At 43.4% G+C, this 57,671-nt stretch carries 48 protein-coding genes and 1 pseudogene; 27 read left to right on the top strand and 22 right to left on the bottom strand.

Annotated features, from left to right (window positions below; genetic code table 11):
• The first annotated feature begins 69 nt into the window (after positions 1-69).
• Positions 70-1,857, top strand: coding sequence for a MutS-related protein (locus AC5RDS_RS16760; RefSeq protein WP_022161037.1), 1,788 nt, complete (start codon positions 70-72; stop codon positions 1,855-1,857).
• Positions 1,858-1,904: 47 nt separating this feature from the next.
• Here AC5RDS_RS16760 and AC5RDS_RS16755 read toward each other — a convergent pair whose 3' ends face one another.
• A complete protein-coding gene (locus tag AC5RDS_RS16755) occupies positions 1,905-2,486 on the bottom strand; it encodes an anthranilate synthase component II (protein ID WP_041557156.1) in 582 nt (193 codons plus the stop codon).
• A gap of 86 nt (positions 2,487-2,572) precedes the next feature.
• Between AC5RDS_RS16755 and AC5RDS_RS16750 the strand changes: the two genes are divergently transcribed.
• The 3 genes from AC5RDS_RS16750 to AC5RDS_RS16740 all read left to right on the top strand — a co-directional run bounded on the left by AC5RDS_RS16750 (position 2,573) and on the right by AC5RDS_RS16740 (position 5,166).
• Positions 2,573-3,544: an aminodeoxychorismate synthase component I gene (locus tag AC5RDS_RS16750; protein WP_013610909.1), complete on the top strand. Its 972-nt coding sequence runs from the start codon at positions 2,573-2,575 to the stop codon at positions 3,542-3,544.
• A gap of 10 nt (positions 3,545-3,554) precedes the next feature.
• Positions 3,555-4,154, top strand: coding sequence for an aminotransferase class IV (locus AC5RDS_RS16745; RefSeq protein WP_013610908.1), 600 nt, complete (start codon positions 3,555-3,557; stop codon positions 4,152-4,154).
• Positions 4,155-4,497: 343 nt separating this feature from the next.
• Positions 4,498-5,166, top strand: coding sequence for a TapB family protein (locus AC5RDS_RS16740; protein WP_013610907.1), 669 nt, complete (start codon positions 4,498-4,500; stop codon positions 5,164-5,166).
• Between the two features lie 3 nt (positions 5,167-5,169).
• Here the strand turns inward: AC5RDS_RS16740 and AC5RDS_RS16735 are convergent, their stop codons facing one another.
• Complete coding sequence (locus tag AC5RDS_RS16735; protein ID WP_013610906.1) at positions 5,170-6,267, bottom strand: DUF3810 domain-containing protein; 1,098 nt, start codon at positions 6,265-6,267, stop codon at positions 5,170-5,172.
• A gap of 332 nt (positions 6,268-6,599) precedes the next feature.
• Between AC5RDS_RS16735 and AC5RDS_RS16730 the strand changes: the two genes are divergently transcribed.
• Positions 6,600-8,666, top strand: coding sequence for a cation:proton antiporter (locus tag AC5RDS_RS16730; protein ID WP_013610905.1), 2,067 nt, complete (start codon positions 6,600-6,602; stop codon positions 8,664-8,666).
• Between the two features lie 24 nt (positions 8,667-8,690).
• Here the strand turns inward: AC5RDS_RS16730 and AC5RDS_RS16725 are convergent, their stop codons facing one another.
• From AC5RDS_RS16725 to AC5RDS_RS16705, 5 genes are all read right to left on the bottom strand, one after another.
• Positions 8,691-8,876 (bottom strand): MutS-related protein, encoded by a 186-nt coding sequence (locus AC5RDS_RS16725; protein ID WP_041556322.1) that lies wholly within the window; start codon positions 8,874-8,876, stop codon positions 8,691-8,693.
• 112 nt (positions 8,877-8,988) lie between these two features.
• Positions 8,989-11,022: a M13 family metallopeptidase gene (locus tag AC5RDS_RS16720; protein WP_217774041.1), complete on the bottom strand. Its 2,034-nt coding sequence runs from the start codon at positions 11,020-11,022 to the stop codon at positions 8,989-8,991.
• 232 nt (positions 11,023-11,254) lie between these two features.
• Positions 11,255-12,139, bottom strand: coding sequence for a carbohydrate kinase family protein (locus AC5RDS_RS16715; RefSeq protein ID WP_087394768.1), 885 nt, complete (start codon positions 12,137-12,139; stop codon positions 11,255-11,257).
• 9 nt (positions 12,140-12,148) lie between these two features.
• A complete protein-coding gene (locus tag AC5RDS_RS16710; protein WP_013610902.1) occupies positions 12,149-13,303 on the bottom strand; it encodes a dicarboxylate/amino acid:cation symporter in 1,155 nt (384 codons plus the stop codon).
• A 139-nt stretch (positions 13,304-13,442) separates the two neighbouring features.
• Positions 13,443-13,598, bottom strand: coding sequence for a hypothetical protein (locus tag AC5RDS_RS16705; RefSeq protein ID WP_022161042.1), 156 nt, complete (start codon positions 13,596-13,598; stop codon positions 13,443-13,445).
• Between the two features lie 261 nt (positions 13,599-13,859).
• Between AC5RDS_RS16705 and AC5RDS_RS16700 the strand changes: the two genes are divergently transcribed.
• On the top strand, positions 13,860-14,153 hold the full coding sequence (locus AC5RDS_RS16700) for a Dabb family protein (protein ID WP_013610900.1): 294 nt from the start codon (positions 13,860-13,862) through the stop codon (positions 14,151-14,153).
• A 64-nt stretch (positions 14,154-14,217) separates the two neighbouring features.
• Entirely contained in the window at positions 14,218-14,898 is a 681-nt protein-coding gene (locus tag AC5RDS_RS16695; protein ID WP_022161043.1) for a queuosine precursor transporter, read from the top strand.
• A 17-nt stretch (positions 14,899-14,915) separates the two neighbouring features.
• Here AC5RDS_RS16695 and AC5RDS_RS16690 read toward each other — a convergent pair whose 3' ends face one another.
• Both AC5RDS_RS16690 and AC5RDS_RS16685 read right to left on the bottom strand, forming a co-directional pair.
• Positions 14,916-16,070, bottom strand: coding sequence for a M20 metallopeptidase family protein (locus tag AC5RDS_RS16690; protein ID WP_022161044.1), 1,155 nt, complete (start codon positions 16,068-16,070; stop codon positions 14,916-14,918).
• A gap of 99 nt (positions 16,071-16,169) precedes the next feature.
• On the bottom strand, positions 16,170-17,165 hold the full coding sequence (locus AC5RDS_RS16685) for a 2-hydroxyacid dehydrogenase (RefSeq protein WP_013610897.1): 996 nt from the start codon (positions 17,163-17,165) through the stop codon (positions 16,170-16,172).
• Positions 17,166-17,481: 316 nt separating this feature from the next.
• On the opposite strand from AC5RDS_RS16685, the gene AC5RDS_RS16680 reads away from it, so the two are divergent.
• Genes AC5RDS_RS16680 through lpxA form a run of 4 tightly spaced genes read left to right on the top strand, consistent with a single transcriptional unit; the run spans position 17,482 to position 24,058 of the window.
• Entirely contained in the window at positions 17,482-18,660 is a 1,179-nt protein-coding gene (locus AC5RDS_RS16680; RefSeq protein WP_013610895.1) for an efflux RND transporter periplasmic adaptor subunit, read from the top strand.
• A gap of 21 nt (positions 18,661-18,681) precedes the next feature.
• Positions 18,682-21,855 (top strand): efflux RND transporter permease subunit, encoded by a 3,174-nt coding sequence (locus tag AC5RDS_RS16675; protein ID WP_013610894.1) that lies wholly within the window; start codon positions 18,682-18,684, stop codon positions 21,853-21,855.
• Positions 21,856-21,863: 8 nt separating this feature from the next.
• Entirely contained in the window at positions 21,864-23,252 is a 1,389-nt protein-coding gene (locus AC5RDS_RS16670) for an efflux transporter outer membrane subunit (protein WP_013610893.1), read from the top strand.
• A 26-nt stretch (positions 23,253-23,278) separates the two neighbouring features.
• The gene (gene lpxA / locus AC5RDS_RS16665; protein WP_013610892.1) at positions 23,279-24,058 is read left to right on the top strand and encodes an acyl-ACP--UDP-N-acetylglucosamine O-acyltransferase; all 780 of its coding nucleotides are present in this window, start codon (positions 23,279-23,281) and stop codon (positions 24,056-24,058) included.
• A 442-nt stretch (positions 24,059-24,500) separates the two neighbouring features.
• Here the strand turns inward: lpxA and purL are convergent, their stop codons facing one another.
• Entirely contained in the window at positions 24,501-28,202 is a 3,702-nt protein-coding gene (gene purL, locus AC5RDS_RS16660) for a phosphoribosylformylglycinamidine synthase (RefSeq protein ID WP_118113162.1), read from the bottom strand.
• Between the two features lie 212 nt (positions 28,203-28,414).
• On the opposite strand from purL, the gene cysQ reads away from it, so the two are divergent.
• From cysQ to AC5RDS_RS16635, 5 genes are all read left to right on the top strand, one after another.
• Positions 28,415-29,215 (top strand): 3'(2'),5'-bisphosphate nucleotidase CysQ, encoded by an 801-nt coding sequence (gene cysQ, locus AC5RDS_RS16655; protein ID WP_175315431.1) that lies wholly within the window; start codon positions 28,415-28,417, stop codon positions 29,213-29,215.
• 57 nt (positions 29,216-29,272) lie between these two features.
• Entirely contained in the window at positions 29,273-29,881 is a 609-nt protein-coding gene (gene cysC / locus AC5RDS_RS16650; protein ID WP_046406003.1) for an adenylyl-sulfate kinase, read from the top strand.
• Between the two features lie 103 nt (positions 29,882-29,984).
• Entirely contained in the window at positions 29,985-30,893 is a 909-nt protein-coding gene (gene cysD, locus AC5RDS_RS16645; protein WP_013610888.1) for a sulfate adenylyltransferase subunit CysD, read from the top strand.
• Between the two features lie 11 nt (positions 30,894-30,904).
• Positions 30,905-32,344: a sulfate adenylyltransferase subunit CysN gene (gene cysN, locus AC5RDS_RS16640; protein WP_437440049.1), complete on the top strand. Its 1,440-nt coding sequence runs from the start codon at positions 30,905-30,907 to the stop codon at positions 32,342-32,344.
• A gap of 43 nt (positions 32,345-32,387) precedes the next feature.
• Positions 32,388-33,497: a cholesterol-responsive sulfotransferase gene (locus AC5RDS_RS16635; protein WP_046406010.1), complete on the top strand. Its 1,110-nt coding sequence runs from the start codon at positions 32,388-32,390 to the stop codon at positions 33,495-33,497.
• Positions 33,498-33,546: 49 nt separating this feature from the next.
• Here the strand turns inward: AC5RDS_RS16635 and AC5RDS_RS16630 are convergent, their stop codons facing one another.
• The 4 genes from AC5RDS_RS16630 to AC5RDS_RS16615 form a co-directional block, all read right to left on the bottom strand.
• Entirely contained in the window at positions 33,547-34,152 is a 606-nt protein-coding gene (locus AC5RDS_RS16630; RefSeq protein WP_013610885.1) for an outer membrane beta-barrel protein, read from the bottom strand.
• Between the two features lie 8 nt (positions 34,153-34,160).
• Complete coding sequence (locus tag AC5RDS_RS16625; protein ID WP_118103718.1) at positions 34,161-34,826, bottom strand: DUF4136 domain-containing protein; 666 nt, start codon at positions 34,824-34,826, stop codon at positions 34,161-34,163.
• 116 nt (positions 34,827-34,942) lie between these two features.
• Positions 34,943-35,347: a PaaI family thioesterase gene (locus AC5RDS_RS16620; protein WP_175315430.1), complete on the bottom strand. Its 405-nt coding sequence runs from the start codon at positions 35,345-35,347 to the stop codon at positions 34,943-34,945.
• A 21-nt stretch (positions 35,348-35,368) separates the two neighbouring features.
• Entirely contained in the window at positions 35,369-35,686 is a 318-nt protein-coding gene (locus tag AC5RDS_RS16615) for a DUF4491 family protein (protein WP_041557153.1), read from the bottom strand.
• Between the two features lie 282 nt (positions 35,687-35,968).
• Here AC5RDS_RS16615 and bcp point away from each other — a divergent pair, with 282 nt between their 5' ends.
• The 6 genes from bcp (at position 35,969) to AC5RDS_RS16585 (ending at position 42,760) form a co-directional block, all read left to right on the top strand.
• The gene (gene bcp / locus AC5RDS_RS16610) at positions 35,969-36,424 is read left to right on the top strand and encodes a thioredoxin-dependent thiol peroxidase (RefSeq protein ID WP_013610881.1); all 456 of its coding nucleotides are present in this window, start codon (positions 35,969-35,971) and stop codon (positions 36,422-36,424) included.
• 73 nt (positions 36,425-36,497) lie between these two features.
• Positions 36,498-37,550, top strand: coding sequence for a recombinase RecA (gene recA, locus AC5RDS_RS16605; RefSeq protein WP_013610880.1), 1,053 nt, complete (start codon positions 36,498-36,500; stop codon positions 37,548-37,550).
• Positions 37,551-37,722: 172 nt separating this feature from the next.
• Complete coding sequence (dpp5, locus tag AC5RDS_RS16600; protein ID WP_087383538.1) at positions 37,723-39,795, top strand: dipeptidyl-peptidase Dpp5; 2,073 nt, start codon at positions 37,723-37,725, stop codon at positions 39,793-39,795.
• 74 nt (positions 39,796-39,869) lie between these two features.
• Complete coding sequence (locus AC5RDS_RS16595) at positions 39,870-40,121, top strand: hypothetical protein (protein ID WP_175315429.1); 252 nt, start codon at positions 39,870-39,872, stop codon at positions 40,119-40,121.
• A 13-nt stretch (positions 40,122-40,134) separates the two neighbouring features.
• On the top strand, positions 40,135-41,769 hold the full coding sequence (locus AC5RDS_RS16590) for a dipeptidyl-peptidase 3 family protein (RefSeq protein ID WP_118404347.1): 1,635 nt from the start codon (positions 40,135-40,137) through the stop codon (positions 41,767-41,769).
• 340 nt (positions 41,770-42,109) lie between these two features.
• A complete protein-coding gene (locus AC5RDS_RS16585) occupies positions 42,110-42,760 on the top strand; it encodes a tetratricopeptide repeat protein (RefSeq protein ID WP_013610876.1) in 651 nt (216 codons plus the stop codon).
• Positions 42,761-42,854: 94 nt separating this feature from the next.
• Here AC5RDS_RS16585 and AC5RDS_RS16580 read toward each other — a convergent pair whose 3' ends face one another.
• Both AC5RDS_RS16580 and AC5RDS_RS16575 read right to left on the bottom strand, forming a co-directional pair.
• Positions 42,855-43,616 (bottom strand): GIN domain-containing protein, encoded by a 762-nt coding sequence (locus tag AC5RDS_RS16580; protein WP_118103724.1) that lies wholly within the window; start codon positions 43,614-43,616, stop codon positions 42,855-42,857.
• Positions 43,617-43,728: 112 nt separating this feature from the next.
• The gene (locus tag AC5RDS_RS16575) at positions 43,729-46,002 is read right to left on the bottom strand and encodes an ABC transporter permease (protein WP_175315428.1); all 2,274 of its coding nucleotides are present in this window, start codon (positions 46,000-46,002) and stop codon (positions 43,729-43,731) included.
• A gap of 307 nt (positions 46,003-46,309) precedes the next feature.
• Here AC5RDS_RS16575 and AC5RDS_RS16570 point away from each other — a divergent pair, with 307 nt between their 5' ends.
• Both AC5RDS_RS16570 and AC5RDS_RS16565 read left to right on the top strand, forming a co-directional pair.
• On the top strand, positions 46,310-46,993 hold the full coding sequence (locus tag AC5RDS_RS16570; protein WP_013610873.1) for an ABC transporter ATP-binding protein: 684 nt from the start codon (positions 46,310-46,312) through the stop codon (positions 46,991-46,993).
• 128 nt (positions 46,994-47,121) lie between these two features.
• Positions 47,122-47,511: pseudogene (locus tag AC5RDS_RS16565) on the top strand (response regulator); the annotation flags it as partial.
• On the opposite strand, the gene AC5RDS_RS16560 reads toward AC5RDS_RS16565, so the two are convergent.
• The 4 genes from AC5RDS_RS16560 to AC5RDS_RS16545 all read right to left on the bottom strand — a co-directional run bounded on the left by AC5RDS_RS16560 (position 47,511) and on the right by AC5RDS_RS16545 (position 52,541).
• Positions 47,511-47,876 carry an ABC transporter permease gene (locus AC5RDS_RS16560; RefSeq protein WP_147379239.1) on the bottom strand — a complete coding sequence of 122 codons (366 nt, stop codon included), beginning with the start codon at positions 47,874-47,876 and terminating at the stop codon, positions 47,511-47,513. The pseudogene AC5RDS_RS16565 and the gene AC5RDS_RS16560 sit on opposite strands and share 1 nt — an antisense overlap.
• 150 nt (positions 47,877-48,026) lie before the next feature.
• On the bottom strand, positions 48,027-49,025 hold the full coding sequence (locus AC5RDS_RS16555; RefSeq protein WP_013610870.1) for an alpha/beta hydrolase: 999 nt from the start codon (positions 49,023-49,025) through the stop codon (positions 48,027-48,029).
• Between the two features lie 8 nt (positions 49,026-49,033).
• Positions 49,034-50,269 carry a competence/damage-inducible protein A gene (locus AC5RDS_RS16550; RefSeq protein WP_013610869.1) on the bottom strand — a complete coding sequence of 412 codons (1,236 nt, stop codon included), beginning with the start codon at positions 50,267-50,269 and terminating at the stop codon, positions 49,034-49,036.
• Between the two features lie 334 nt (positions 50,270-50,603).
• A complete protein-coding gene (locus AC5RDS_RS16545; protein ID WP_195328734.1) occupies positions 50,604-52,541 on the bottom strand; it encodes a sialate O-acetylesterase in 1,938 nt (645 codons plus the stop codon).
• A gap of 316 nt (positions 52,542-52,857) precedes the next feature.
• Between AC5RDS_RS16545 and AC5RDS_RS16540 the strand changes: the two genes are divergently transcribed.
• A complete protein-coding gene (locus AC5RDS_RS16540) occupies positions 52,858-53,754 on the top strand; it encodes an Rpn family recombination-promoting nuclease/putative transposase (protein ID WP_013610866.1) in 897 nt (298 codons plus the stop codon).
• A gap of 28 nt (positions 53,755-53,782) precedes the next feature.
• Here the strand turns inward: AC5RDS_RS16540 and AC5RDS_RS16535 are convergent, their stop codons facing one another.
• Positions 53,783-54,832 carry a sensor histidine kinase gene (locus AC5RDS_RS16535; RefSeq protein ID WP_148233350.1) on the bottom strand — a complete coding sequence of 350 codons (1,050 nt, stop codon included), beginning with the start codon at positions 54,830-54,832 and terminating at the stop codon, positions 53,783-53,785.
• 382 nt (positions 54,833-55,214) lie between these two features.
• Here AC5RDS_RS16535 and AC5RDS_RS16530 point away from each other — a divergent pair, with 382 nt between their 5' ends.
• Positions 55,215-55,457, top strand: a complete 243-nt coding sequence (locus AC5RDS_RS16530) for an NVEALA domain-containing protein (protein ID WP_041556311.1) — start codon at positions 55,215-55,217, stop codon at positions 55,455-55,457.
• A 23-nt stretch (positions 55,458-55,480) separates the two neighbouring features.
• Positions 55,481-56,551, top strand: a complete 1,071-nt coding sequence (locus AC5RDS_RS16525) for a BF3164 family lipoprotein (protein ID WP_013610863.1) — start codon at positions 55,481-55,483, stop codon at positions 56,549-56,551.
• A 138-nt stretch (positions 56,552-56,689) separates the two neighbouring features.
• On the opposite strand, the gene AC5RDS_RS16520 is transcribed toward AC5RDS_RS16525, so the two are convergent.
• Positions 56,690-57,547 (bottom strand): ATP-binding protein, encoded by an 858-nt coding sequence (locus AC5RDS_RS16520; protein ID WP_215658262.1) that lies wholly within the window; start codon positions 57,545-57,547, stop codon positions 56,690-56,692.
• Between the last annotated feature and the right edge of the window lie 124 nt (positions 57,548-57,671).

Genomic DNA, 57,671 nt, shown 5'->3' with positions numbered 1-57,671 from the left:
GCAAAAGTATAAATTTCTGACTATTTTTCCATTTATCCTTTTATTTTTGTACAATCAAAATTTCCGAAAATGAAACCCGATGAATATTACCAGAAACAGATAGACCACTATACCGCCCGTTTAAAGCAAATAAAAAAACGGCGCAATCTGATTACATTGGCCAAATTGCTCACTTTCGGCTATATGATCTTTTTGATCTACCTCCTGATCAACCATAGTACTCAACCTCTCTTACTTTTGGGTATAGGAGCTATTCTCGTATTCATTTTTTTGACTCTATGGGATTCCCAAATCATCTACCGGCAACATCTCATCGAAGAACTACTTCGTATAAACACGTTGGAATCGGATTATTTAGCCGGTAATTTCTCTGCTCTTGACCAAGGCGAAAGGTTCAACGATCCTGCCCACCCTTATGCCCATGACCTGGACCTATTCGGGGAAGATTCCCTCTTCCAGCATTTAAACCGGACAGTGACTTTTTCCGGCACCCAAAAGTTGGTATCCTGGTTATTATCTCTCAGCAAAGACCCGGAAGTCATTCATTCCCGTCAGCAAGCGGCAGAAGAATTATGCGCCGAACCGGAATGGTGTCAACACTTTCGTGCTGCCGGAGCACTCCATCCGACCCAAGCCCTCGATGCGGTCATTTTAAAATCAGGACCGACCGAATCCCCATTCTTTTCAAAACATAGCACAGTCCGTCTGATTTTATGGATAGCCAACACGATTGTAATCGTTTCGTGGGCGGTAACGAGCTTTACCCCCCTGCCTTTTTCCATTTCCCTTGTGCTATCCCTATTACAACTTTCGGCATTGGCCTTATATATCAAAAAAATCAATGCCTATCATCAACGGCTCAACCTGTTTCTGAAAACCATCAGCAATTATCTTCCTTTAGTCCGGTTAATCCACGATCAATCTTTCCGTTCCCCTTATCTTCAGAAAATAAGACACAGCTTGTTTACCCCGGAGAGTAATTCCCTGCAAGCTTTGACTCAACTTCACCGGATACAGAACAGTCTCGACCAACGGGGTAACATTGTCATCGCTTTCATTTTAAACGGACTATACCTCAAAGATTTCCATACCCTGCTCCGTCTGGATCACTGGAGAAAGAAATATGGACCTGACATCGAAACCTGGACAGACGTCCTTAGTGAAGCCGATGCCTTGATCAGCATGGCCAATTATCGTTTCAACCATCCTGCTTATTGCCTCCCGGTCATCTGTCAGGATCGATTATTAGACACCGAAGAAATAGGACATCCTTTACTAAAAAGCGAACGAAACGTCACCAATGATTTCAGTATCCGCTCCTTACACCAAATCGCCATTGTCACCGGAGCCAATATGGCCGGTAAAAGTACCTTTTTGCGTACGATCGGGGTAAATCTGATTTTAGCTCAATCCGGGAATGTCGTTTGCAGCCGCTATTTTGCTTTTCAGCCCATGACGCTTTTCACCAGTATGCGGACTACCGATAGTCTGTCTAAAGACACTTCCTACTTCCACGCAGAGCTTCTCCGGCTTCAACAACTAGTTAACATCGCACAGCAGGAAGACAAAGTATTCATCATTTTGGACGAAATGCTGAAAGGAACAAATTCGGTGGATAAATTAAACGGTTCATTGGCTTTCTTAAAAAGGATACTCTCTTACCCTATCTCCGGCCTCGTTGCAACCCACGATTTGGCTTTAGGAGAACTGGCTGACGATTTCCCGGAACATTTTTTCAATGTCTGCTTCGAGATTGTCCATTCCGGTAGTCAAATTACGTACGATTACAAACTTCATCCCGGTATCAGTAGTAATATGAACGCCAGTATCCTTTTAAAACAAATGGGCTTGATATAATTATCCCCTTATCAGGTAAAGTAAACAGCAGCTTCTGCAGGAAACCTTTACCGGACCATTTTCAACCAATTCCTGATTATTCCAGACCCACAATCCGAGATGTAAGACTCCGGATGAAACTGGATACCATGGATAGGTAATTCAGTATGATAAAAAGACATGATATGACCTTGTTCATCTATTGAGCTGGTAATCAATTCTCCGGGCATTGTTTCGGGATCGATCACCCAGGAATGATAGCGGCCCACTTGAATCGGATCGGCCAAATCTTCGAACAGGGGATCGTGTTCATCTACCTTCTTCAAAACACTGCGATGTCCATGCAAAGGGCGAGATAAATTATATAACGAAGCTCCGAATGTCTCTGCAATCGCCTGATGTCCCAAACAAATGCCCAATATCGGATGAGTATACTTACAGAATTCGATCAGTTTTAACAGTTCCCCGGCTTCGGCCGGAATACCCGGTCCTGGCGACAAAAGAATCCCTCCATAATCCCCTAAGCCAGAAAAATCGATCTTATCATTACGGACTATATCATAACCAACAGGAACAACAGCTTCCCGAAGCAACTGAATCACATTGTATACAAACGAATCGTAATTATCGATAACGAGCACTTTTTTCATGAATACAAAAATAACAAATAAAATAGATTTATTTCGCAACATGCTGCAATCCGAATTATCTTTGCCACGGATTTTATAACACAAAGATGAAAGCAGAAATTGTACGGGAAGAGATGAACCGTTGTGGTAGAGCCGGCATTCCTTTCCTATTTGGAGTAGATTTCGAGGGTATCCATGGATTTTTCGTCGAAAAGCCCTTAAGTGATCCATCCGTTTATTTTACGATCGGAACCATCGGTCATTATAAAACGCCCCTTTCCCCTATTCCGGAACCTCGTATAAAAATTCTTCACAGTAGCTTTGAAACATACCAGGAAAAATTCAGGATCGTACATCAAGGCCTGTCACGCGGGGATAGTTTTTTGCTCAACCTGACCGAAAGAACCCCCATCGAAACCAATCTCACTTTAGAACAAATCTTTTATCACAGTCAGGCCCGCTATAAACTTTTACTTCCTGACCGATTGGTTTGCTTTTCTCCCGAAAGCTTCGTCCGGATCGAAAATAATGAGATCCTATCTTACCCGATGAAGGGAACCATCGATGCCACTTTACCCGACGCAGAAAACCGCTTGCTTCAAAATCATAAAGAAACATGCGAACATTATACGATCGTCGATCTCATCCGGAACGATCTGAATATTGTAGCCACTCGTGTACAAGTGAAACGCTTTCGTTACGTAGAAAAGATTCACACTTCCCAGGGTGAGATATTACAAACCAGCTCGGAAATCAGCGGGCAATTACCCGACGGATGGCAAAACGAATTGGGAACACTTTTATTCAAGCTATTACCCGCCGGTTCTATTTCGGGTGCCCCTAAAGCAGCAACCCAAAAGCTGATCCGTCAAGCCGAAGGATTGCCCAGGGGATATTATTCAGGAGTATTCGGTTATTTCGACGGCCAAACGCTCGATAGTGCCGTACTGATCCGATTTATAGAGAAAGTAGATAACCGGTATTACTTCCGCAGTGGCGGTGGTATTACGGTCAATAGTCAGGCAAAAGAAGAATATCAGGAAATACTCGAAAAAATTTACTTACCCATCCAGAAATAGAAATAAAATAATGATAAAAAACGCCTTTATAGAAAGTCTGAAAATTGTCGACGGCCGTTTCATACATCCCGAACTTCACTGGCAACGTATAACCGACACCCAGCGGGTACATTTCGGGAACAGTACCTTCCTTCCTTTATCCTCCGAATCAATACCGCCAGACAAGCGTCTCGGTACCCTAAAATGCCGCATCATTTACGATCAGGAAATCAGAAAAATCGATTTCGAAACCTACTCTCCCCGCCGGGTTCATACTTTAAAACTTGTCGACGGCAGCGGCATCGATTATACTTTTAAATATGCAGATCGGGATAAACTGATCCAATTGCAGCAATCTAAAGGAACATGCGACGAAATCCTGATTTATCAAAACGGTAGGATCACCGATACCAGTTACAGTAATGTCGTTTTTTACGATGGAAACCAATACATTACCCCTTCTACTTATTTACTCAATGGCACGAAACGTCGTTATCTTCTCGAAAGAGGCATCATAAAAGAACAGGATATCGGCCTCGGAGACCTCCCCCGATTCCGGTATCTCTTTCTGATCAATGCAATGCTGGATTTGGAAGACAACATTCAAGTGAAAATCCGGGATATTTCATAAAGTTATTTATATACATATTTACACTAAATGCAGAATTAGTAACGAACTAAACCTACCACTTTTACCGTCGATAATTTTCACTCCTGCCGGTAAAGTCACCCCTCCCACCTACCTGATGAATACGAATCAAGACGATTCCCGATGGATAACTAACAGAAAAGGACGAGCTGCGATCGGAATTTCACCTCAAAGAAAGGGACGTTTTAATTGGATAAAAAAATATCTCTTTAGCTGGACAAAGATAATTATTTTTCTTTTTTTAAAACAATTATTTTCAATCTATTACGTATACATCAATCAAAATCTATCAAAACTTATTGTATTCCAATTAAAACGTCCGTTTATGAAAGATCAAATGTTCTTTATCTTTACGATTTTATATCTCACATGTTCTGCCTGGATCACCGACCATAAAGCTCCTTTCTGTTCCGTCGACAAAGGAACACAACTTCTTTACCAAATCGACAGTGAACAGGCAGAGAGGTACTATTTCCAACAGACGACAGAAAAGATCGAAAACACTGATTCGCTGTCAGTCATTCACTATACAGGAACCCTTTGGGATAAAAAACGAACTGTGGTCATTCCCTCTTTTTCATTTACCACTTCCTGTGTACAAAAGCATGTGAATACTTATCTGCCCAATTTTATTCACATCCGGAAAAACGAGACCTGCCAATTCACCGGCCCGGGCTTCTTACTTCCCGGTTCACTCTCTGTCGGACAACACCTCGAAGACGGATATATGACCATCCAACAAAGCAGTCTGCAAACCCGAATAAGTCAAAAGAACCGGGTTGTAACGGCTCAAACCCGTATAAAAGTACCAGCAGGAGATTTTATTTGTTATAAAATCGAATCTAACCTACAGACCACTTGTTTAGGTATAACGACACGTTATAAAATTTCTACCTGGTATGCCCAAGGAATAGGCATCATCAAATCTGAAATTTATCGGGAAAACAAAAAGTTAATCGGCAGGCAACTTTTGCTGTCCATAAAAAATAAATAACTATTACAAAACGATTCGATCTTCTTGCAAGGACATCAGTAATCCGATTACCTCAGAATAATTTTTAGTACCGCTACTCACCTGATTCCCTTTCAGGTAAGCATTGTACACTTGATGTTGTATTTGTCCCATACCGGGATTATATTTTTCACGCCAATATAATAGATGGCTATTATACAATTCTACTATTTCAGGTCGGATCCGTTTTACAATTTCCTGGTACTGCTCTTCTGTAAGTAATCTCCGGGCATTGTTTACCACATAGCCCAGCATAGAGAAATAACCGCTGAAACGAATAGCAGGTTCCTGAGCAGCAGAAGTAACCAGATAGGCGTATAAATTGGCTTCGGCTTCACTGGCGATCCCGAGACGATGAGCCAACTCATGAGCATAAGTAAAAGGATACTCGACACTCAATAACTCCTGATTCAAATTGAATTCAGTAAAGAAAGGCCCCATATATCCTGTCACAGCCACCCGGGACATCAACCGACTCCACAACATCGGCTTTACCCGTAAAAATTTTCCAGGTTCAACTAAACCGAAACGGGAAGCCATCTTTCCATATCCTTCCTGTATAACTCCGGCAACAGGAATTTTACTCATCGGGCCGGCCGTCGTATATCGCTCCAAATACCAGCCCGAAAGCGTATCTCCTGCCTTACTGTAACTCTCGTTCAGTTTGCCGACATATCCCGTTAGAAAATCCTGAAATTTTTCTGCCGAAAATGCTGCTTTAGCTATACCGGTACGCTCGTAAAAAGGGAAACGGAAATAATTCAATCCCCAGGCAAAATAAAACCAAATATATACCCACATCAGGACACGTATGATCGTCCCGACTGTTTTTTTCGCCCCTTTTCTTTTCCGCCAGGCATAAAAAGGATAAATCAAAATCCACAGACAAGTACCGACGATAAAACAATCGCCCACAGAAAAAGGAAATAAAGAAGAAAAAGCAGAGAGCAAAGTCGAAATAAAGGGATAAAACAGGCAGGCATACGCCTCGGCCCAAGACGGTATCATGCGGAATATACCGATCATTGCTATCAGAAACAGAGGGATACCCCAGCTAAATCCATATTTTTTCTTCATTTTCATAGCTACTTGAATTCAAGACAAAGATCTTTATATTTTTTCTTAAAAACTCATAAATCATTGTATTTTTGTTTTTTATAAAAAACAGGAAAGATTACAAAAGTTTTATTAGTTAATTTCAGGTATCGTAGTCTTGTAACTAAACACCGACCGACCATTTTAGTGCGCGTCTCAGTAATTATCAGGCGAATAGAAAAAATAGCCTACTTCCCTAAATTATTTCAGAAAATTAAAATAAATCATTTCTATTTTAAAGTAAGCATTTTCATATATTTGTTACAACAGAAAAGTTTCGAACAGAAATAGATATTAATTATTATAAAACGCACATAGAGATGTTGTTACCTTTTGTTATCTCCCACGAACTACCCCTGACTGATCCGGTATTGAAATTTTTATTGATACTGGTAATTATTTTATCAGCCCCTTTGCTCCTCAACAAACTGAAAATTCCTCATTTATTGGGATTGATTATAGCGGGTGCGATTATCGGGCCTAACGGCCTTAACCTGGTTCTTCGGGATAGTAGTATTATTCTATCGGGTACAGCAGGTTTGTTGTACATCATATTTTTGGCCGGCCTGGAAATCGACATGGGGGATTTTAAGAAAAATAGTGGCCGGAGTTTCGTTTTCGGTATGTATACGTTCTTGATTCCGATGGCTTTGGGAATCGTTGCCGGCCTTTACGTACTTCATTTTTCTATGGAAACCTCCATCCTATTGGCCAGTATGTTCGCTTCACATACTTTAATCGCCTACCCGATTATCAGTAAATTAGGAATCACGAAAGATAAATCGGTTACGATAACCGTCGGAGGCACTATGATTACCGATATGCTGGCATTACTTGTTTTAACAGTAATCGTAGGCATGGCAACCGGTGTCATTGGAGAACATTTCTGGACCCGATTGAGTATATCGATCGTCATATTCGTTTTATTTGTAGTAATCGCATTTCCTATTGCCGGACGTTGGTTTTTCAAGCATGTACAGGACAGCATATCACAATATATTTTCGTTTTGGTCATGGTTTTTCTGGGTGCTTATCTGGCCGAACTAGCCGGTATCGAATCGATTATCGGTTCATTCCTGGCCGGTCTGTCCCTCAACCGGTTGATTCCCCGGAGTTCTCCGCTGATGCACCGGGTAGAGTTTATCGGTAACTCGATTTTTATCCCTTTCTTTCTGATCGGAGTAGGTATGTTGATCGATTACCGGGCTTTTTTCACCAGCTTCGATACAATTAAAGTCGGTATTGTCATGATCATTGTCGCCACAATAGCTAAATATGCTGCAGCTTGGCTGACTCAAAAAACTTTCCGTATGTCCGTCGACCAGCGAAGAATCATTTTCGGGCTGAGTAATGCCCAGGCTGCAGCAACGCTGGCTGCCGTCATGGTGGGATATAACGTCATTCTCGGTCAAACCCCCGAAGGCGAACCAATCCGTCTCTTAAATGAAAGCGTATTGAACGGCACGATCCTGATGATCCTGGTTACCTGTACAATGGCTTCCTTCTCTGCTCAAAGAGGGGCTCATAATCTGGCAGCCACGGCTTCATCCGAAACCGATGAAACAGGAGACCACAAAGAACGTATTCTAATCCCGCTGAGTAACGAAGACACGGCAGAAGAATTGGTGAATCTCAGTTTGGCTACTAAATCGAAAAAGAATACTCATCATTTATATGCGCTGAATATTCTGGACAATAAAGTTTCAGGAGACGACCAGCAATTGAAGAAATCCCGGCGTCTGCTGGAAAATGCAGCCTTAACGGCAGCAGCGACAGATACCCATCTTCAGGAATTGCAACGCTATGACCTGAATGTAACGAACGCCATATTAAGTGTGATCCTCGAACACCGTATCACTGACCTGGTATTGGGACTACACAAAGAAAAGGGAATACCCAGTTCTTTTTTGGGAAGAATCACGGAAGGTATCCTGGATTACAGCGATGTTACTACGTTGATATATAAACCAGCACAACCCCTCTCTACCATGAAGCGCCATCTGGTAGTCATCCCTGTTCAAGCCGAAAAAGAGGCCGGATTTCCCCAATGGGTTGCCCGGGTGTGGAACGTTATTCAGAATACCGGGGCCAAAGCCATATTTTACGGTTCTTCGGATACCCTCGGCCGCCTCAAAACATTGCTTGGGAAACGAGGAGGGGAAATGGAATTTACCGAATTCAGCGATTGGGAAGATTTTCTGATTGTATTCCGGGATGTTCACAAAGACGATAATTTATGGATCGTAATGAGCCGCCACAATGGTATCTCTTTTAATCCCAGCATGAATCGTATCCCGGGTTATCTGAACAAATATTTCCAACAGAATAGTTTTATACTGGTATATCCTCTACAGGCCAATGCCTCTGCCAACAGATACCTGACCTAAAAGGCTCCGGATCAGCTTGTCGGATCAGGAGCCCGAATAGTGAAACTGATCGTTGAAAATAACCCCTGAAAAACTACCGTTTTCATGTCGGTCTGCCGGTACCGGCAGACCGACATGTGCCAAATAAACCGCCATCCCCAAAGTTTTCATATAAGTCGACTTCCCTGCCATGTTAGGACCTGTCAGAAAACATACGTCCCGACGGGGCATATTCTGTCACTGTTTCCGAAGCCCAACGATATAATTCAACAGTTTCCCCAGCATTTTCATATATCCGATTGCGATATGCATTACTTCCTGGTAGGCATGAGCGGTCAACAATTTACCAGATCGAAGCCCGTTTTTCCGGTGCCAGATACATCGGATCTCCTTCCTGTATACCGAAAGCTTCATTCCAGCCGTTTATATGTGGCAGAGCGGCATTCACTCTCCAACGTCCTAAAGAGTGAACATCCATCTGAGTCAACAAACGAATCTGTTCATCGCGGATATTTCCTGCCCATACATTTGCATAAGCCAAATAAAAACGCTGTTCGGGGGTAAAACCCTCTACAATCCCTAGCGGCTGATCCTTCATTGCATGATGAAATGCCTGGAAAGACACTTGCAATCCGCCATGGTCCGCAATATTTTCACCCAAGGTCAACTGTCCGTTGGCATGAAGTCCGGGCAAGACCTCTATCCGATCGAACCAATCGACCAACACTTTAGCTCTCTCTTCAAAATTTTTCGAATCCTCGGCAGTCCACCAATCTTTCAAATTACCGTCTTTATCGTACTGACGCCCCTGATCGTCGAATCCGTGTGTCATCTCATGTCCGATGACCACTCCGATCGCACCATAATTAAAAGCATCGTCAGCATTCATATCGAAGAAAGGATACTGTAAAATACCTGCCGGAAAACAAATTTCATTGGTGGTCGGATTGTAATAGGCATTTACAGTCTGAGGAGTCATCAGCCATTCGGTCTTATCGACAGGCTTGCCGGCTTTCGTCAGCATATAATCGAATTCAAATTCGTTAGACCGTAAAATATTAGCCCAATAGGAATCGTTTTTAATTTCCAAAGCGGCATAATCTCTCCAGCTATCCGGATAGCCGACTTTAACATATATGGCCGCCAATTTTTCCAACGCTTTGGCTTTTGTTTCATCGCTCATCCAAGTCAGTTCCTGAATACGTTCCCCCAAAGCTTTCCGAAGGTTACCAACCAGTTTCACCATCCGTTCTTTGGCAGCAGCAGGAAAATATTTCTCGACAAACATCTGTCCGACAGCTTCTCCCATAGCCCCGTCTACAGCAGCGACAGCTCTTTTCCAGCGCGGTTCCATTTCCTTCACACCCGAAAGTACCTTTCCATTAAATTCAAAATGTTCTGCAACAAAATCGTCACTCAAATAGGGAGCGGCTGCATCGATCACTTTCCATTCCAAATAAGCTTGCTGGGCTTTCAGGTCGGTATTGTTCAAAATACGAGCCACCTCTTTAACAGGCTCGGGTTGGCCCAAATTCAATTCCGTAATCCCCTGCAACCCCAATGTAGCGAAATAAACCTCCCAATCTATTCCGGGAATTTCTTTTTTTAATTCTTCTACCGACATTTTATGATAATTGGCATGAGGATCCCGCATTTTTACTTTTTCATAGGCAGCTTCGGCCAATCGGGTTTCTATAGCCATAACGTCGGCAGCAGCCTGCCGGGCTTCTTTTTCTTCCCAACCGGCCAACTCGAACATCTTCACGATGTGTTCCTGATACTTGGTACGGATCTCTTTACTGTGCTCATCTTCCTTCAGGTAATAATCCCGATCACCCAGCCCCAGACCTCCCTGATAGGTCTGCACCAGATTCATGCTGCTGTTCATATCGTCCGGACCGATATAAATACCAAAATAAGGTCCAAAACCTTGACGGGTCATTTCAGCCACCAAAGTCACCATTTCCTTCGGAGTTTTTACAGCCTTTATTTTTTCCAATACCGGCTGGATAGGAGTACTTCCGTCTCCATTGAGCTTGACGGTATCCATAGCCATATTATACAAATCACCGATTTTCCGGGCAACACTTCCCGGTTCGGACTTCTTAGCTGCCAGTTCTTCGATCAACCCTTGCATCTGCTTCCGGTTATTCTCAGCCAGCAGATCGAAAGAGCCGAACCGTCCATACTCATCGGTCAAAGGGTGTGCCTGCATCCATCCACCACAGGCGAATTGATAGAAATCCTGATTAGGAGTTACCGATCTATCCAGATTAGCAACATCAATCCCTCCGGTTTGGGTAGCTGCTTTCTTGTCGTTACAAGCGGCTACACTTAAAGCCAGAGCTAAAATTGGAAAATAAAATTTTGTGTTCATTATAAATTCACTATAAATTACTTAAATCCTAACCGATGATCTTCCGTATAACTTTCTTATACCGATCATCCTATTTAAAACGAAACACAAAAATAAAAATTAATATCTCAATCCAATCAGAAAACGACACAAAATATACCCACCGTTCCCCCTAACTGTACCGATCCTCATCGTTCGGCAACCATTCAGCTTACAAACCACTTCCCCCTTTTAGACAAAGGGATCACCGATTTTATACCAACCTGTTTTTCAATTCAGAGGGTAATTCGGGCATAGCACCGTGTCGGGTACACACATAGGCAGAAACCTCTACCGCCAATTGATGGGCTTCGTGTACAGAACGTTCTTTCAGAATAGCCGAACAAAAAGCTGCCGTAAAAGAATCTCCTGCTCCGACGGTATCGGCCACCTTAACTTTAGGAGTCTCTACAAATGAAACTGCACCGGGGCTAAAGACGTAACTTCCGTTGATCCCGCAGGTAAGAATTAACATTTTCAGGTTATATTTCCCAAGCAATATCCAGCATTTATCTTCGAGATCGATCCCCGGATATCCGAACATCCGGCTAATCGTTATCAATTCCTCATCGTTCAATTTCAGAATATTACACCGCTCGAACGATCTACAAAGCACTTCCTGAGAATAAAAACCCTGACGGAGATTGATATCGAAGATCTTATAGGAATTTTCCTCAGGCATCGCATCGAGAAAACGGTTAATTGCCGCACGCGACACTTCGTCACGCTGTGCTAACGATCCGAAACAAATCGCCCGGGATTGGCGTGCCAGCGTTTCTAATCCGGGAGTAAAGGGAATATTGTCCCAGGCCACTTTTTCCTTTATCTCGTAACCCGGAATTCCGTTCTCATCCGGTTGTACCTGTACCGTCCCCGTCGGATAGGGAACCCGTTGAATGAAATATTTCAATTGTTTATCGTCAAAACTTTCCAGGATCTCGTCTCCCAGCCGATCATCCCCGACAGCACTAATAACCCGGCTATCGAACCCGAACTGAGAAGCATGGTAAGCAAAATTAGCCGGAGCTCCGCCTAGTTGTTTACCTTCCGGGAGCATATCCCACAGGACCTCTCCCATTCCGACAATTGTATTATTCATAAATGATAATTATTTATCCAATTTAGATAAAATAAGCGTCAAAGCCCCATCGCCGGTCACATTACAAGCTGTCCCGAAGCTATCCTGCAAAGCAAAAATAGTCAACAACAGAGCGGTTCCGGTTTCGTCAAACCCTAATACGGAAATAACGATGCCCAGAGAAGCAATAACCGTTCCCCCAGGTACTCCCGGAGCTCCGATAGCAAAAACTCCCAGCAGAACGATGAAAAGCACCATCGTAGACATAGCCGGCAAAGCCCCGTAGAGAATCAACGATACCGTCATGACAAAGAACACTTCGGTCAATATAGAACCACATAAATGAATGTTAGCAAACAAAGGAACGGCAAAATCGACCACTTCTCCTTTGAGTACAGGACTTTTTTTGGCAGATTTAAGCGCAACCGGTAAAGTAGCCGCCGATGACATCGTTCCCACTGCTGTCAGATAAGCCGGACCATAATACCGTACCACCTGCCAGGGATTTTTCCCGGAAAACACACCCGCAGACAGATATAAAAAGAACAACCAAATAAAATGCGCGGTCAAAACGATTCCCATTACATTCAGAAAGACCGGCAATTGACGGGTGATAGATCCCTCATAACTCAAGGCACAAAAATTTGCAGCAATAAAAAAAGGCAAAATCGGAATCAGAATCCGATTGATCAGCAGTAATACCATTTTTTGGAAATTGTCCAAAATAGTCTCAAATATCTGAGATTTTGTCCAAACAGTAGCCAAGCCAACCATAATGGCCACCACCAAAGCCGTCATCACACTCATCACCGGAGGAATATCCAGTTTAAAAACCAGTTCCGGAATTTCTTTCAACCCCTCGGTAGCCGGACTAATAGTCAGTAACGGGATCAGCCAATAGCCTAAAAACATGGCCATAAAAGCAGCTCCGACAGACGAAAGATAAGCCAATCCTAATGCCCATCCCAGCATCCGTGAAGCATTCCCTTTCATTTTTGCGATAGAAGAAGATATAAAAGCCAGAATAATCAAGGGTACCATAAAGAAAATAAGCTGTCCCAAAATATATTTCAGGGTGACAACGACATTCATAAACCCTTCCCCTACGACAAAACCTAATAAAATACCGGCAATAACAGCCAACACCAATTTAATAATGGTACTGGATAAAATCTTTTTCAGCATAGCTCGAAATCTAAAATAAATTCAAATATAGGAAACTTTAACGAAAAAACAAGGACAAAGTTTTAGAGAAGAGCCATAATTTCCCTTTCAGTTATTTCACTGCTTTCAAAAGACCCGAATAACTAGAATTACACCTTAATCAGAATCCCGCATTGATTTGAGTAATTGCCTTTCCGATCGCTTCGGAATACATATTCACTAATTCGGCCAAATTCATACAAGTGTAGGCTACGATTACAGTAATGATAATCATTAACAGAATCTGGATCAATAATTGGTTACCTCGCGTTCTCATGACTTTTATTATTAAGAGATGACTAAATTATTTTCTTGTCCTAAAGTTAGAAAATTATTTTCAATTTAACAAGAATTTAACACACAAAATACATTTTTTCAGTAAAAATTTTTCGATTCATCGGTTCCCTGTAAAACGCTTCCGGTTTCTATTCTCTTTTTAAGGTTTTTCACTATCTTTACGCCGGTAAGATATGCCCCGAAGGCAAAATTTATGTTTGCCTCCCGGTGTCTCAATCTTTGACCAACAAATTTAAATGCCATGATTAAACACATCGTACTTTTCAAATTGGAAGAAAGTGAGCATAAAAACGTCCGGTTACAGGAAATCAGGGACCGTCTGGAAGCTTTGGTACAAGTGATTCCTGAATTAAAAGAAATGCAGGTAGGTATCAATGTCAACCCGGAAGAAAAATGGGATTTCAGTCTGGAAGCAGTAGTAGCCGATCTTCACGCTCTGGAGGTATATGCCAACCACCCGGCCCATCAGGAAATCGTCAAAACTTTAATCGCACCGGTCAAAGTGGACAGGGCGTGTGTCGATTACCGGTTCTGATCGATCTTATATCCGGTAATACTTTACCGCGTGTGCTTGCTCAACCACGTAAAAAACAAGAATTATGCAAAAAACAGTATCTCTCCCCTTCATGTTATTGGGGATTTTATTCAATGTATGTTTAGTAGCTTCCAATCTACTGGAAACCAAAGTAATTCAATTGGGTCCCATTACGGCTACTGCAGGGTTGATTGTATTTCCGATTTCTTATATTATCAACGACTGTATCGCTGAGGTTTGGGGATTCAAAAAAGCCAGGCTCATTATCTGGAGTGGTTTCGCCATGAATTTTCTAACCATCGGTTTTGCGCGTCTGGCTATTACTTTGCCTGCAGCACCTTTTTGGGAGGGAGAAGAAAGTTTCAATTTCATATTCGGTCTGGCCCCACGGATAGCTATTGCCAGTCTGTTGGCTTTTCTACTCGGATCGTTTCTCAATGCCTATATCATGAGCAAAATGAAGGTAGCTACCCAGGGGAAATATTTTTCTCTCAGGGCTATTTTATCCACGATTGCCGGGGAGAGTGCCGACTCACTGCTCTTCTTTCCACTCGCTTTCGGAGGACTGATTCCTGTTCAAGCTTTACTGGTTATGATAGCCACACAAGCTCTTTTGAAATCCCTCTATGAAGTGATCATACTTCCGGTCACGATCCGGGTAGTAAAATACATCAAAAAGATCGACCAAACGGATGTCTACGACAAAGATATTTCCTACAATATCATAAAAATCAAGGACCTTTAAAACAGGTCCTTGTACGGCTATCCTTTTTTCAAAAAACGCAAGCCCGTCGCAACCAGCATATCGATTCCGACCCGTATAGCCCGCTCGTCGGGTGCCATTCCCGGATTATGCAAAGGACACATTTCCTCTGCTTCCGGTGGCCGCACCCCCAAAGTCCAGAAAACACCCGGCAATTCCTGCAAATAAATAGCAAAGTCTTCCCCTAAAGTCAAGGGTTCCGATTCGACGATCTGCCGCACTTGCGGCAAGCCTGCCGCCAGCTTCTTCACTTCCTTTGTCAATACCGGATCATTGACCAACGGAGGTAATCCATTCCAAGGCATATCGGGTACAAAACGACAACCGTATAAATCACAAATAGCCGGAGATTTCTCATCGATCAATTCAAAAATCCGGTGCCTCAACGCATTATCATGTGTACGCACCGTGCCCATCACCTCTACCCGATCCGGTATCACATTATTGGCTGTTCCCCCATGAATAGAAGTAATCGAAAGCACTGCCGGGATGAGAGGATTACGGAACTTAGTAATAATAGTCTGATAAAACTGGATCAGGGCCGTAGCTGCCAAAATAGGATCGGACCCCAGCTGAGGCATGGCCGCATGTGTCCCTTTTCCTTCCACTGCAAAAATAATATTATCGGAAGAAGCAAAAAAGGCTCCCGGACGTATACCGATCTGTCCAACCGGTAATCCGGGAAATACATGCTGACCGAATATGGCTTTCGGTACGGGAGGTTCCAGCAAATGAGGCAATAATAATCTTGCTCCTCCGGGACGTTTTTCTTCACTCGGTTGAAAAACAAGTTTCAGGGTCCCACCCAACTCTGCCTCTTTACTTTTTAAAATAATAGCCGCCCCCAATAACATAGCAGTATGCATATCATGTCCACAAGCGTGCATCAGCCCGGGAGTCTCCGAACAATAAGGTAATCCGGTATCTTCCTGTACCCGCAGCGCATCCATGTCAGCCCGTAAAGCGACACAATCGGCTCCTTCACCCAAAGTGGCTATAATTCCTGTCCCGTAAGTTTTATAAGGTATTTTATATTCCTTCAGTACGTCGATGACAAAAGCTTGCGTCTGAAATTCCTGGGTAGAAACTTCGGGATGCCGGTGCAACCAACGCCGGAATAAAATAGCCTGCTTATAAATTTCTTCTGAATCCATCGGTTTAAATTTATCGTTACGATAAATTTCAGTTTATAAAATCTGTGACAAAAGTATATATAAATTGCAAATTTTTAATTTTAAACATCCAGGTTATTTTTAGGAAACTTCATTTACCAATGTCTTTCCATCGATAAAATCCTGTATATTTTGCAAGGTAGTCTCTGCAATATTGTGCATTGCTTCCCGGGTAAAAAATCCCTGATGTGAGGTAACGATGACATTATTGAACGAGAGTAAACGGGCCAGGACATCATCATCGATAATTTTATCCGATTGATCTTCATAAAAATACCCCTCTTCTTCTTCATAAACATCCAATCCGGCAGCTGCTATTTTTTTACTTTTCAACCCTTCGATCAAGGCATTGGTATGGATCAATTGTCCCCGACTCGTATTTATGATTATCGTGCCTTCTTTCATTTTAGCGATAGACTGTGCGTCGATCATGTTTTTGGTCTGATCAGTCAGGGGAACATGCAAAGAAATCATGTCTGCTTGTGCATACAGACCATCCAATGAAACATAAGAGATCCCGACCTCCCGGGCATATTTTTCATCCGGATAAAGATCATAAGCCACTACTTTCATACCGAACCCCTGCAAAATCCGGATCAGAATCCGTGCAATCTTCCCAGTCCCGATAATTCCGGCTGTTTTCCCATTCATATCGAATCCCATCAGGCCATGTAAAGCGAAATTACCATCCCGGGTACGCCAATAAGCCCGATGAATTTTCCGGTTCAAAGCCAACATCAGTGCAACAGCATGTTCGGCAACTGCATAAGGAGAGTAAGCAGGTACCCGAACTACTTTCAATTTATCTTTAGCAGCAGCCAAATCTACATTATTATATCCGGCAGCCCTTAAAGCGATCAGTTTGACCCCGTAACCGGCCATTTGCTCAATAATTGCGGTATCCGCCGTGTCATGCACAAAAATACAGATCGCATCCATTCCTTGGGTCAAGACCACATTATTCCGGTTCAACTGCCCTTTGTGGTACAGAATCTCAAAACCATATTTTTCATTCACCTCATCAAACGAAGCCCTGTCATAAGGTTTTGTATCAAAAAATGCAATTTTAAAAGCCATATCTCTTCATTTTAAAATTAAAACAACCTCCTGTCATCTATTTATTACATTATTTACGAAAAATAAAAATATCTGTTATCTTTGTCCTTCATTAGTAATCATACCCATTTATGAGTGATACTTATACCCGATCAGTCATTTTATTTTCTTTAAAGATGGGGCATTTTACATCTCTCAAACGTTATCTTAACATTTCTTACATTTCTCAAATCCAATTTTTATCAAATATTCTTAATACCCGGAAATATTTGAAAGAATTAGCACGAATTATGTATAAGGGAAAGAGTGCAAAAATAAATTTATAATAATACGCAATATGAAAATTGAAAAATTGAAAATGACTCGAATGCACAACTTATTCATCATTACCTTGAGTGCAATGTGTGTCGCATGTGGAGGAAAAAATCAGGGAAGACAACAAACGGTTCCCGAATTTGCAGTAATCACTTTACAGCCCGAAACGGTAAAATTGACCTCTGCTTATCCGGCAACTTTCAAAGGACGCCAGGATGTCGAGATCCGTCCGAATGTAAGTGGTTTTATTACGAAACTATGTGTAGACGAAGGCTCGAGTGTCCAAAAAGGCCAAACCTTATTTGTTATCGATCCTGTTCAATACGAAGAAGCTGTCAACGTAGCAAAAGCTGCTGTAGAAGTAGCTAAAGCCAATGTTGCGACCGCAGAATTGACGGCCAAAAACAAGCGGCAACTCGAACAAAAGAATATTATCAGTAAATTCGATCTTCAGACAGCAGAGAATGCGCTGGCTTCCAGCGAGGCTGCCCTGGCTCAGGCGAAGGCACAGCTGACCAACGCCGAAAAAAATCTCTCCTATACGCAAGTCACAAGTCCCGTCAACGGAGTCATGGGAAAAGTACCTTTCCGGGTCGGTTCCCTGGTCAGTCCGAGTATGACGACTCCGCTCACAACGGTTTCCGATATTTCAGAAATGTATGCTTATTTTTCTATGACTGAAAAACAATTACTCGACCTGATCCGTCAGGACAGCACTTCCAGTAAGATTTTGGAAAAAATGCCTCCGGTATCTTTAACCACCGCAGACGGCCGTCCTTATTCCCAGCAAGGAAAAATCGAGACGATCAGTGAAGTAATCGACCAAACAACCGGATCGGTAAGCGTACGTGCCACCTTCAGCAACCCTCAACGTCTATTGAGAAGCGGAGGCACCGGTTCCGTTATCATTCCTTCCCAACTTCAGAATGTGTTGGTGGTACCTCAAAAAGCCACCTACGAACTTCAGGATAAACGTTTTGTGTTTGTCGTAGATGCCGACTCGAAGGTAAAAAATACTGAAGTCGAAGTATTCAAATTGGATGACGGTAAAAATTTCGTCGTTACTTCGGGATTAAATCCGGGAGACAGAATCGTTATCGAAGGAGTAGGAACGCTCCGGGACGGCACCCAGATCCAACCGATCACTCCTGAGGCTGCAGCTGCCAAAATCAAAGCTGCCACCCAACCTGTGAATAAATAATCTGCTTTAAAGCTTAAGAAAATGAAATTAGATCGATTTATTAACCGTCCGGTACTTTCAACGGTAATTTCCATTGTCGTCGTTATATTGGGTATATTAGGACTTGTATCCTTACCTGTATCGCAGTATCCGGATATCGCCCCTCCAACCATCCGGGTCACCACAACCTATACCGGGGCCAATGCACAGACTATTCTGAACAGTGTTATCGCTCCGCTGGAAGAGCAAATCAACGGTGTGGAGGACATGATGTATATGAGTTCCACAGCGACCAATACCGGAGAAGCCAGCATAGAAGTTTATTTTAAGCAGGGTACCGACCCCGATATGGCTGCAGTAAATGTGCAAAACCGGGTAGCTAAAGCCCAGGGATTCCTTCCCGCCGAAGTCACCCAGGTAGGAGTCATCACCCAAAAACGGCAATCCAGTATGCTGCTAGGTTTTTCTTTCTATAGTTCCGACGATAAATACGATAACGAATTTCTGGAGAACTACATGAACATCAACATTATCCCTGAAATTAAACGTATTCAGGGGGTTGGAGACGCCATGGTGATGGGAACCGACTATTCGATGCGTATCTGGTTGAAACCGGATGTTATGGCCCAATACAAACTGATGCCCAGTGATGTATCGGTTGCTTTAGCAGAACAAAACATCGAAGCTGCTCCGGGACAATTCGGAGAACGGGGTAATCAGTCCTTTCAATATGTCATGAAATACAAGGGACGTTTACAAACGCAGGAAGAATTTGAAAATATCGTTATCCGGGCTACCTCCGACGGAGAAATTTTGCGTTTGAAAGATATTGCAACAGTCGAATTAGGCCGGTTGACTTATGGTTTCCAGAACAATGTCAACGGACATCCGGGAGTAACCGCAATCATTTTCCAAACGGCAGGATCCAATGCTACGACCATCATCCAGGACATTCAGGAATACCTTAAAAAAGTGGAACCGACCTTACCTCCCGGAGTCAAAGTCGTAGAATTGTTGAATGCCAACGACTTCTTGTTCGCTTCTATCCACGAAGTATTGAAAACCTTGCTCGAAGCATTTGTACTGGTATTTTTAGTGGTATATATCTTCTTGCAGGATTTTCGTTCCACCTTGATCCCGGCCATAGCAATCCCTGTTGCGCTGATCGGTACTTTCTTCGGTCTGTACCTGATCGGTTTCAGTGTCAATCTGCTAACCTTATGTGCCATGGTATTGGCCATTGCCATTGTTGTCGACGATGCCATTGTCGTCGTCGAGGGGGTTCATGCCAAGCTCGACCAAGGGTATAAATCGGCCCGTCTGGCTTCTATCGATGCGATGAGCGAACTGGGGGGAGCCATTGTATCCATCACCCTGGTCATGATGTCTGTATTTATTCCGGTAAGTTTTATGACAGGAACCTCAGGAACTTTCTACCGGCAGTTCGGGCTCACGATGGCTATTGCTATCGGCCTATCGGCAATCAATGCCTTAACGTTAAGTCCTGCATTGTGTGCTATATTTTTACATCCCCACGATAAAAACGGAGAGAAGAAAAAGACTTCTCTGATCGAACGTTTCCACATCGCATTCAATGCCGCTTATGATGTTACCCTGAAAAAGTACGAACGAGGAATCACATTCTTTATCCGTCGTAAATTTTTATCATTTGCCATCGTTATAGCGACTATCGTCGTTATGATCTTCCTGATGAACATCACTCCTACCGGATTGGTTCCCAATGAAGATACCGGAACCATTTTCGCCGTAGTCGATATGGCACCGGGTACCGCCCAGGAGAGAACCGAAGCCGTTATGGAACAGGTAGACAGTTTGGTGGCAGCCAATCCGGCAGTGAAGAGCAGGACCCAGGTAACCGGTTACAGCTTCCTGGCAGGACAAGGTAACTCATACGGGACGCTGATCATAAAATTGAAAGACTGGAAAGAACGGGGTAAAGGGGAAGATGCCAATACGGTAATCGGTACCCTATATATGCAGGCTCAATCTCTGATCAAAGATGCCCGAGTATTGTTATTCGCCCCTCCGATGATCCCCGGCTACAGTGTCACCAACGGTTTCGAGTTCAACTTACAGGATAAAACCGGTGGAGATTTGAATACTTTCTATGAAGTTGCTCAGGAATTTCTGGGAAAATTGAAAGAACGGCCTGAAATCGCTACGGCTCAAACGTCTTTCAACCCCACTTTCCCTCAGTATATGATCGATATAGATGCAGCCAAATGTAAGCAAGCCGGTATCAGTCCCAACGATATCCTAACTACTTTGCAAGGCTATTACGGCGGTATATATGCATCCAATTTCAACCGTTTCGGTAAATTATACCGGGTAATGATTCAGGCAGATCCCCGTTATCGGATCAATCCGGAATCTCTGCAAAACGTCAAAATCCGGAACGGAAACGAAATGGCACCGATCAGTCAATTTATGACGCTGACAAAAGTATACGGTCCCGACAACATCAAGCGTTTCAATATGTTTACCTCCATGAGTGTGAACGGTTCGCCGGCTGACGGCTATAGTTCCGGACAGGCGATTAAAGCTATCGAAGAAGTTGCCGCCCAATCCTTGCCAACAGGGTATGGATTCGAATTTTCCGGAATGACCCGGGAAGAACAAAGTAGTAGCGGGAGTACGACAGCGATGATATTCGCACTGTGTTTCGTATTCGTCTATTTGTTGCTGAGTGCACAGTATGAAAGTTATATTCTGCCTCTGGTCGTACTGCTTTCCGTCCCCTCCGGATTGATGGGTAGTTTTATTTTCGCTCAGATCATGGGAGTAGAAAACAACATTTATATGCAAATCGCTTTGATCATGTTGATCGGTCTGTTGGCTAAAAATGCGATATTGATTACTGAATTCGCCTTAGACCGCCGGAAAACCGGTATGAGCATTACCGAAGCAGCCGTATCGGGAGCTTCTGCCCGGTTACGCCCTATCTTAATGACCTCCCTGGCTATGGTCATCGGATTGCTGCCGCTGATGTTCGCTCATGGAGTCGGAGCCAACGGTAACAGCACTTTGGGAACCGGAGCGATCGGTGGTATGTTTATCGGAATGATCTGTCAGATCTTTATTGTTCCGGCTTTGTTTGTTGTTTTCGAACATATCCAGGAAAAAGTCAAACCGCTGGAATGGCATGATACGGATAATACGGATATCGCCTCTGAAATTGAACAATATACGAAATAAGAAATACCATGAAAATACAAACGATTATATATCCTTTATGTATGGCAGCTCTACTGGGCAGCTGCCATATATACAAACCATACAGCCGTCCCGAAGTAGATACGCAAGGCTTGTACAGGGATCCTGTTTCGGTGAACGATACCCTGGTATCCGATACCGTCAATATGGCCAATCTACCCTGGGAGAAGGTTTTCACCGATCCTCAATTACAAGTGTTGATCCGCTTGGGTCTCGAAAGAAATACAGACTTGCAAACCGCTATGTTGCAGGTAAAAGAAGCTCAAGCCAGCCTGATGACTTCGCGTTTATCCTACCTTCCTTCTCTTACCCTTGCCCCCCAAGGCGGAGTGAGTAGTTTCGACCGGATGAAAGGCAGTTGGAGCTGGTCCCTGCCCGTTTCAGCAAGTTGGGAATTGGATCTTTTCGGAAAGATTCTAAATACAAAACGGGCGGCGAAAGCAGCCTTATTACGGAGTGAAGCCTATCGACAAGCTGTGCAAACCCAGGTTGTCGCTGCAATAGCCAATTATTATTACACCTTACTGATGCTCGACAAGCAGTTGCAGATCACAGAAGAAACTGCCGTATTATGGGGAGAAAATGTCGAGACCATGAAAGCGATGAAAGAGGCGGCGATGGTCAATGAAGCAGGAGTTGTACAAAGCGAAGCCAATTATTATATGGTGCTGGCTTCTATCTCCGACCTGAAAAATCAGATCCGGGAAACCGAGAATGCCTTATCCTTACTGTTGCGACAAGCTCCTCAGAAAATCGAACGCGGCAAGCTGGAGGACCAACAACTCCCGACAATACTGCATACCGGCGTCCCGGTACAATTGTTATCCAACCGTCCGGACGTCAAAGCGGCAGAAATGGCATTAGCAGGAACATATTATAATGCCAACGAAGCACGTGCTGCTTTCTATCCGTCGATCTCCATCAGCGGGACTTATGGATGGACCAATCAAGCCGGGAACACGATCATCAATCCCGGAAAAATGATTGCCTCGGCTATCGGTTCACTGACTCAACCTTTATTTTACCGGGGAGCGAATATTGCCCGCTTAAAGATTGCCAAAGCCCAGCAAGCAGAGGCGATGTTAAGTTTCGAACAAGCGATATTGAATGCAGGCGCCGATGTCAGCGATGCACTGAGTCTGTATCAATCGGCTGAAGATAAACGGATACAACGGGTGAAACAAATAAATTCATTGGAAAAATCGGTGGAGTATACGCAGGAATTACTAACTTTAGGTACCTCTAATACGAATTACCTGGAAGTACTGACAGCACAACAATCGCTGTTAAACGCTCAGTTGTCCGGAATTTCCGATGAGTTCCAGCGTTTGCAGGCCGTAGTAAACCTATACCATGCATTGGGTGGAGGCACTAAATAACGACACTAACCTTAAAAACAAAAAATATGATCAGTCCTTTAGCGTATGTAGATAAAGAAGCCCGGATCGGAGCGAATGTTACCATTCATCCTTTTGCCTATATCGACAAGAATGTCGAAATCGGAGACAATTGTACGATCATGCCTTATGCCAGTATTCTCAGTGGCACCCGTATGGGAACGGATAATATCATCTATCAGGGTGCCATCATCGGTGCTACTCCTCAGGATTTTAAATTCAAGGGTGAGGATACCCTCCTGAAAATCGGTAATCACAATACCATACGGGAGAAAGTGATCCTTAACCGGGGCACGAACACAACCGATTGTACGATAATCGGAGACGGTAACTTTCTGCTGGAAGGCGTACATCTGGCACACGACACCCATTTAGGCAGCCATTGTGTATTGGGAAACGGTGCCAAAACAGCAGGAAACTGTATTATCGACGACAAGGCGATTTTAGGTAGTGAAGTGATCGTCAAACACGGTTGCCGTATCGGAAGCTGGGCACTATTGCGTGACGGCTGCCGCGCCAACAAAGATGTTCCGCCTTATATCGTGGCGGCCCACAATCCGATCAGTTACTATGGAATCAATGCTTTGATCCTGGCTAAAGAAGGCCATCTCACCGAAAATGTGATCGATAATATAGCTAAATGTTACCGGCAAATTTATCAATGCGGTACCAGTCTGGAAAATGCCCTGCGAAGAATCAAAGATATTATTCCTCTCAGTCCGGAAATCACTTACCTGGTAGATTTTATCGAACAATCTAAAAAGGGGATTATCGGAACGACAATGTAAATTTAAAAATTCAACGGTTACAAGAGTGACAACGATCAGACTGACCAAGGCCAACTCTTGCAACCGTTGATACTTCTTCCTTATCTGATCTGAATACGTTCATTTTCCAGACTGCCGATAATAGCGAGTGATCCGACATGTATAACCTCTCCCCTCCAAAGTTCCCTTCTTTTTGAAAAGCTTTTTCGATAATCACATCCCCCAGGAAAGCATTTACCATTTTGTAGTATTCATACAAATCAGTTTACCGCACTGTTTCCCGAATCTCCTCTCCCGGTCCTGCTGCATATCTGTAGATCGTTTTCATAATTCGGTACTCTTTATCCATCACCTTTTTTCCGACATCTCGTCCAAGTAAAAAAAACAGGAAGGCGATCGAACCTTCCTGTTATAAATCGATATAATCTTCGTCGTTTATGAACACGATCTTACTACATTCAGCTTATGCCTTCACTTTTTCCTCTATCCATTTCCGGGCATTGACAAAAGCCTCGATCCACGGACTCACTTCATCCTCACTGCGTCCTTCAGCATAATATGCCCAATTCCATGGATAGATAGACCGTTCCAAGTGAGGCATCATCGCCAGGTGACGGCCATCTTTACTACAGATCGCCGCTGTAGCGAACGGTGAACCGTTCGGATTGCCCGGATAGGCATCGTAACTGTATTTGATCGGAATATGGTATTCACTCTCGGCATAAGGCAAACTGAATTTACCTTCTCCATGAGCGATCCAGATACCTAACCGACTACCTGCCAAAGACTTTAACATTACAGAATGATTCGGCTGAATCGTTACATTGACAAAACCGGATTCAAACTTATGGGAGTCATTATGCAACATCTTAGGCATTTCAGCATGCTCGGGATAAATAAGTCCCAGTTCAACAGCCAACTGGCATCCGTTACAAATACCCAAACTCAAGGTGTCTTCGCGTTTATAGAAATTCTCCAAAGCCTGTCGTGCTTTTTCATTGAATTTGAAAGCGCCGGCCCACCCCTTGGCAGAACCCAACACGTCAGAATTCGAGAATCCTCCGACAAAGACAATCATATTTACCTCTTCGAGAGTTTCACGTCCGCTGATCAAATCGGTCATGTGTACATCCTTCACGTCAAAACCGGCCAAATGCAAAGCCCAGGCCGTTTCACGCTCACACTGGCACCCTTTCTCCCGGATCACAGCAGCCCGGATACCCGATTTAGCAGTACGGTTCAACTGCAAGCCCAAATCAGCCAATTTGCCGGTAAAACCTTGTGGGAATTTATATTTCAACTCATTGTGTTTATAGCTCTTGTATCTCTCCAATGCCTTCTCTTCGCCACTCTGACGCCGGTCGAGTAAATAAGAAGTCTTAAACCAAAGATCACGTAAAGAAGGGATATCCAACGACCAGCTATCCGCATCCTTCTTGATGTTCAGTAATCCCGCCTTACCCGGCTTTCCTAAGAAAGCGTAAGCAACACCGGCTTTATCCATCAGAGCGGAAACCTTTTTAGCATCCTTATCCGCTATCTGAATCAGTACGCCGGGATTTTCAGCGAATAAGATCTTAATCATATCTTTTTCAGCCAGGAATGAAAAATCGATATCCAAACCCAAACGATCATCTGCAAAACACATTTCGAGCAGTGCCGTTACCATACCTCCGGCAGAAATATCATGTCCGGCCAAAACGATACCTTCATCCACCAATTGCTGAATAGCTGTAAATGCACGGGCAAAATACTCGCTATCCCTAACGTCGGGCACTTCTTTGCCCACTTTATTCAGAATCTGGGCAAAGCTGGAACCACCCAATTTCAATTTATCGAATGAGAAATCGACATAGACGATCTCGGTAGCCGGATCATTTTTCAATACAGGAATGACAATTTTACGGAAATCGGTTACTTCGCCGACAGTAGAAATGATAACCGTTCCCGGAGCATACACTTTTTTGTCCCCATATTTCTGGGTCATAGAAAGTGAGTCTTTCCCGGTAGGAATGTTTACTCCCAACTCGATAGCAAAGTCGCTGGCAGCCTGTACCGCCTGATACAACCGGGCATCTTCTCCTTCATTGCGGCAGGGCCACATCCAGTTGGCAGAAAGTGAGATTCCTTTCAATCCCTGTTCGATCGGCGCCCATACCAGATTAGTCAGCGCTTCGGCAATAGCCAAACGTGAACCCGCAGGAGCATCGGCCATGGCAGCTACAGGAGCATGTCCGATGGAGGTTGCTATCCCACGGTGTCCGCTATAATCCAAAGAGACGGCAGCAACATCGCTCAAAGGCAAATGCAAAGGACCGACACACTGCTGACGCACGATACGGCCCGATACTGAACGGTCTACCTTATTCGTCAACCAATCCTTAGAAGCAACCGCCTCTATTTGTAACACTTGCTCCAAATATTCTTCCAATTTATCGGCGGAGTATTCCAGACCGGCATATTTTTCTTTAACGGTCTTATCCTCCATAATCGTCTTAGGAGGATTACCGAACATATCTTTCAGTTCCAGATCGATCGGAGTCTCATGAGTTTTTGCATTCTCAAAAGTAAACTTCATATCTCCGGTGGTTTCACCGATGACGTACATCGGAGCCCGTTCACGGTCTGCGATACGTTTCAGTTCGGCCACATCCTTCTCCTTCATCACCAATCCCATCCGTTCCTGTGATTCATTCCCCACGATTTCTTTTGCAGATAAGGTCGGATCGCCGACAGGGAGATTTTCCATATGTATTTTACCTCCGGTTTCTTCCACCAGCTCGGATAAACAATTCAAATGTCCTCCGGCACCGTGATCGTGGATAGAAACAATCGGATTCACTTCGCTCTCGGCCATTGCCCGGATCGCATTACAAACCCGTTTCTGCATTTCAGGATTAGACCGTTGTACCGCGTTCAACTCGATAGCCCCGGCATAAACCCCGGTATCGACAGAAGAAACGGCACCACCTCCCATACCGATCCGATAATTGTCACCTCCCAACAACACCACTTTATCTCCTACTCCAGGTGTTTTCTTCATGGCTTGCTGACGATTACCGAAGCCCACACCACCGGCCTGCATAATCACTTTATCATACCCATAGGTACGTCCGTCTTCTTCGTGTTCGAAAGTCAATAAGGAGCCACAGATCAACGGCTGACCGAACTTATTTCCAAAATCAGAAGCACCATTGGAAGCTTTGATCAAAATATCCTCCGGAGTCTGGTAAAGCCATTTTCTGGGATCGATATGCTGTTCCCAAATCCGGGAAGCATCCAAACGGGGATAAGAGGTCATATACACAGCTGTACCGGCCAACGGAAGGGCTGCTTGCCCTCCGGCAATACGGTCACGAATTTCTCCACCGCTACCTGTTGCCGCTCCATTGAAGGGCTCTACGGTTGTCGGGAAATTGTGCGTTTCGGCTTTCAGCGAAATGACCGTATCTATTTCTCTCGTCTCATAAACATCCGGCTTATCATGGGTATGCGGAGCGAATTGCACCGCCTGCGGCCCATCGATAAACGCACAATTGTCTTTATAAGCGGAAACAATCCGATTCGGATTTTCCTGAGAAGTTTTCTTAATCAGTTTAAAGAGTGTACTTTCTTTCTCTTCTCCGTCGATAATAAAGGTACCGTTAAAAATTTTATGACGGCAGTGTTCCGAATTGACCTGCGAAAAACCGAATACTTCGGAATCGGTCAATTTCCGTCCTAATTTTTCAGCCAATCCTTCCAGATAAGCAATTTCATCGGGATTCAAAGCCAATCCTTCCTTCACATTATAGGCACGAATATCATCGATGTAAATGATCGGATCCGGTTGTTTATCGATTGTAAAGATATGTTGGTCCAAACCTTTATAAAATGCCTGCAACATCGGGTCGTAAGGTATATTGTCACAAGCCGTCTGTGTAAATTCCTCTATCCGGAGAATCCCCCCGATCCCCATATTCTGCGTAATCTCGACTGCATTCGTACTCCACGGCGTAATCATTTCCCTGCGAGGACCGATAAAATAACCTTTCAGGGCATCACCTTGTATTTTGTGCGCACCACTGAACAACCATTCTAATTTACTGACATCAAGAGAATTTTCAGACGTCTGATACTGTACGGCATATACCGTGGCGTCTTTCTGATAGAAAACTATAGTCATGCTTTAATATAATAATTTATTTTCACGTGATCAAAAGCACACAAAGATAACTATTTCTTATTGAAATACCATAACCGGGAAATAAAGAATAGACAGGAAAAATTAAAATAACGATTCCCGAAACGGGACGGAACGGCCGGACCAGATAATATCCGGCAAATACTGCAAATATAAAAAAATTTGATACCTTTGCCAGGCATGCAGAAAATACTATGAATTCATTACTACAGACGGCTATAACAGCAGCATTGCAAGCTGGTAAGGCTATATTAGACATATACGACGATCCGGCTTCGGATTTCGAAATCGAACACAAAGCGGATCATTCTCCGCTGACTATTGCCGACCGGGTATCCAACGAGATTATCCTGAAACAGTTGAAAAATACGCCTTATCCGGTTATCAGCGAAGAAAACAAGGCCACAGCCTATGCTATTCGTAAACAATGGCAAACGGTATGGATCGTCGACCCTTTGGACGGTACAAAAGAATTTATCAAACGGAACGGCGAGTTCACTGTCAATATAGCTCTCGTTTACGGCGGACGTCCTGCCTTAGGGGTAATTTATATTCCGGTAAAAAAAATCCTGTACTACGGAACGATCCGAAACGGAGCTTATCGGGCCGATCATCCGGAATATTCCCCGGATATGGATTTCGACGCACTGGAAAATCAAGCCCGGCGTCTGCCTCTGGACCGCGAAGATCCGGTTTATACCGTTGTGGCTTCAAGATCGCACATGAGTTCCGATACAGAGAATTTTATCGATGAATTAAAAAAAGAACACGGAGAAGTCAAACTGACTTCTATCGGTAGTTCGATTAAAATATGCCTGGTAGCAGAAGGAACTGCTGACATTTACCCCCGTTTTGCTTCGACCATGGAATGGGATACCGCTGCAGGTCATGCTATCGCAAAGGCTGCCGGGAAAGAATTATATCACCAGGATGGGTGCACTCCCTTGGCCTACAACAAAGAAGATTTATTAAATCCCTGGTTTATTGTAAAATAAAACAAACAGGAAATATGAAATACTGAAATTGTGGTGTAAATCAGTAACTAAGTTTATATGGCAGAAAATATTTATCCGATTTTTGAAAAAATGTTACAGCGGAAAGACCGCGAAGCTTTATTGAAACAAAAAGGCATTATGATCTGGTTTACCGGATTGTCCGGTTCCGGTAAAAGCACATTAGCCATTGCCCTGGAAGGGGAATTATATAAACAAGGTATACTCTGCCGTATCCTGGATGGAGACAATATCCGCAGTGGCATCAATAATAACCTGGGTTTTTCGGAAGCCGACCGAACGGAAAATATTCGTCGCATAGCAGAAGTTTCCAAATTATTCGTCGATTGCGGTATCGTGACCATCGCTGCTTTTATCAGTCCTACCCATGCTATCCGCCGGATGGCTTCTGAAATTATCGGTGAGGATGATTTTCTGGAAGTATATGTCAGTACGCCCATCGAAGAATGTGAGCGACGGGATGTCAAAGGTTTGTATGCCAAGGCCCGTCGGGGTGAAATCAAGGAATTCACCGGTATTTCATCGCCTTTCGAAGCCCCGGAACATCCGTTTATTTCGATCGACACCTCACGGCAATCCTTAGCCGATTCGGTGAAAGTTTTATTGGAAGCCGTTTCTCCGAAAATAACCGGAAATGAATTTCGGTAAAAATACTGATGCTTTTGAATCAGGATACGACTATTTTTGCAAAATGAATAAACTTTGCCAACGGCTGGAGTAAATCCGCCTATTAGCATTAGCACATAAAACAATGTCAGAATATAAATTAAGTCATTTGAAAGAACTGGAAGCCGAGTCTATCCATATTATCCGTGAGGTTGTCGCTGAGTTTGAAAATCCGGTTATGCTCTATTCTATCGGTAAAGACTCTTCCGTCATGGTCCGTTTAGCTGAAAAAGCTTTTTATCCGGGGAAAGTACCTTTCCCCTTGATGCATATCGATTCGAAGTGGAAATTCAAAGAAATGATCGAATTTCGCGATAAATATGCCCGGGAAAACAACTGGGACCTGATCGTCGAATCCAATATGAAAGGTTTCCAGGAAGGGGTAGGTCCTTTCACACACGGTAGTAAAGTACATACCGATCTGATGAAGACCCAGGCTTTATTGCAGGCGCTCAGTAAATACAAGTTCGATGCCGCTTTCGGTGGTGCACGCCGCGATGAAGAGAAATCACGGGCCAAAGAACGTATTTATTCCTTCCGGGATAAATTTCATCAATGGGATCCTAAAAACCAGCGTCCTGAATTATGGAATTTATACAATGCCCGGGTTCATAAAGGCGAATCGATCCGGGTATTCCCGCTGTCTAATTGGACGGAATTGGATATCTGGCAATACATCCGCATGGAAAATATTCCTATCGTACCTTTGTATTTTGCCAAAGAACGTCCCATCGTCGAAATCGACGGTAACCTGATCATGCCCGACGACGAACGCTTACCGGAACAATACCGGGATAAGATCCGGATGCGGAAAGTACGTTTCCGTACCTTAGGATGCTGGCCATTGACCGGAGCTGTCGAATCGGAAGCCGACACGATTGAAAAAATCGTAGAAGAAATGATGACCACCACCAAATCCGAACGGACCACCCGGGTAATCGATTTCGACCAGGATGCCAGTATGGAACAAAAGAAAAGAGAGGGATACTTTTAAGGCGAAAAGCGATAAAGATTAAAATCATGGAGAAACTAAATATAAAAGAGTTCCTGGATCAGGACGAAAAGAAAGATCTGTTGAGATTATTGACAGCCGGATCGGTAGATGATGGCAAATCGACCCTGATCGGTCGTTTGCTTTTCGATAGTAAAAAATTATACGAAGATCAGCTGGATGCCCTCGAAAGAGATACCAAACGTTACGGTAATGCAGGAGACGATATCGATTATGCCCTCCTGCTCGACGGCCTGAAGGCTGAACGTGAACAAGGTATAACGATAGACGTGGCTTACCGTTATTTTTCTACGAACAAGCGGAAATTCATCATTGCCGACACTCCGGGACACGAACAGTATACCCGTAACATGATTACAGGAGGTTCGACGGCTAATCTGGCCATCATTCTGGTAGACGCCCGCTCAGGCGTTATCACCCAAACACGCCGGCATACTTATTTAGTTTCCTTGCTGGGAATCAAACATGTTGTTCTGGCTGTGAATAAAATGGACCTCGTTGGATACGACCGGCAGGTATTCGACCGGATCGTAACGGAATACCGTCAGTTTGCAGAACCCCTGGGAATACCCGACATTACCTGTATCCCACTCTCGGCATTAAAAGGAGATAATGTCGTAGAAGCATCGGAGAATATGTCGTGGTATACCGGAAAACCATTACTGGAATATCTGGAAACGGTACATATAGGAAGCGATAAAAACTTTGCAGATCTCCGTTATCCCGTACAATATGTCATGCGTCCCAACCTCGACTTCCGGGGATTCAGCAGTACGGTTGCTTCAGGTATCATTCGTAAAGGAGATGAAGTGGTCGCACTGCCTTCTATGAAGCGTTCACGGGTCAAATCGATCGTCACTTACGACGGAGAACTGGATTTCGCTTTTCCGCCGCAGGCCATAACGGTGACCCTCGAAGACGAAATCGATATCTCCCGGGGAGAAATGCTCGTACATCCGGACAATCTCCCGATTATTTCCCGTAATTTCGAAGCCATGCTGGTATGGATGGATGAGAAGAAAATGGATCCGGAAGAACAATTCTTTATTAAACATACTACGAATCTGACCCGGGCCAAGATCGATAAAATCCGGTATAAAGTAAATGTGAATACTTTAGAACAATCTGCCGCAGACGCCTTGGAATTGAATGAAATTGCACGTGTCATTTTCACGACAGGTAAACCTTTATTTTTCGATCCTTATTCCCAAAATAAAAACACAGGCGCTTTTATTCTGATCGATCCGATTACCAACAATACCTGTGCTGTCGGTATGATTATCGATAAAGTCGAAAGGAAAGACATGCAGGAATTGGAAATTCCGGAAATCAATCTTTCGAAACTGGGCATCGGCAGCGAACACTTTACAGCCATCGAAAAAGTGGCCAAGGAACTCGACCGTCAAGGGATTACGGTGAAAATAATTCAATAAATAAATCAGTTAGGCGATATAAAAGAGCATATATTTTATCGAAATGGGTGTACTAGAATTTCAAAAACTTCCGGTAAATACTTTGGTGGGTGCAGACTGGAAAACTTTTAAAGGAATCACACAAGGACAAACGATCGGGAAAGGATATAAAACGAAATATCAATTGACCAAAGCCATCTGTCGGTTATTGAGTTGCCTGAAACCGATACAGGACCGGAGATACGACAAACGCCTGAAAAATCAGGCGATCAACATGGAGCCGGTTTTTATTTTAGGGCACTGGCGTAGTGGTACCACCTTTGTACACAATGTATTGGCTCATGATAAACATTTCGGTTATACGACGACCTATCAAACTGTTTTTCCCCATATGATGATGTGGGGACAGCCGATGTTTAAGAAAACGATGGCTTGGTTAATGCCGGACAAACGCCCTACCGATAACATGGAGCTCAACGTCGACTTGCCTCAGGAGGAAGAGTTTGCCTTATCCAATATGATGCCTTGCTCCTATTATGATTTCTGGTTTTTGCCTCAGAATATGCTGGAATATTGTGACCGGTTTCTGACCATGAAAACAGCTACTCCCGAAGAACACCGGATGTTCAGGGAGACATTTTTGAAACTGATCAAAATCTCCCTCTGGAATACCCAGGGCAGCCAATTTCTCAGTAAAAATCCCCCGCATACCGGCAAGGTGAAAGAAATCCTGGAAATGTTCCCCAATGCCAAATTTATCTATTTGATGCGGAATCCTTATACGGTATTCGAATCTACCCGGAGTTTTTTCACGAATACCATTATCCCTTTGCAATTGCAGAAAATTTCTCCGGAGGAGCTGGAAAAAAACATCCTCGAAGTATATACCCGTTTGTATCGGAAATATGAAGAAGATAAAAAGCTGATCCCGGCAGGTAATCTGATCGAAATAAAATTCGAAGATTTCGAGGCGGATGCCCTGGCGATGACCGAAAAGATTTACCGGACACTTGCCATTCCGGGTTTTGAAGCCGCCAAAGCAGACATTGCGGCTTATTTAGACAAGAAAAAAGGCTACAAGAAAAACGCTTATAAATACGAAACCCGAACCGTCGAATTAGTCGAAAAACATTGGGATTATGCCTTGAAACAATGGGACTATAAACTGGAATAAAAAGAAAGGTTGTCCATTAAAGTACTTGACTTTATGGACAACCATTTATTTACCAGTTAAAAGATAACCCGACTTTAATCCCGAGATCCTGAAGCGTGGGTAAGCCACTGGCTTTTACACTGTAGCGGTATTGTGCCCCCACATTCAATCCGACCGATTCGGAGAAAGGTACCACTACTCCGACTTCAGGGGCAAAAGCGAACTGCCAGCCTTTTTCTTTAGCCAGCAGGTCTCCCACTTCCAGCCGCATTTCAGCCCAGTTGGTTCCGATACCGATACCGGCATATGGTAGCAGGACAGCATCTCCATCCGTAAAAAAATAACGGACACTGGCCATCAGGGGTACAACGTTCAGGTATCTGAACTGGTCCCCGGAGATGGTCACTTTCTCCCCGTTCATGGTAAAATGACCGGTTGCATAATCCAGATGCTTATACAAAGTATTCCATCCCAGGCTGGCACCGACCGCCAGACGCTCGCTCAGGAAATAGTGATAATCCATGGAAAACCCACGAAAACTCATTTTAGAGATAAAATCATGCTGATCGCCCAAAGGTAAGGACATCTGATAATTTAGATTCAGCATCTGAGCCTGTGCCCGGCTTCCAACACCCAGGCCGAACACAACCAATAGTATCATTATAATCTTTTTCATCGCTTTCTTTATTTAGTCGTTTTCAGATAAGGGGATTGAATAAAACACTGGTTGATATTTTTCTCCAGGCGTTCGGCAAGATAGTTCTGATTTCCGGCCAGGATACCATCGACCATCCCTGTCCACAATACCGGTACCCGTTTGGTTTCTTTATCGGCCTTTTTCGCATCCAGCATATCGATAACCACCGTACCTTTGTCATAAGCATAATAATATCCTCCGCTATACCAGGGATACCAAGGATACCAACCACCCCAGACTCCTCCCCAGCCGAACCAATCCCAACCGGGATACCAGCCCCAATAGTTTCCCCAGGAATTGTAGCTGAAAGTCGGAGTTGCAAAAGCAGTTACCGTTACGACAAAATCAGGCGTCTGAGCTTCAGCTTCCTCGTCTGTCAGCAGCTGGTAATTATACGCTTCGAAATTTTGCTTTACCAGAGAAAGTATCTCCTCCTTCAATTCGTTAGCCAATCCCGTCGCATTAGAATCTCCCTGAACATACACGACAGAATCCGGAATAACGAATGTTTTTAAAGTAGAAAAATCCGCTTTTTCATCATAATGAGTCAAAGCAATGTCCTTTTCATGGACATAATCCGGTCCTTCCGGATAACAAGAGGCCATGCACAGCACCACGAGGGCGCATACCCCGAAAATAAATAATCTTTTCATACTTAAATTGTTTTTAATGGAACACTAATTTTTATTTTCCCGTAAAAAAATTATCAACTTTTATGCCATGTTTTTTTAATGGATGTAAAAAGAAATCATATTGTGCAAATCACTCCTCAGACAATCATATTCGTCACCCGGTTGACCGTTACCAGTGTTCCGTATTCGTCCCGTATTTCGACCTGAACGACGTGGGTACGTTTTCCCTGATGAATAAAAGTACCCTTAGCGACGACATATCCTCCTTGTGCCTGTTTCATATGGTTTCCATTCACCTCGATACCGAATACGTGGAAACGGTTTTCGGGCGGAACCGACATAGAACTCAAAGCTCCTCCGACCGTCTCGGCCAAAGCCATATTAGCACCACCGTGTAAAGCTTCGTCCGGACGACAGGTACGCCGGTCGATAGGCATCCTGGCTTCCAGCCATCCTTCCCCGGCCGCAGTAAATACCATACCCAAATTGTCAACCAGCGTATCCCGGCACAGCTCATTCAATTGTTTTAAAACCTCTTCCATAAAAACACCGAATTATTTTTTTCATGATTCATATTCCTTTTTCCGTTTCGGATTCATCGGAAACCATCCCTTCTTTACCCTTCCTTTTTGTTCGAAGACCTCCAGGATCGTCCAAAAAGAAGAAAAGGCGAAAACCCCCAATAAAGACGACCACAAGACTTGCCGGACATACAAAGACGAAATGATGCCTAAAACACCGAAAATCAGGAATATCCACCAACAACGCGTTCCGAAATAATATTCACATTTGATCACTACCGGATGAAACAAGCCTATGATTAAAAAAGTACTGATTCCGATCACAAGTCCGGTTAAATTATAAGAATCGATAAACTCCATCATGACAGATTAAATAAGTTTTAAAATGGTTTTTCATTCATCTTCCAAAGATAAAGCTTTCTCATCAAAAACAGTTCTTCTTCGGACATAGAAACCTTCTTTTTCTTCTTTTTCCGGGTTCATATTATTTTTCGTATTGTACTGGCTTGCAATTTATTTCAGTAGCCGTAACATTTGTTCTATTTCTATGGCTAAAACAGAATCACATTATTGAATAAAAAATATCGGAATTCAGCAAAAAATCGCTACTTTTGTAATATAGCATTAAAATCCCAAGATATCATGACATCGCTAAAAGAAGGAGATAAAGCGCCTTTTTTCAAAGGCATAAACCAGGATGGTAAAGAAATCACCTCAGAAGATTTCAAAGGTAAAAAATTAGTCCTTTATTTTTATCCGAAGGATAACACTTCCGGATGTACGGCCGAAGCTTGCAGCCTGAACGATAATTATGACACGCTGACTGCACAAGGATATGAAGTGGTCGGGATTAGCCCGGACTCCGCCGGTTCACACCAAAAGTTCATCGCCAAATACAATTTAGCTTTCAATCTGATAGCCGATACGGATAAAAAAATCTTAGAAGACTATGGAGTATGGGCTGAAAAATCCATGTACGGACGAAAATATATGGGCGTCCTTCGGACCACTTTTATCATCGATGAGCAAGGAATCATCGAAAGAGTCATCACTAAGGTAAATACCAAAAATGCAGCAGAACAGATATTAAAGAAATGAATCAAAATTCAACTCAGAAACTTAGAAACTCAGAAACTTAGAAACTCAGAAACTCAGTAACTAAACAAATATTATGGCATTAAAAGAAACGAATCTTGAAAAACTGAAAGCGCTCCAACTGACTCTCGACAAGATTGAAAAAAACTTCGGAAAAGGAAGTATCATGAAGCTTGGCGACAATCAGGTAGAGAACATTCCGGTAATTCCTTCGGGTTCCATTGCACTCGATAAAGCATTAGGTGTTGGTGGATATCCCAAAGGCCGGGTCATCGAAATTTACGGACCGGAATCTTCCGGTAAAACGACATTAGCTATTCATGCTATTGCCGAAGCCCAAAAACAGGGAGGTATAGCGGCAATCATCGATGCCGAACATGCTTTCGACCGTTCTTATGCGGAGAAATTAGGTGTAGACGTCGAAAATTTGTTTATTTCACAGCCGGATAACGGTGAACAAGCCCTGGAAATTGCAGATCAGCTGATCCGCTCGGCAGCCATAGATATCATCGTGATCGACTCTGTCGCTGCTCTGACCCCTAAAGCCGAGATAGAAGGTAACATGGGAGACAGTGTCATGGGCTTACAGGCCCGCCTGATGTCACAGGCATTACGCAAACTGACCAGCACGATCAGTAAAACCAATACTTGTTGTATTTTTATCAACCAGTTGCGGGATAAGATCGGAGTGATGTTCGGAAATCCCGAAACCACGACCGGTGGAAATGCCCTGAAATTCTATTCTTCCGTACGTTTGGATATTCGTAAAATCGGCCCGATCAAAGACGGCGAAGAAATTCTGGGCAACCATACCCGGGTGAAAGTCGTGAAAAACAAAGTTGCGCCTCCATTCCGGAAAGCAGAATTCGACATCATGTACGGTGAAGGCATCTCTCTCTCCGGAGAAATTGTCGATCTGGGGGTAGAGTGTAACGTAATCAAAAAAAGCGGTAGCTGGTTCTCGTATGGTGAAAACAAACTGGGCCAAGGACGGGAAACGGTGAAACAATTGATCATGGACAATCCGGAACTGGCTGAAGAGCTGAAACAAAAAATTGTCGCCACCTTCAATGGCAAAACAGATGAACCGGAATTAGCGGAATCTGCAAATGAAGAGACAGACAATTAAGCGTGTGTGCCGGTCGGATTACTAAAGTTATAGAAGTTACAAGGGTTACAGAGGTTACAAGAGTTATGAAAACGAATGACCGCTGTAGCCCTGAAAAAAGGGCGCGTAGGGTGTGCAATGACTTTATAAACAAAATCAAGATCGGTCCTTGTATATTTCATTATTTATAACTATGAAAAAATCGATCATTCCATCACTTATTTTATTGTCTTGTATGGCTTGTCATGTACCAAACGACAATTCTCAAAATCAAAAAGGGTATACTCCCCCCGCAATAAAACTTTCCTCCGACGTCATGACTCCTGAAGTACTTTGGTCTTTCGGAAGAATCGGAAACGTTAGCGTATCGCCGGACGGTAGTAAAGCCGTATACGATATTACTTATTTCAATAAAGAAGAAGACCGGGGGTATAGCGATTTATACCTGATGAATCTGCCGGAGGGCCAAACCACCCGTCTCACCGATACCGACTACAACGAATCGGACGCGGGATGGACACCGGATGGTAAATTCATTACTTACCTGGCCAAAGGGCAGCTTTGGGAAATGAATCCCGACGGCAGTAATCCCCGCCAGGTAACCGATATACCGGACGGAATCAACGGATACGTCTATGCACCCGATATGTCTAAGATCGTTTATCTGAAAGATGTACAGCTCGAACCCACGGTACAGGACCTGTATCCTGATCTACCCAAAGCGAAAGCCCGCATCGTCGACGATCAATTTTACCGCCATTGGAACGATTGGGTAGATGCTTACACCCATCTTTTTATAGCCGATTACGTGCCGGCACAACCGATTACTACCGGAAAAGACATCATGGAAGGTGAACGTTGGGAATCTCCGGTGCGTCCCTGGGGAGGTGTAGAACAATTGGCCTGGACGAAAGACGGGAAAAAACTAATTTATACCTGTCGCAAAAAGATCGGTATCGACTATGCCGAATCTACGAATACCGATCTGTATGCCTATAATACGGAGAACGGGGAAACTGTCAACCTGACCGAAGGCATGATGGGATATGACAAGAATCCGGTCATCTCTCCCAATGGCCGGTACATGGCTTGGGAAAGTATGGAACGGGAAGGCTATGAAGCGGATAAAATCCGTCTCTATGTCATGGATCTGACCACCGGAGAAAAAAATGATTTCAGCGAAGGTTTCGACCAGAACGCAGAAGGCCTGAAATGGGGAGACGATAATACCATCTGGTTTATCTCCGACTGGCATGCTACCGATGAAATTTACTCTCTGGATATTCCGACCGGAAGAATCACCAAACATACCGATGGAGTTCACAATTATACTTCCGTGATTCCGACCGGAAAAATGTTACTTGCCACCAAAGTGTCTATGAGTAAACCGGCCGAAATCTACAAAGTGGATCCGGCTACAGGCAAAGACGAGGAATTATCATTTGTCAATAAACCTATTCTGGACCAATTGACTATGGGAAAAGTAGAAAAACGGTGGATCAAAACAACGGATAATAAAGACATGTTGGTATGGATGATATATCCTCCGCATTTCGATCCTAATCGGAAATATCCGGCCATCCTGTATTGTGAAGGCGGTCCTCAGAGTACAGTCAGTCAATTCTGGAGTTATCGCTGGAACTTCCAGCAGATGGCTGCGAACGGTTATATTATTGTAGCTCCCAACCGCCGTGGTCTGCCGGGATTCGGCCAGGAATGGCTGGAACAAATCAGCGGGGATTATTCCGGTCAGAACATCAAGGATTACCTTTCCGCTATCGACGAAGCTAAAAAAGAACCTTATATCGATGAAAACCGGCTCGGATGTGTAGGGGCCTCTTACGGGGGATATTCGGTATATTATTTAGCCGGCCATCACGATAAACGTTTCAAAGCATTTATTGCACACTGTGGGATTTTCGACTTAAAAATGCAATACAATACGACCGAGGAAATGTGGTTCGCCAACTGGGATATGGGTGGTGCTCCCTGGGAAAAGGATAACAAAATAGCTCAGCGTACCTTCGCCAATTCGCCGGATTTGTTCGTCGGTAATTGGGATACTCCTATTTTAGTCATCCATGGGCAGAAAGATTTCCGGATCGACGTATCTCAAGGAATGGCGGCTTTCAATGCTGCACGCATGCGCGGAGTTCCGGCTCAATTCCTCTATTTCCCCAACGAATGTCACTGGGTAACCGGCTGTCAGGACGGCATTCTCTGGCAGCGGACCTTTAAAGCATGGCTGGATAAATGGCTGAAGTAAAAATAATCAATCTGAAGAGGCTATCAACCGGAAGATTTTCGGCCAAGTAGCCTCTTCGGCTAACAACCGAACCGATGAAAACAGAACAAGGCTATCCAGTCACCCGCACCGACCTGAATCAGCCAATAGATTCCGTTGCTCTCACGCTTTCCGAGTTCGGGGAAAACCTTAGATTGGCAACGCTTGAAACCATCGATTCCAGTTTGTTCGGTTCTGCCCTATACGTAGTCGGTAGCCGGTATATCGTCGTTGCTTCCGAAGGAATTCTCTTATTCGATAAAGCTCTATTGATCGGAGAATTGAACAGAAATATAATAAACCATTAAATATAGAGAAAATATGAGAAGAATAACTTTCTTATTAGCTACCCTCCTCCTTCTAGGAGCCTGCAAAGAAGCTAAAAAAGCTTCCGATCGGACCGCCTCCCCCTATCAGGAATTAGCAGATCAATATGCTGAATTTCCCCTGACTACCGATTTGAGTAAACTAACGGAAAAAGAAAAGCAAATGCTCCCTCTGCTTATCGAAGCTGCCGATCAGATGGAAGCGATCTACTGGCAGACAGCCTACGGAGATAAAGAACAACTTTTCGAGGGTATTACAGACTCTGCCCTGATCAAATACCTTTCTATCAACTACGGTCCCTGGGATAGGCTCGACGCCAACCGGCCCTTTCTCGAAACTGCCGGTCCTAAACCTCTCGGTGCCAATTTCTACCCTCAGGATATGACCAAATCAGAATTCGAAGCTCTTCAGGATCCGCGTAAAACCGACTGGTACAGCATCGTTCGCAGGGATGAAAAAGGGGCATTGAAAGTAATCCCTTACCACGAAGCTTATCCCGAACAAATCAGAAAAGCCGCTTCTCTTTTAAAACAGGCAGCGCAGCTAGCTGAAGACGAAGGTCTGCGCAATTATCTGACTCTCCGTTCCGAAGCCTTGCTGACCGATGATTATCTGAAAAGTGACCTGGCGTGGATGGATATGAAAGACAATACGTTAGACATTGTTATCGGTCCTATCGAAACCTATGAAGACGCTCTGTTCGGATACAAAGCCTCTCACTCGGGACAGATCCTGGTAAAAGATAAAGATTGGAGTAAAAAACTCTCTTTATATGCCCAATATCTTCCTAAACTACAGGAGAATCTCCCTGTACCCGCAGCTTACAAAAAAGAGAAAGCCAACGCAAATCCGGATATGAACGCTTACGACGTCATTTATTATGCCGGTGATTGCAATGCCGGTAGTAAAAATATCGCCATAAACCTACCTAACGATCCCCGTGTACATGCAGCCAAAGGAAGCCGGAAACTGCAACTAAAAAATTCCATGCAAGCCAAATTCGACAAAATGGTAGTGCCTATCGCCCGACTCGTCATCGACCCGGAACAACAAAAACACATTCGTTTCGACGCTTTTTTTGAAAATACGATGTTTCATGAAGTAGCCCATGGCCTCGGCGTAAAGTATACCTTGCAAGGCAACCAGGATGTCCGGGGTGCTCTAAAGGATAATTATACTTCTATCGAAGAAGGAAAGGCAGATATCCTGGGGTTATTCTGCATCACCAAACTCGCGGAGTGGGGAGTGATTCAGAATAAAGACCTGATGGATAACTATGTAACCTTTATCGCCGGTATTTTCCGTTCCTGCCGTTTCGGCGCTGCCAGTGCCCATGGAAAAGCCAATATGATGCAATTTGCCCATTTTATTGAAAGCGGGGCTATTACCCGGGATACAGACAAGGGATACTATACGATAGATTTTGAAAAAATGAAAAAAGACATCGAAATCATCGCCGGTGAATACATCACCCTCGAAGGAGACGGCGACTACGACAAAGCCAGCCAGCTAATTGCAACCAAAGGAATAGTTTCCCCTATCCTTCAAAAAGATCTGGATCGTATCGCCCAGGCAGGAATACCCAAAGATATTTATTTCCAGCAAGGGCTTCAGACACTCGGCCTGTAAGGCAGTTTGTAAAGTCACTCCCTTCGTCGCTGAAAATTTATTAAGTTTATAGTTCCCTGCAAAATTCCCCTTTCGTGGAACTTCCGACCGGTCGCCCCTGCAACTGTAAAAAGTGTTGCAGGGGCGATTTTATAAACGAAATAGCGATCAGAAAGAACACAAATCTTTCCTTTCCGAACGATTTCCCTGGTATAAAAAAAACTTCCAGTGTATTTATTTGTTACATTCTTAACAAATAAACTAGATATTTTTAGGAAAATTATGACTTTCTTGGCAAATTTTATTATTTTTGAAAGCGTGAATGAACAATAACCACTACTAACTAAATTTACATTTGTATATGAAGAAATTCAATCTCTTCCTTATCTTTTTTATGACCACAAGTAGGCTGGTACTTGGACAAATGGATATTAATGCGGTAAACAAACCCGTCGAACTCTTAAATTCAGCCAATGAAGACATTGAAAACGGTAATTATACCGATGCCGTACAGAAACTCTTGGCAGCCATTCGTTTAGAGCCCAAAATCCGGGAAATGTATTTGTCCCTGAACACAGCCTGTTCCCATACCAATCAAATCTCCATCTTAAAACAGTATTTAATTAAAGCTAAAGCTATATTCGAAGAAGACGATGAAATCTGTTATTATCTAGGTAACATTTATCAAAACGAAAACAATTTTCAAAAAGCGATCGCTGAATATAGCCTGGCTATCAAATATGCTCAGAAAAACGGAGAAGATTTCGGATTGGTCTATGCTTACTACCAAAACAGAGCCAGTTGTTATCTGAAGATCAACGAATGTAGTAAATCTATCCCGGATTTCACTTATGCCTTAAAATTGAATCCTGATAACGGGGCTATTTATGCAAACCGGGGCATAGCTTATTATAAAACAGGAAAGAAAACAGAAGCCTGTAAAGACTGGCGAAAGGCCCAAAGCTTAGGGATTCAGAGTGCCGGAACTTACGTACGCCGGTATTGCAGATAAGCAACATCCCCCCGACGGTAAAACAAAACCCTCTCATCGGTAAACTTTCGATTTTATACAGACCGATCAGAGGGTTTCTTTTTCATTTATCGTCTTACCGTTGTTTCAATGAAGCAGCACCCGAAACGTGAGAGGTCACCTTGGGATTGCCCGAATAACTGACATGAGCAGCTCCCGAAGCTTCTACTTCGAGCGTTTCGGTTACATTTACCGACGCATTTGAAGCCCCTGAAGTAGCCAAAGCCAGATTTTTCAAAACGAAATTTTCCAGATTCGCTTTCGACGCCCCCGATAATTCGATCTCCCCGCTGTCTGCCTCTCCTGTCAAGGCCAGCTTTGCAGCCCCGCTAATTTCTACCTCAACCTCAGGAACCTCAACATTCAACTGTAGTTGTGAAGCCCCTGACAAATCGATCTTTCCGATCTTTACCACCTTGAAATTACCATCCCAAACAGCCGTAGCTGCTCCGCTCAAGTCAAATTTTACCGTTTGAGCCGTAAAATCACCCGTTCCTTTCAATTTACATGCCCCACTAAGCAGAACTTCTTCCAGGGAGGAACAGACGATTTCAGCTGTAAATTTTTCATTTTTAGAATGTTTCTTAATCCGGCCTTTAAAGCCAACCTTTACCGTTCCTCCCCAATTTTCAAACACCAGATTATCTTCATAATGAGACGGAATACTCAATGTGACACCTGTATCCTCTCCTTGCCGGATTGTAATATCGAATGCCCCGGAAATATCCAATCCCGTAACCCGCTCTCCCTGGAAACGGGAAATTTTCACTTGTTCCTGGGCTACGCCCATACCGATCGTCCCCCAGCATACGAATAAAAAGAATAAAATTTTACGCATAGTTTTCTATTTAAATGGTTAGTCCAAAACTTCGCATCAAAGGCATCCCAAAAGTCTGTTCAATTTCCTGCCCCTAATCTCTAAGACGATTGAAAACTTATAATATTACAACTCAATCCGTTTTTATAATTTTTGCGGGATTTACCCGGGCCGCTTTCCAGGATTGCCAGATTACCGTAAGTATCCCCACGGCCAGCACGATAAAAGCTGCTGCGATAAATATCCAGACAGTCAGTTGTGGCCGGAATACATACTGCATTCTCCATTGTTCGATCAGGTATAACGCCATCGGTAATCCGATCGCCAACGCGATAGCGATCCACTTGATAAAGCGGATACACAACAATCCGACAACTTGTCTTTGTGTAGCCCCATTGATCTTACGCAAACCGATTTCCTTCATCCGGCTTTCCACCGAATACCAGGCTAAACCGAATAATCCCAAAGCAGTCAGGAACAAACTGATCCATGAAAAAAGTACGACCATTTGCAATACCCTCTGCTCCTCTTGGTGCAGATCCTCATACATTCCGGCCATAGTCCGAAATTTTAATCCTTCCTCATCTCCCGAAATTTTTTTCCATAATTCCTTTATTTTTTGAATAGCCACCGACATACTTCCTTCCTTTATCTTTACCAAAGTGTTGTATGAAGTGGAATTATATTCGATTAAAAGGGGTTGAATCTGTCGACTCAGGTTATCGATAACAAAATCCTCGACAACCCCGACAATTAAATGCTCACCATTACATACCAACCGATAATTCACCGGTTCCTGAATCGCCATTTTTTTTACAAATGCTTCGTTCACCAATACAGCATCGTTAGGCGCCGAGGGAGAGAATCCTTTTCCCTTCACTAATTTCAGTCCGAAAAACGGTAGAAAACGCTCATCTCCCCCCATAATCATCGCACTTATTCCTCTGGCAGAGAAAGCCCCGCAACTCAATATATCGCTGGAAGTATAATCTTCAACTTCAGGAATCCCCTGCAACTGTCCGGTAAACTGTTTCCATTGTCCGCCCTCCGGATGATTTGCATATAAACTCAGGATCCGGTCACTATCCGGACGGACATGTCCCACGTAATCCATTTGTTGTGCGATTCCCAACACCATAACGACCAATACGACCGAAATAACGAATTGTGCCACCACCATTCCCGTAACCAATTTAGGACGTTGCACCAATCCGGTTTTCATCATATCGTTCAGTGAATTTTTGCCGATCCTTGAAAAAATATACAAAGAAGGTCCCAAAATAACTATAACCAGTAAAATCAACATCAATCCTCCCGAAATCCCTTCTACCAAATCGCTCAAAACCAGGTCTGCTTTCATAAATCGATTGAAAGCGGGCAAGCACCCCTTGATCAGTAAAACAGCAATAACCAAAGCAATAGCGGCCTGTATCGAAGTTTCTGCTATCAATTGGCCACGTATTTCCTGTCCGGTCGCTCCGAAAATCATTTGCTGGTTGGTATTTTTAAGGCGTTGCAATGATTTCGTCATACTGATGTTGATATAGTTAAAGCAAGCAATCACCAGAATAGCGATAGCGATACTTCCGGCTAAATACAGGGCAACCCGATCGCGCGATTTAATAAAACCGATTTGCTGATCACCCGAAAAATACACCTGACTCAACGGTCTTAACTGTTGTTTTCCCTGAATATCGTATTGTTTCCGATAGGTCTCGTCCTGATTCAGTTTTTTTTCCAGTTTATCTTTCCGGCCCTCTTTCCCCAGTTTCAGAAAGCTATAATAGCTATTCACCCAGGATACACGGGTAAGTGCATAATCGGATTCCGGTAAATGGATCAATAAATCATATTGCAGATAACTTTTGCTTTTGTCGTCCACAATTGCTTTTACCATATAGACCTTTTCTTCCTCCACATTTTGTAATCGTCCATCTTTGAGGTATTGGCTATAGCCCACTAACAACAATGTCTCTCCTAAAATATTTTCGCGTCCGAAATTTTTCCGGGCAAAAGAGCGGGTAACAGCTACACCCGAAGGATCCCGTAAAGTCTCTTTCAGATCTCCAGCCAAAAGTTCAGGCTGAAACAAATCGGCGAAATTAGGAGTAACTGCATAAATAGCAGCATAAGGTATTGTTTCACCACTATTCTTTTTAATCTGTTTGTGATCGTCATGGCACACACAGATATCTTCGACTTCAGGGAAAGAACGCTGAATAGCGACGGCACGCCCTCCATTAAGGGTATGGTTGGCCATAACCTCTTCATTACTATAATATACGTTCTGCTCTTGTAATAAATACCATTGCCCTCCTCCTTTCACCACATGAGCTATATTATACTCGTTAGCTACAAAACCAATCAATAAAACACTACATGTCAAGCCAATAATCAAGCTCAACATCGAAATTACAAAATAAATTTTATTTCTCGCCCAGGAACGAAAAATCATTTTTAATGAAATAGAAAACATAAAAAATTCATATCTTTTTAACCGGATAATAACCAATTATATGCCAATTTATTAATCATCTGTTAATCAAATAGATAACATCGATTTCTATTTTGAATATGTAAAAAAACGAGACAACAATGTAAAAAAAATAGACAATCCGATTCAAGAGCAAAACAATTAACACATTGAATATAAGCGACTTAATTATTTGGCACAATAATAGTATAGAGAAATACAAAATTCAATCTTCAATCTTATGATAAAAATAGAAAATTTAAGTAAAGTGTTCCGCACGGAAGAAGTGGAGACTACTGCATTAAATAACGTCTCGCTGGAAGTAAAAAAAGGAGAATTCGTAGCGATCATGGGCCCTTCCGGTTGCGGTAAATCAACCTTACTGAATATCATCGGCCTGCTGGATAATCCGACAGACGGGAAGTATTATTTCGACGGCGAAGAGGTAGGACACCTAAAAGAGAAACAGCGTACTCAGGTACGTAAAGGAAATATCGGTTTCGTATTCCAGAGTTTCAATCTGATCGACGAACTGAATGTATATGAAAACGTCGAACTGCCTTTGATCTATCTGAAGAAGAAAGCCAGTGAAAAGAAAGAGATTGTATCCCATATTCTCGACCGGATGAACATCAGCCACCGGGCCAAGCACTTTCCGCAGCAATTATCCGGCGGACAGCAACAACGTGTAGCCATTGCCCGTGCCGTAGTAGCAAGCCCCAAATTAATCCTGGCCGACGAACCGACGGGTAACCTGGATTCACGTAACGGTACGGAAGTGATGAACCTACTGACCGAATTGAATCAGGAAGGTACGACCATCATAATGGTGACTCACTCCCAGCACGATGCCTCCTATGCTCATCGGGTAATCAATCTTTTCGACGGGCAGATCGTCACCGAAACTTGTGGTGTGAAAGATTAAAGCAACGGACCTTTCTATAAACAACCTCCGGGAGAACAGGAAAAACTTCCGGAATTCATTATCTTTATTCTTTTAGGGAAGTCAGGCCGGTCGATAATTATTATATTTGCATAGCTATAATTTTCCATATGACAAAACAAGGTACCATCCTCATTGTTGACGACAATAAAGGTGTATTGGCAGCCATCGATATGCTGCTCAGCGGCACTTTTAAAAAAGTGATCACCATCAGTAATCCCAACCGGATTCCTGCGATGCTGGAAACGGAAAATATCGATGTCGTATTGTTGGACATGAATTTTTCCAGTGGTATAAATAATGGAAACGAAGGTATTTTCTGGCTGGGAGAAATACGGAAAATAAGCAACGATCTACCGGTCGTCCTATTTACAGCTTATGCAGACATCGAACTGGCCGTAAAAACAGTGAAAGAAGGGGCTACCGACTTTGTCGTCAAACCCTGGGATAATGCCAAACTGATAGCGACCCTTTTGTCTGCCTACCGCTTACGCCAATCTCAGACAGAAGTAAAACAACTCCGGAAAAATGAAGAATCGATCAGAGCTGTTTGCATCAGGATTTTTTCCTGATGAGGAATTTCTACCATATAGTTCTGATTATAATATCTTGTATAACATTCGATCTCAGGATATTTACTTTGCAGTTCGCTACCAATCACAGCCCCCCAATACGATCCCTCTTCATCGACCACCCGATAAATCCGGTCTTTATTTTGATGAAATTGGTCTACCGATAGTTCCTGACGAATATAAACACTCAACACCAGTACAAAAGTCAATGCGATAGCAAATCCCAAAACCGTAATAGCAAAATAAAGCTTATTGTGAATCAGGTTGCGTACAAATAATTTAATATCGATCATAGGAATATGGATTTTACCCTAGATCCACAATCGACATGCCAATTTAACTAATAAATTTATATTCAGATATTTATCAAATAAACAGCACCTTAAATCTGTCAAAAAAACAGACAATACTTGTATAATTTATTGACAAACGTGTTGGAAGAATTATTTCATACCCAAAACTTGACGGGCAAAATCGAAAGTTTGTTGTCTGACTTCAGGAATAGCTTTCGACGATAAACCACAGGCAATAACGTGTACGCCTGCATTCGGAAAAGCAACGGCCCGTTTCTCGTCTTTAGGAGTTCCTAATTCATCGAACATGTTCAACGCCGCTTTAACTTCTATCGTCTCATCCTGATGATCGGAATCTTTGTAATAATAACCTAAAAAAACAGGCTGAGAGACTTTTTCGAATTCCCGTCGGTTCATTCTCATATCCAGCAGTTGCTGTAAATAAACCTGTGCTTCCAAGCGGTATTTACAATACCAGTATTTACAATCTTCACTATCTGCCGGATCATCCGAAACGGCATATTTCCCTCCATGTACGGCCCGGCTGATCTGTAATCCCCAGGGACCGCTCAACAAGGGGGCCATAGGATTTTTAATTTTAATATTCGGTGAATATAAGATCAGGGCATCCACCAGCCTGGGAAAATCGGCCGCTAACATCAAAGCTAACGTACAACCGGTGGATGTCCCCATTATAATAACTTTCTTCCCCAATTTGTGAGCGATCACCAAGGCTTCTTTAGCCGAATTGTAAAGATTAGCCGGCGTCATACCGAGCATAGCCTCCGTACCTTGCAAGCCGTGGGCCGCCAGCCGGGGAAGATAAGCATTCACTCTAAATTCTTTTACAAAATCGGATATGATCGGCTGGCCTTCGAAACGGCTGGCCGTAAATCCATGCAGATAAAGCAATACGTAGGTTGTAGGCTGAGCAACCGAATCTCCCCATAAAATGATTCCCTGATTATCGGGCTTCACCGGTAACCGAGCCTCCCTGTCCTGCACATACTCACTGATACGGTCGATTCCAACCGGTAGATCCGGTAGGTCCGTATTCAATTCCGTACGAGGTAGCCGGGGGCCCGCCCAATAGGCAATGCCTAAAACAACAAGGATCAGTAAAGGTATCATATAACGTCGCTTCATCATATCCTCTTCTACTTTTCGTTTTCCCTCACTTCTTCCAGCAACATTTCCATGGCTTTAGAGGCTGCCTTCGCTATATTCCTTTCGCGGGTAAACGAAAAAGTGAACAATTTTGCATAACTCTTCCGGGGTGTCGCTACTCCGATCCAAACCGTCCCTACCGGTTTCTCCGGCGTGCCACCTCCCGGTCCTGCTACGCCTGAGGTCGACACCGCATAATCTGCTCCGGTGATCTTTCTTACTCCTTCGGCCATCTGTAATACCACAGCCTCACTCACAGCTCCTTCCCGTTCCAAATCTGCGGCATTCACTCCCAATACATTTACTTTCACCTCATTCGCATAGGAAACTACACTTCCTTTAAAATAATCCGAACTCCCTGCAATAGAAGTGATCAAATGAGCGATGTAACCTCCTGTACAACTCTCGGCCGTGGCCATAGTGACTTTCTTATTACGCAACAGTTCGCCTAATTGTTTCTCCAGAACGTCGTCTCCCTCGGCATATCTCACGTCCTTTAATACTTCTTTCAGGCTTTCGTAACATTCATCCAGGTGTTTTACACTTTCCCCTTTCGCCGTAATACGTAATCTCACCAGTCCCGGAGAAGGAAGATAAGCCAATTTCAATCCCTCTTTTAAGGCATCTTCCCAATTTTCCAGCATTTGTGCCAATTGGGATTCTGGGACATCGTATACTTTCAGCATCCGGTATTCCAATTGTAAATGCGGATACTTCTTTTTCAATTCCGGCATCACGGAAGTATCGATCAAATGTTCCATTTCGAAGGGTACTCCCGGTAAAGAGATCAGTGACTTCCAGCCTTTTTCGAACCACATTCCCGAAGCTGTACCTTTATCATTACGTAAAATCCGGCAATTATCCGGCAATAAAGCCTGGGAGCGATTTCCTTCGTTCATAGTCAATCCTCTCCTCTTCAACATTTCTTCGAGCCGAGCGAATACTTCCTCGTTCATTTTCAACTGTGAACCGAAATATTCAGCGAGTACCTTTTTAGTAACATCGTCCTTCGTGGGTCCCAAACCTCCGGTTACGATGATCAAATCCGCCTCAGACATCGCATATTCCACCGTCTCATAAATCTCGTCCCTCTTATCCGGGATCGATAAAATCTCTGTAATCTCTACCCCCATATCGGTCAAACTCCGGGCAATATATTGCGAATTCGTGTCCAGAATTTGTCCCATTAAAATTTCATCCCCTATGGTTATAATAATCGCTTTCATCAGGTCAATATTTCATTATCTATTCAATCCTTTGCTATCATGCCTCCTGCAAACAAATTTTATACCAACCCCCAACCGATTCTTCCGTAAAATTCAGTCCGGGAATTAAATTGGTTTATAAAGTGCGTCAAGAACCTTAAGTGATGAAGGAGCACCTCTAAATGGATCCGTGTCACTTCGTTTCTGGTCAATGTCGCCTTGCAGGCTCCTGATTGGCGAACCTGCGGTTCTGAAAGGGAATTTTTTACCCGGAACGAAGTTCCACCACTCAGCGTAGCACTAACCAGAAACCGTAGCCTTTACTGATCTTTTCTGTCAAACCAGAAAAACCTGCTCATTTTTCGGTAATTCCTTTCCACTGGTCTGTACGGAAGGGAGAAGCCAGCAAACCGGCGCTATTTACGAGGTTGTCGTCATAAGGATTATTGCTCCAACCGTAACGGACAGCTACCGGATTCGGTACTTTCTCACTGAAAACAACGACTTTATTCCCATCGATGTAAGCCTTTGCCCATACAAATTTCCGATCAGCTCCGGCAATGGAAAAACCGTTGACATACCCATAACGGTTACGATCGCTGGTCGTCAATCCGTCGCCGACATTCCCGAATGTCAGGATCACTTTCTCTCCCTCCACTTTCATAGACTTATAAACGGGACCTTCTCCCAAAACAGGTTGTCCGTAAGCAACCTGCAGAGCTGCTTTCGCCAATCGTTTCCCCACCTCCTGTTTATTTTTGGGATGAATATCGAAAGCCTCACCGATATCGGTAATAACGGCTTGTCCGGTCTTCGGCAAACTCAGGGTCATATTCTGTGCTTCACGAAGTTCTGCCCAATCGCTGTCTTTCGGCTGATCTTCCACCGCCATAAAATTAGCTAATTGTACCCACAGAAAAGGGAACTCATATCCCCACTGCTGCCGCCAATCGTTTATCATGGCCGGAAACAACGTACGATATTGATAAGCTCTGCCCGCATTATTCTCTCCCTGATACCAGATCACCCCTTTTATCCCATATCCGATCAAGGGATGCACCATCCCGTTGTACAACAAGGAAGAGAAGCTATTCGGACTAATCCCACTGACTTTATACATCGAAGTCACCACCGAAGGCTTATACACCCAATCACCGGCAAGCGAATATCTCTGTCCATCGATTTCCAGGTATACTTCCTCAGCTTTACCGAGGATTCCTCCCAAGCCGCCGGTATCCGTAATGCGAACAGCAATCACATTATTTCCCCCTTTCAGGACACCTGCCGGAATTTCATAAGACCTGTTGGGCATCCAGAAATTCATTTCTCCTACTTTCACCCCATTGACATAGGTCAGGTCTTCGTCATCCACTGCCCCCAGATTTATTCTGGCTTTTTTTCCTGTCACACCCGCCGGCAAATCAATGGTTTTCCGCAACCAAACAATCCCATCTTCGTTCGCCAGTTCTGCCTCCCAGACTTTCGGCACTGCCATCGTCTTCCACCCTTTGGTTTTATAAGCCGGAACATACCATTTCTGAACCAAACCTTTGTCTTTTTTCAAGGCTTCTTTATATAACCTGATATTATCCATCGAATACCCCATCGCTTTCTCCTGATCCTTTCCGGCATATTTTTTATAAGTGTCGTTGGTTTTAACAGCCGTCTCCCAGCTGGTCCAGGTTTCTATATCGGTACCTCCCCAGGAAGTATGAATCAATCCGACAGGCACTCCGATTTCGGGTTGCAATTCTTTACCGAAAAAGTAACCGACAGCCGTAAACAGAGGAGACGTCTGAGGATTACAGGCAGTCCATTCGCAAGGCTCCAGATCGAACTGCTCCTTCGATTGCATATTTTTCGGAACATTCAACAGACGGATATCCGGCAAAGTGGAGGCAGCAATCTCCTGCCCGGCATTTATAACATTATTCAAACCGAACTCCATATTCGATTGTCCGCTACAAACCCAAACATCTCCGATCAATATATTGGTTAAACCGATCGTCTCCTCTGCGGATTCGATCTGCATGTCGTAAGGTCCCCCGGCTTTCATAGCAGGCAATTCCACCCTCCAGATTCCATCCTTCCCGGTTTTTGCCGTTTGCACACTTCCATTCAAAGCGACGGAAATCACTTCATTCTTATCCGCTTTTCCCCACACCCGGATAGGCATATCCCTTTGCAATACCATATTGGAAGAAAAGAAGTGAGGCAGACGTACTTTTGCCTGTAAATCCATACACAGCAACAGCAAGACTCCTAATCCCAAAAGATAAATTCCTTTTTTCATACGATTTTATTAAATGTTAATAAGTAAATCCTGAGCACCGGCCTGTTTCTCTGGCAAAAGAGCAAACAATATACCTACACCAAAAACAAATCCCAATAATTTTCCACCAACTTTTTTCATACTAAATACCAATTACAACTGAGTGAGTTCACAATAGACCCGATCTATAACATGGGGTAAATTTAAATAATTATTTTTAAAATAACATAGCCCGCGGGGACAGGGCCCTGCGCTATCTTTTCTCTCACAAACACAGTATTTTTTATTTGCCTATTTTTTCTTATATTTGCTTTAAATTAAAAAGAAAAGGAAATTTATGCGTTATCTCGATCCTAAAGCCGATCTGACTTTCAAACATGTTTTCGGCGAGCATCCCGACCTGGTGATCAGCTTGCTGAACGCCCTGTTGCCCTTAAACCCCAGGCATGAGATCAGGGAGATAGAATACCTTCCGGCCGAACTCGTACCGGAAAATCCTTTACGCAAGAACAGTATCGTGGACGTCCGCTGCCGCGATGCAGAAGGACGTCAGTTTATCGTCGAGATGCAAATGATCTGGTCTCCGGAGTTTCGCCAACGGGTATTGTTCAATGCTTCGAAGGCCTATGTACGGCAAATCGACACCGGTCAGGAATACGAACTGTTGCAGCCGGTATATTCGCTGAATCTGGTAAATGAAGTATTCGAGCCTGAGCTCGAAGGCTTTTATCATTATTATCAGCTAGTACACATGGAACACACTGAAAAAGTGATCGAAGGCCTACACTTGATTTTCGTCGAACTGCCCAAATTCAACCCACATACCTATTCTGAGAAGAAAATGCAAGTACTCTGGCTTCGTTTCCTGACGGAAATCAATGAACATACCCGCGAAGTGCCGCCTGAGCTGTTGGCCAATCCGGAAGTAAAAAAAGCCGTGAACGCCGTAGAAGAATCTGCTTTCACCGAAGCACAGCTTTTGGGTTACGAAAAATTCTGGGATATCATCAGTGTCGAGAAAACACTATATAACAGCGCTATCCGGAAAGGAATGGCAAAAGGAATTAAAGAAGGAATGACAAAAGGCATAGAAGTTGGAAGAGCAGAAGGAATTGTGGAAGGTATAGAAAAAGAGAAGCTCGTTATAGCCCGCCAAATGAAAGTAGACGGTTTACCGTACGACACCATATCCAAATATACAGGGTTACCGGTTGAGAAAATTGAAAAAGCGTAACAATAGCTCACTGCCCTGTCCCCGTGAGCTATTGAGGTATGGTGATGGTGAACTTGCTGCCGATTCCCAATTCACTTTCCAACCGGATACTTCCTCCGTATGCACAAACTACTTTGTGGACAAAAGTCAAGCCTAGTCCGAAACCGGTAGTTTTGGTCACTTGTTGATTTTTTACACGGTAGAACTGTTTGAAAATTTGCTTCTGATCTTTGGGTGCGATTCCCATACCGTTATCTTCGACGGTCAGCACATAATTGTCACCGATAGTATAAAAGTCAACTTTCACCACGGGATGAGTACCGCCATATTTAATGGCATTATCCACCAAATTAACAACGACATAATTGAAATATATTTTATCTAAACATGGATACTCCAGTCCTTCAGCAATCCGGTAACCCACCCGTGCGTAAGGCCGGATCAATGAAAACATTTCGGTCGTCATTTCCATCTCGAATTTCAGATCGATCACTTCCCGGTTTATCATCAATACAGAAGTCTTTAGAGAAGTCAGCATCGTATCGGTGATATCCGCCATCTTCATCAAACGCGCCTTTACCATAGTCAATTTTGTCGTATCCCGGGGACATAAGACAGAATCTTTCCCCTCCAGAATACCATTTACTACCGAAATCATCGTTGCCAAAGGCTTCTTCAATTCATGTTCCAAATGCGTCATTCCCATCGTTTGTATCCGCGCACTACGCACTGTCATCCGTATCGAACACCACTGCCAAACCAAACAGAAGATAAAACCGATCATGAATATCAATTCAACCCATAAAATACCACTTAAAGCACGGAAAACAAAGGGAAGTTCGAAGGTTGCTAATAATTGATGTTTATTCTCATACCCTAACTCGATAGGAAGGGTCATAATAGAATTAGAGGATTTTCCAAAATTTTCAGTAGACAATAATTCTTTTCCCTCTATATTCAGTACCTTCAATGTTGGATTTTCAATAATACCTTTTTCCTTTAAATAATTTATATACAATTCATTCAATCTAAAAACATCAAATAATCCATGTTCACTCAAACAATCATAAATTACCAATTTTCCTAATTCAGCTACCATATCAGGAGATTTAATCGAGATCATGTTCTTTCTATTATCATAATACCAATAGAAAAAATGATGATCTTTTGTTAAACCATATGTTAATCTATAATTTTTAGCATAATTCAGATCTTCATCATATAAATATTTATAAGTGGTATTTAATAAAACTTCATTTGCACTTTCACGAAACTCCCTAAGTTTTATTTCACGTACATGGTATAACCAGATTCCTTGTCCTAATAAAACACATATTAATAAGACAACGGACATTTGTCCCATCGTTTTTATACTATTATTCTTCATACTTTAGCTTAGAGTATATTATAGAACAAAAAAAAATTTTACAAAATTAAGAATCTTTCCTAACTTTGTACTGTCACAATCAATATTTATAAAAATGAGAAAAAAAGCCAGAATTTTTATGGGAGGAATTATTATTCTGACCACACTGTCTATTAATTTTATGTTTTCTAGAGAATCTACCATCACCAATATTACCTTTGATAATATAGATGCTTTAGCTGAAAACGAGTCTATTGATCCGGATGCTACATGTATATATGTAGGGGCTTTTTGTTTTGGTATTGACTCAGATGGTATTGTAGGTGATCATTTTGGATTAAGTGCCATACAAGAATAACATTAATTAGAAGGACAATTGATATGAAAAAACTATATTACTTCATCATCCCTGCTCTTCTGCTCGGCAGTTGTCAATCCGATCCGACCTTAGAGACCGAATCTTCTCCGTTAGTACGGACGAAGGTGACAGAGCTTCAATATGCCCAAACAGACAAAATCGATGTGGAGGCATTGAACATTATCTCTCCTTATAAATTTGTAAAAAAAGGAAACTTATATGCTTTTCTTACTCCCAGTAGCGCTTACCGTTTCGCCATTTATGACAGCGAAAACGGAACCGTTACCCGTTTAGTACCGGCAGGCAGAAACGAAGGAGAAGGCATGTATTTTATCAGTATGAACCTAAACGGAGACATCGTTTCGGCATTCGATTTCGGAACTAAAAAGTTCGTGGAAATTAACTTGAACGAATATGCGACTCCGGGTTACCAGCCTACGTTCACTTCCCTCACCGACAACAACAAGACCCCTATCGGAGCCATCCGGATCGGTGACCGCCTGCTGTCGACCGGAGTTTATACCCAAGGCCGTTATTGCATCAGTCAAGTATCCGGAGACGACACCTATAGTGTAAGTTATCCGGCCTGTGCCGATCCCACTCTGACGGATACGCTCAAAAGTGCATTTTATGCCAGCAATACCTTAGCAGTAAAACCGACGCTCGAACGCTTGGCCTGCGCCAATATGCAAACCGGTTGCCTGGACATTTGTGAAATCAACGGTAACGAACTGATCCGTGTCAATGAAGTGCATCTGACCCCTGCCAAGGTAAAATTCAACCGTCACCGTCCCAAAGGCCGTGGTTTAGTCCATCCGGTCAATTATTCCAAATATCATATTTTCGGGTTCTGTGATCTGGCTGTATCGGATGATTACATCTATGCCCTGTATTCAGGACGGACGCTAAAACAACATAATCTGGACGTCGACAAAGGCAAAACCATACTGGTATTCGACTGGAACGGTTCGCACGTGCGTACTTACCGCCTGGAAAATGCTTGTTCTTCGATCAGCTATAGCGCCGAAGAAAATACCATTTATGCCTTATCTCAGGAAAACAATCATTCCGAGATTATAACACTCCATCTCTAGTGTTGTTGCTATACTATAGAGGAGAGCGAACTTGAAGTAAGATTGTCTGCCAGACTCTCTTCTCAAGTTCCTCTCTATTTTTTATGCCCTTCCTTCAAGAAAAGAGGAGCGAGCGGTAATCGCCGTTTCGTACTTCAATTAATTCCGTTTCTGTGGTAAAGTGATCACACACTTGTTTCCGTTCGGTTTACTTATAAAGCGGATTTTTCCTCCATAACCACCGACCACTTGCTGTACGACGAAGGCCAGTCCCGCCCCGGTGGATTGTTCCGGCTGCCTGTCTCCCGGATCTATTTTCCTGCCATTATCTTCGACTGTCAACATATAATGTTTCTTGTCGGTATAAAATTCGATCCTCACTACGGGGTGAACTCCGGCAGATACAATAGCTTTATCTACCAAACAAAGGATCAGATAATAAAAATATACCTTATCCAAACAAGGATATTCCGCTCCTTCGTCGATTTGGTAACCCACCAGTGCCTGTGGCCGGATCAGAGAAAACAACTCAACGATCATTTCCATCTCCGATTTCAGATCGATATTTTCCCGGTCGATTTTCCATACCGAGGTCTTTAAAGCACTCTGCTGCATATCGATGGTTTCAGCCATTTCCACCAAGTGCGTTTTTATCGTATTCAATTTCAATTCCTCCTCCACAGACAAGGCAATCCCCTCGCATTGCAGCTTACCGTCGATCACTGCCATCCACTCCGTTAAAGGTATCTCTTCCGAAGGTGTCTTCCCCATCATCTGTACCAGTGCCCTTCGTTCAATCCTTTTCACCACACCCCTTTGCCAAACTAAACAAACGATAAACCCGATCAGGAAAATCACCTCCACCCACAAGATATCGTTCAGTCCCCGGCCGACCGTCTGCTCGAATCCATGATTTTCCATTTCACGTACCCGATACAACCAAATTCCCTGTCCCAGTATTATACAGATCAGTAATCCCAACGATATACGTCCCAGTATTTGCATCTTATTCTTCATACCATCCGTCTATAGAATATTTTTTGAGGGTGTCCAAAAAGTATTTGGCACCCTCGATTTATTCGTATCCCTATTGGAGACTGAAATCAAATATCCGATTCTACAAGGGGGTATTTTGCCTTTT

The sequence above is a fragment of the Odoribacter sp. genome, assembly GCF_985060555.1.
This window is presented reverse-complemented; position numbering and strand designations above follow the sequence as displayed.

What these genes read in the sequence shown, in the direction of transcription:
- AC5RDS_RS16760 (WP_022161037.1), top strand. Translation starts at nt 70, where the DNA reads ATGAAACCCGATGAATATTACCAGAAACAGATAGACCACTATACCGCC.
- AC5RDS_RS16755 (WP_041557156.1), bottom strand. Translation starts at nt 2,486, where the DNA reads ATGAAAAAAGTGCTCGTTATCGATAATTACGATTCGTTTGTATACAAT.
- AC5RDS_RS16750 (WP_013610909.1), top strand. Translation starts at nt 2,573, where the DNA reads ATGAAAGCAGAAATTGTACGGGAAGAGATGAACCGTTGTGGTAGAGCC.
- AC5RDS_RS16745 (WP_013610908.1), top strand. Translation starts at nt 3,555, where the DNA reads ATGATAAAAAACGCCTTTATAGAAAGTCTGAAAATTGTCGACGGCCGT.
- AC5RDS_RS16740 (WP_013610907.1), top strand. Translation starts at nt 4,498, where the DNA reads ATGAAAGATCAAATGTTCTTTATCTTTACGATTTTATATCTCACATGT.
- AC5RDS_RS16735 (WP_013610906.1), bottom strand. Translation starts at nt 6,267, where the DNA reads ATGAAAATGAAGAAAAAATATGGATTTAGCTGGGGTATCCCTCTGTTT.
- AC5RDS_RS16730 (WP_013610905.1), top strand. Translation starts at nt 6,600, where the DNA reads ATGTTGTTACCTTTTGTTATCTCCCACGAACTACCCCTGACTGATCCG.
- AC5RDS_RS16725 (WP_041556322.1), bottom strand. Translation starts at nt 8,876, where the DNA reads ATGCCCCGTCGGGACGTATGTTTTCTGACAGGTCCTAACATGGCAGGG.
- AC5RDS_RS16720 (WP_217774041.1), bottom strand. Translation starts at nt 11,022, where the DNA reads ATGAACACAAAATTTTATTTTCCAATTTTAGCTCTGGCTTTAAGTGTA.
- AC5RDS_RS16715 (WP_087394768.1), bottom strand. Translation starts at nt 12,139, where the DNA reads ATGAATAATACAATTGTCGGAATGGGAGAGGTCCTGTGGGATATGCTC.
- AC5RDS_RS16710 (WP_013610902.1), bottom strand. Translation starts at nt 13,303, where the DNA reads ATGCTGAAAAAGATTTTATCCAGTACCATTATTAAATTGGTGTTGGCT.
- AC5RDS_RS16705 (WP_022161042.1), bottom strand. Translation starts at nt 13,598, where the DNA reads ATGAGAACGCGAGGTAACCAATTATTGATCCAGATTCTGTTAATGATT.
- AC5RDS_RS16700 (WP_013610900.1), top strand. Translation starts at nt 13,860, where the DNA reads ATGATTAAACACATCGTACTTTTCAAATTGGAAGAAAGTGAGCATAAA.
- AC5RDS_RS16695 (WP_022161043.1), top strand. Translation starts at nt 14,218, where the DNA reads ATGCAAAAAACAGTATCTCTCCCCTTCATGTTATTGGGGATTTTATTC.
- AC5RDS_RS16690 (WP_022161044.1), bottom strand. Translation starts at nt 16,070, where the DNA reads ATGGATTCAGAAGAAATTTATAAGCAGGCTATTTTATTCCGGCGTTGG.
- AC5RDS_RS16685 (WP_013610897.1), bottom strand. Translation starts at nt 17,165, where the DNA reads ATGGCTTTTAAAATTGCATTTTTTGATACAAAACCTTATGACAGGGCT.
- AC5RDS_RS16680 (WP_013610895.1), top strand. Translation starts at nt 17,482, where the DNA reads ATGAAAATTGAAAAATTGAAAATGACTCGAATGCACAACTTATTCATC.
- AC5RDS_RS16675 (WP_013610894.1), top strand. Translation starts at nt 18,682, where the DNA reads ATGAAATTAGATCGATTTATTAACCGTCCGGTACTTTCAACGGTAATT.
- AC5RDS_RS16670 (WP_013610893.1), top strand. Translation starts at nt 21,864, where the DNA reads ATGAAAATACAAACGATTATATATCCTTTATGTATGGCAGCTCTACTG.
- lpxA (WP_013610892.1), top strand. Translation starts at nt 23,279, where the DNA reads ATGATCAGTCCTTTAGCGTATGTAGATAAAGAAGCCCGGATCGGAGCG.
- purL (WP_118113162.1), bottom strand. Translation starts at nt 28,202, where the DNA reads ATGACTATAGTTTTCTATCAGAAAGACGCCACGGTATATGCCGTACAG.
- cysQ (WP_175315431.1), top strand. Translation starts at nt 28,415, where the DNA reads ATGAATTCATTACTACAGACGGCTATAACAGCAGCATTGCAAGCTGGT.
- cysC (WP_046406003.1), top strand. Translation starts at nt 29,273, where the DNA reads ATGGCAGAAAATATTTATCCGATTTTTGAAAAAATGTTACAGCGGAAA.
- cysD (WP_013610888.1), top strand. Translation starts at nt 29,985, where the DNA reads ATGTCAGAATATAAATTAAGTCATTTGAAAGAACTGGAAGCCGAGTCT.
- AC5RDS_RS16635 (WP_046406010.1), top strand. Translation starts at nt 32,388, where the DNA reads ATGGGTGTACTAGAATTTCAAAAACTTCCGGTAAATACTTTGGTGGGT.
- AC5RDS_RS16630 (WP_013610885.1), bottom strand. Translation starts at nt 34,152, where the DNA reads ATGAAAAAGATTATAATGATACTATTGGTTGTGTTCGGCCTGGGTGTT.
- AC5RDS_RS16625 (WP_118103718.1), bottom strand. Translation starts at nt 34,826, where the DNA reads ATGAAAAGATTATTTATTTTCGGGGTATGCGCCCTCGTGGTGCTGTGC.
- AC5RDS_RS16620 (WP_175315430.1), bottom strand. Translation starts at nt 35,347, where the DNA reads ATGGAAGAGGTTTTAAAACAATTGAATGAGCTGTGCCGGGATACGCTG.
- AC5RDS_RS16615 (WP_041557153.1), bottom strand. Translation starts at nt 35,686, where the DNA reads ATGGAGTTTATCGATTCTTATAATTTAACCGGACTTGTGATCGGAATC.
- bcp (WP_013610881.1), top strand. Translation starts at nt 35,969, where the DNA reads ATGACATCGCTAAAAGAAGGAGATAAAGCGCCTTTTTTCAAAGGCATA.
- recA (WP_013610880.1), top strand. Translation starts at nt 36,498, where the DNA reads ATGGCATTAAAAGAAACGAATCTTGAAAAACTGAAAGCGCTCCAACTG.
- dpp5 (WP_087383538.1), top strand. Translation starts at nt 37,723, where the DNA reads ATGAAAAAATCGATCATTCCATCACTTATTTTATTGTCTTGTATGGCT.
- AC5RDS_RS16595 (WP_175315429.1), top strand. Translation starts at nt 39,870, where the DNA reads ATGAAAACAGAACAAGGCTATCCAGTCACCCGCACCGACCTGAATCAG.
- AC5RDS_RS16590 (WP_118404347.1), top strand. Translation starts at nt 40,135, where the DNA reads ATGAGAAGAATAACTTTCTTATTAGCTACCCTCCTCCTTCTAGGAGCC.
- AC5RDS_RS16585 (WP_013610876.1), top strand. Translation starts at nt 42,110, where the DNA reads ATGAAGAAATTCAATCTCTTCCTTATCTTTTTTATGACCACAAGTAGG.
- AC5RDS_RS16580 (WP_118103724.1), bottom strand. Translation starts at nt 43,616, where the DNA reads ATGCGTAAAATTTTATTCTTTTTATTCGTATGCTGGGGGACGATCGGT.
- AC5RDS_RS16575 (WP_175315428.1), bottom strand. Translation starts at nt 46,002, where the DNA reads ATGTTGAGCTTGATTATTGGCTTGACATGTAGTGTTTTATTGATTGGT.
- AC5RDS_RS16570 (WP_013610873.1), top strand. Translation starts at nt 46,310, where the DNA reads ATGATAAAAATAGAAAATTTAAGTAAAGTGTTCCGCACGGAAGAAGTG.
- AC5RDS_RS16560 (WP_147379239.1), bottom strand. Translation starts at nt 47,876, where the DNA reads ATGATCGATATTAAATTATTTGTACGCAACCTGATTCACAATAAGCTT.
- AC5RDS_RS16555 (WP_013610870.1), bottom strand. Translation starts at nt 49,025, where the DNA reads ATGATGAAGCGACGTTATATGATACCTTTACTGATCCTTGTTGTTTTA.
- AC5RDS_RS16550 (WP_013610869.1), bottom strand. Translation starts at nt 50,269, where the DNA reads ATGAAAGCGATTATTATAACCATAGGGGATGAAATTTTAATGGGACAA.
- AC5RDS_RS16545 (WP_195328734.1), bottom strand. Translation starts at nt 52,541, where the DNA reads ATGAAAAAAGGAATTTATCTTTTGGGATTAGGAGTCTTGCTGTTGCTG.
- AC5RDS_RS16540 (WP_013610866.1), top strand. Translation starts at nt 52,858, where the DNA reads ATGCGTTATCTCGATCCTAAAGCCGATCTGACTTTCAAACATGTTTTC.
- AC5RDS_RS16535 (WP_148233350.1), bottom strand. Translation starts at nt 54,832, where the DNA reads ATGGTAGCTGAATTAGGAAAATTGGTAATTTATGATTGTTTGAGTGAA.
- AC5RDS_RS16530 (WP_041556311.1), top strand. Translation starts at nt 55,215, where the DNA reads ATGAGAAAAAAAGCCAGAATTTTTATGGGAGGAATTATTATTCTGACC.
- AC5RDS_RS16525 (WP_013610863.1), top strand. Translation starts at nt 55,481, where the DNA reads ATGAAAAAACTATATTACTTCATCATCCCTGCTCTTCTGCTCGGCAGT.
- AC5RDS_RS16520 (WP_215658262.1), bottom strand. Translation starts at nt 57,547, where the DNA reads ATGAAGAATAAGATGCAAATACTGGGACGTATATCGTTGGGATTACTG.